This window comes from Streptomyces sp. NRRL F-2580, from assembly GCF_000720115.1.
In the GTDB taxonomy this organism is placed as follows: domain Bacteria; phylum Actinomycetota; class Actinomycetes; order Streptomycetales; family Streptomycetaceae; genus Streptomyces.
Window position 1 is genome coordinate 55,914 of the sequence record NZ_JOIR01000022.1, and the last position, 55,444, is coordinate 111,357.

Genomic DNA, 55,444 nt, shown 5'->3' on the forward strand with positions numbered 1-55,444 from the left:
GCATCACGCGGGCGGCTTCGGAGTGCGGGCGCCGCCGGCGGCCCCTGTGACAACCCTGGCTTCGGAACTCCACCACCGCACCGTCATGCGCACTGCAACCGCGGGTACTGCTGCCTGGCAGTTCGTCTCTGCCAGGCCCTGCGGTCTCAGCTCGAACGGCGCCGGCGGTGGCCGCCCCGGGCTCGACCAGCGTCCAGTCGGGCGACTAGGAACGGTGACAGCCGGGCACACCGTGCGCGAAGGCCCTCCGGGGCGCCCGCCGGCTCACCGTCCGGGCTGCACCCGTCGCAAGCGGGAGACGGCGTGCTCCCGGCCCGTCGAGCCCTCGCGGATGGCCTGCGCCCGGTCCATCACCCCCCACCCCGCGTCACCCTCCGCGTTGACCTCGTCGCGTGCGTCCCGCACGCCGTAGTGCCCGTAGAGCTGCTGCTCCTCCGACACGGAGAGCACGCTCCCGCAGTCGAGCGCCGCGCAGGGAGCCTGCTCGATCATCGCCACCGGATACGGGACCACCAGGTGCCCGTCCTTCAGCTCCGCCTGGCGCAACGGGACGAACACCCCGCCCAGCCCCGAAGCCCTGTCGGTGATCCGTACCCATTCGGGCCTGCCGGTGGTGTCGTCCACCAGGACGTACTCCACGCGGCCCAAGCGCTGCCCCTGGTCCGTGTGTGCCGCACACCCGGCCATGGCCGCGAGCTGGTCCTGAGTGATCACTGATGCTCCTTGCCTCACTGCCGAGCTACTGTCCCCCGTCGGCTACCCGCGCAAGCCGATCGGAAGCGCCGCGCCACCGTCCTCTGTGTACTGGCGGGTATCGACGGCGGCGAGGACGGGGTCCGGGGCCGGCCCGCCGTGGCGGCATGAACGGGCCCGCCGCCCCCGTCGGGCGGCGGGCCCGCACCCTGCGCCGCTAGGCGGTCGGGGAGAGGACGGTGTCCTCCGGTTTGCGTGCCGTGGGCTGGGTGCTGCCGGCGACGATCAGGGCGAGTAAGACCGCAGCCGCCTCGCTCTGCAGGATCCGGGCGGCCTGCTTCAGCCGGCCGGGGTCGGGGACCGGGATGGACAGGGCCACGCATTCCGCGTTCGGGCCCGCGGTGATCGGTACGGCCGCGCACACCGTGCCGAGCGCGTACTCCTGCAAGTCGAGGAGGGGGGCGTTGGGCGGGCGCGTGTCGAGCTGATGGAAGAGGGCCTGCTCACTGGTGAGGGTGTGGGCGGTGAACCGGGTGAGCCGGTGGCGGGCCAGGTGGTCCTTCCTGTCGTCGTAGTCGAGCTGGGTCAGCAGTGCCTTGCCCACCGCGGAGGCGTGGGCGGCGGCGCGGAAGTCGACCCACTCGTCGACCACGGGGGTGCCGGGGCCATCGGCGTACTGGGTGATGGAGACCTCCCCGTCGGTGTAGCGGGCGACGTAGACGGCGGCGCCGACGGCGTCCCGCACCCATGCGAGGGTCTCGCGCAGATGCCCGCGGCCCTCTCCGTCGACCGAGTCGGCCAGGAGGAGGGCGTGGCCGGCGAGGTAGGCGTCCGGCCCGATCGGTGTGGCCAGGTTGGCGCGGATCAGCTGCTCCACCGCCCGGGCGAGGACCAGCTGCGGCAGGTTCGTCTCGCGGGCGATCTGGGTCAGGTTCACCCCGCCCGAATAGCGGTTGATGACTTCCAGGACGCGCAGCGCCTGGTGGACGGATTCCAGTGCGGCGGGCGCCGGGCGCCCTTCGGTGGTCCCACGGGCCGCGTGGGTCAGGTGTGGCTGTTTGAGTGCTTCGAGGGCCCACGCGTTCGCCTCCTCCGTCAGGTGGAGGGGGTTGAGCCGGGCGTTCTGGGCGACGGCGACCGCGACCTGGGGGCCGGGGGTGAAGACGTCCCCCAGGTCGGGGTGCTCCTCGTACGGGCGGGCCGTGAGGGCCTGGCGCAGTCGCGCGGGCAGCCGCAGCGGAGGCCGACCCGCCCGGCCCGGGCCGGCGGTGAGGGCGGTGAGGTCCTGGGTGGTGATGGGCGGCGAGGTCCAGATGACCGAGGCTTCGAGGGCCTCTTCGAGGCGTTCCGGAGCCGGCGGCAGGGTCGGCAGGTGTGCGTCGGGGGGCAGGGTCTGGGTCTGGTGGTTCCAGTAGCGGGCGGTCGCGACCTCGGCGCGGGCGAGGTGGTGGAGGTAGAGGCAGCGGGCTGCGGTCTGCGAGCCCGCCCCGGCCGCGTACTGGAACCAGAACTGCGCCGCGTCGGTCCGGTCGGCCAGGTGCAGCAGGCAGCCGAAGAGCAGCGCCGAGTCCGCGCCGTGCGGCCAGGAGTCGGCGTCCAGGGCGAGTTCGGCGAAGTCCCGGCTCTCCACGAGGGACCAGGTGAGGTCGTCCAGGCCGCGGGCGGCCCGCACGTGGCACGCGGCGTCCAGGACGAGGTCGTCGGTGGCGGCCCATGCCGGCTGCCCCCGTGCGGGCAGGGCCCCGCCGGCGGTGGCTCCGGTCGCCGAGCGGGCACGGTCGGCGACGATCCGGCGGGCGATCCGGCGCCGGGCCGCCCCCTCGTCGTATCCGGCGTACTCCTCCGCGAGTACCGTCGCGTCCTCCAGGGCCGCGTCCAGGTCGCACAGCGGCATGTCACGGTTGCAGGGCATGTCGCTCACTGGTCCTTCTCCTCTCCGGGGATCCAGTCCACCCCGAGCTTTCGGGACAGGTTTCGGCGCGCGCCGCGGATGTGCGAGCGGACCGTCGCGGGGGTGATCCCCATCATCCGGGCGACGGTGTCGGAGTCGTTGCCGAGGAGGAAGGCCAACAGCACGACGTCGTACTGTCGTTCGGAGAGGCCCGCGATCGCCGCGTACAGTCCGAGCTTCGACTCCAGCAGTTCCAGCCGCTCCCTCGAGGACCGGCGCAGGGCGGCGAACCACGCCGTCTCCACCATGGCCACCTGACGGCCCAGGACCGCCAGCCGCCGTTCGACGTGCTCGCGCAGCACCGCCCACGCGAAGCCGTGGAGGCTCGCCTCCTTCAGCGCCTGGCGCCACACCTTCAGCAGGAAGGTGAACACGTCGTCGACGACTTCTTCGGCGTCCTTGGGGTTCCCGAGCTGCAGGTGGGCGTAGCGCAGATAGGCACGGTGCTGCTGGGAGTGGAACGCGGTGAACTCCACCGGAAGCACTCCGGCCAGCTCGCTGGAGACCGCCTGGTCCCCCGATGGATCGAATTCGCCTTCGCTCATACGCTCCCCCACGGCTGCTCATCGCTCCCCGCCGGGGCGGCGGGGACGGCCACGTCGGCCACTGCGACTACGGGAAAATCGACTACGGGAAACTCACGACAACGGACCGCGATGGCGGCTAACAGCGCGAGGGCGACCGTCTCGGGAACATTCACTTCGGAGCGGAACCTTCCAAGTGGATCATGTGTAACCGGCGTGCCTGCCCCCGGACCAGCAGCCGCAGAGCGCCAGACGCGCTCCCACTCACCACCCCATCGGAAAACGAGCCGGATCGTGCAAGCCGGTCCCGGAAAATCTCCGGAAGGAAGCGCATCCGCCTCCACGCACGCCCCGGTCCGCCCGCGCACGCCCCCGGCACACCCGGCCGCGCCACCTCCGCCGACGTGCGCCCGCACGGGGTCCGCCGCTGTTTCTTTTCACACGATCGGATGTCGCTGCGGCCCCATCCGGTGGAACACGTCCCGACTCCCCCGTCACCGGGGCCGGATACCTGCATGGTGAGGCTCCCGGCGCGCCGGTACTCCCCTCGCGCGCCAGTCGAAGAGGAAGGGCCCCTAGCCGATGGCGTTCGCGAGGAGTCTGCTGCCCACCGTGCTCTCCCTGGCGCTGACCGGTCTGCCGGCCGCGCTCCCGGACACCGCGAAAGCCGCGGCCGCCGCGCTGTACGACGGCCAGGTTCGCCACGAGACCGCGCTGTTCAGCGTGAAGGCCGCCAACAACGCAGCCGCCCAGGAGTTCACGGTGACCGGAACCCGGCTCTCCCGGGTGAGCGTCTGGCTGGGCAGCGGGGCGGCGACGGGCACCGTGACCGCCCAGATCCGCGGGGTGCGTTCGGACGCGGGGTCGGTCATCGCCTCGCGGACCCTGACCCTCTCCGCCCTCGGCGGCGCCGGGGCCGGCTGGGTCGAATTCCCGGTCGACGCGGCCGTCACCCCGGGCACCACCTACTACCTGTTCCTCCAGGCGACCACCGCGGAGAACAAGCCGATCGCCTGGTACGGCACCACACGTTCCGTGCCCGGCTCGCTGACCAGCTGGAACTACGACAGGGCGTACTGGGGCGGCTGGCACGCCTACACCTCCCGGCTGGCCTTCCACGTCAATCCCGTCGGCAGCGAGCGGTGTGGGGAGACCGAGCCCTGCTACGTACCGGACTCCGCGCTCGCGGCCCGCACCTCGGGCCTGCTGACCAATCGGGTGGCCACCGAGGCCGTGCTGCCCTCCTTCGCGGTGGGCGCCTCGTACGTCGACGGGAGCAATGTGCTGCGCCTGCCCTCCGGCCGGTGGCGGTACCTGCCCGACGGGGCCACCGCGTCGACGGTCGTGGAGGCCGACGACCCGGGCGCCGTCGCGCAGGTCACCGAGAGCCGCGCATGGCTGGCCGCGGGCAGGGTGCCGGGGACCACCGTCGCGCAGCGGGCCGCGGCGCAGCGCGCCCTGCTGTCGATGCGGGCGCTGCTGAAGCCCAACGGCGCGTTCGCGGCGGGCTGGTCGCCGCCGTGGGAGTACTCCTGGCCGCGCGACGGCGCCTTCGCCGCGGCCGCGTTCGCCGCCACCGGGCACGACGAGGAGGCGTACCGGATCCTGGACTACGACGCGCTCACCCAGCGGGCCGACGGCACCTGGGAGGCCCGTACCAAGCTGGACGGCAGCGGGCCGCCGGACGCGCGCAAGTGGCAGCTGGACGGCAACGGCTGGGTGCCGTGGGCGACGTGGCAGTGGTACCGGGCGGCGCCGGCCGGCGACCGGGACGAACGGCTGCGCCGGCTCTACCCGATGGTACGGAAGGCGGCCGACTACGCGGCGGGCTCCCTGGGCCCGGACGGGCTGCCCCCGGCGTCCCCGGACTACTGGGAGCTGGACACGACGACCGCCAACATCGGTACGGCCGCGCCCCTGCTCGCCGGTCTCAACGCCGCCGCCGACCTGGCCGCCCGGCTGGGCACGGCCGGGGACGCGGAGCGCTGGGGGGACGCGGCACGGCGGCTGTCCGCCGGGATCGCCGCGCGCTTCGCCCCGCTGGGGTACCAGCGGACCGTGGACGGCCGGCACGGCCGGGACAGCGCGGTGGCCTTCATGGCGCCCCCGTTCAACGCCGCCCCGCCCGGTCTCGGCGCGGCCCTGGACTCCACCTACCGGGCGCTGCTGCTGCCCAACGGCGGCGTCTCGCCCGGCAACGACCCCTCCTTCAGCTGGGGGTCGTACGCGTGGACGGCCAGCACATCCTTCTTCGCCCTCGCCTGGTCCGGTACGGGCGAGCAGGCGAGGGCCGGCCGGGTGCTCGACTGGGTGCTGTCCAAGCGCAACGGGCTGGGCGAGCTCCCCGAAACGGTGAACGGTGCCGGCCTGCCGTCCTCGGTCGCGCCGCTGGGCTGGACGGACTCGCTGGTCGTGCTCGTCGCGCTGGCCCTGCAGGGCTCTCCGCAGCCGACCCCGCCGGCGCGGGCGGCGCGGGCGGTCACGGGCGGCGGCGGGCTTGGCGGGAATCCGACGCACGGACCGGGTGGTACCGCCGCGGATTCAGTAACGTGATGCGCCTCTGAACGCGGGTCACGCGCGGGGGGTTTCGTCGGGAGGCGGACATGCGGGGCGGAACGGTTGCGGTGGTCGGCGGAAGCATCGCGGGCTGCGCCGTCGCCACGGCGGCGGCGCGGGCGGGCGCCGGCGAGGTCGTGGTGCTGGAGCGCACGCGCGGGCGGCTCGAGGACCGGGGCGTGGGCCTGTGCATCCACGACGAGCGGGCCGTGGAGCTCGGCGCGAGCGGGACGCTGCCCGCGGGGATCGCGGCGCACCGGCTGGAGCGGCGCCGCTGGGTGGTGCGGGACGACGCCGCGGGGCCGGGCGGGAGGGTGGTGTGGGAGCAGCCGTTCCCCTTCCACTCCTACCACTGGGGTCTGCTGTGGCGCGGGCTCCGGGAGTCGGTGCCGGGCTCGGTGGTCTACCGGCAGGGGGAGACGGTGACGGCCGTGGGGGCGGCCGGGACCGCGGGCGCCGAGGTGCGGCTCGCGGGCGGCTCCGTCGAGCGGTACGACCTGGTCGTCGGCGCCGACGGGTACCGCTCTGTGGTGCGCGAGGCGCTCTGCCCGCGGTCCCGGCCGCACTACGCCGGGTACGTGTGCTGGCGCGGGAACGTCGACGCGGCGCGGCTGGCGGTGCTCGGCAGCGAAGCGGACTCGGTGCCGGAGGCGGTGACCACGGTCTGCTTCGCGGGCGGCACCTGCGTGGTCTACCGCATCCCCGGGCCGGACGGGCCGCGGGTGAACTGGGTGCTCTACGCCCCGCCGCCGCGCGGCGGCGGGCTGCGCTTCGACGACGCGACGAGCTTCCCGCCGGGTGGGCTGACGCCCGAACTGGCGGAGCATCTCGGCGCGTTGCTCGACCGGGAGTTCCCGCCGTACTGGGGGCGGGCGCTCGCGCTGACTCCTCCGGCGGACACCTTCGTGCAGCCCATCTACGACCTGGAGACGGCCCGCACCGCCGCGGGCCGGCTGCTGCTCGCGGGCGACGCGGCCACCGTCGTACGTCCGCACAACACGAGCGGCGCCGCCAAGGCCCTGCAGGATGCCACCGCCCTCGCCGAGGGGTGGCGCCGCGTCGGGTCCTTCGAGGAGCTGCTGCACGGCTACGAGGAGTCCCGCGGCGCCGCCGGACGGGAACTGGTCGCGCTGGCCCGACGGCTGGGCCGGGCCCAGGTCGAGGAGACCCCGGCCTGGGCGGCCATGGACGGCGGCGGGATGGCGGCGTGGTGGCAGGGCCAGCTGGCGGGGGCCCCGGGCATCGGGGGCCAGGCGATGGCTCCGTAGACCCGGCCCGGCCACCGCCCGCCCACCCGCCGAGCGCACGCCACCGACCACCCGCCGCCGCCCGTCGGCTACCGTCCGTTGATGACGGTGTTGCCGGTGATCGCGCCGTCCGCGCCGGAGACGGTGACCGCGTGGCGGACGCCGTCCGGTCCGAGGACCACGGCCAGCCATGCGCTGCCGCCGCCGTCCTGCGCGATCACGCGCAGGCTCTCCACCTTCCCGCCCGTCACGGCCGCGGCGGCCTTGTCGGCCGCGTCCCCGATGGCGAGGGCGGGCAGGGGCGCCGGGGCGGCCTTGTGCAGTCCCCCCTTTCCACCGGGACCACCGGGAACTCCGGGTGCGTCCGGCGCGCCGGGACCGAAGAGCTCCGCACGCCGCTCGGACACCTGCGGACCGCCGCGGCCGTCCTTGCGCTCGTGGGGCGGTTCGACGCCCTGCGGGCCGTGCTTGAACCCGCCCTTCTCACCGGGCTCGGCCCACACGAGGCGCGGACCCCGTCCCCCGGGCCCGTCGTGGCGTTCGGCCACGGCGACCGCCGCCACTCCCCCGCCGACGACGACCACGGCCGCGCCCGCCACCACCCAGCGGGCGGTCTTGGTACGCGGCACCAGGCGGCCCAGGGCCGCTCGCTTGCGGGCTCCGGCCTCCGGCGCGGTCTCGGGCTGCTCGGACGGCGGCGGGACAGAATCAGACATACAGGCACTCCTCAGAACAACCGGGCACCACGCCCGGCTCGGTCCCGAGCATGCTGAGCGCATGCTGAAGCCCCGCTGAAGCCACCTGAAGACCTCTTCAGCCTGCGGTGGACAGGGCCTGAGATCCTGTCCGGCATGCGCGTACTGGTGGTGGAGGACGAACGACGGCTGGCCGTGGCCCTGCAGCGGGGGCTCCAGTCGGAGGGATTCTCGGTGGACGTGGCCCTCGACGGGCCCCAGGGCCTGTGGATGGCCACCGAGCACGATTACGACCTGATCGTGCTCGACATCATGCTGCCCGGGCTGAACGGCTACCGGGTCTGCTCGAAGCTGCGCGCCGCCGGCAACGAGTCGGGGATCCTGATGCTCACGGCGAAGGACGGCGAGTACGACGAGGCGGAGGCCCTGGACACCGGCGCCGACGACTTCCTGTCCAAGCCGTTCTCCTACCTAGTCCTGGTCGCCCGGCTGCGCGCGCTCGGGCGGCGCACGGGCCGCCGGCGCCCGCAGGTGATGCGGTTCGGCGACCTGGTGATCGACCCGGCCCGGCACTCCTGTTCCCGTGGCGCCACGGAGATCCGGCTGACCGCGCGGGAGTTCGCGGTGCTGGAGTACCTGGCCCGGCGCTCCGGCGAGGTGGTGCCCAAGCGGGACATACTGGAACAGGTGTGGGACAGCGCCTTCGACGGCGATCCCAATGTCGTGGAGGTCCACGTCAGCGCCGTGCGCCGCAAGATCGACGCTCCGTTCGGCCGCGCCGCGCTGGAGACCGTACGCGGAGCCGGGTACCGGCTGGCGGTCGACGGTGGCTGAGCGTCCCGGCGCGCGCCCCCGTCCGCTTCCCCGCTTCCGCCGTCGGGCGGGCGGCGCCTTGCGGGCGGTGCCGGCCGCGGTCCTGAGGCGTTGGCCGGCGCTGCGGCGGCTGTGGCCCACCACCGTGCGGGCCCGGGCCACCGTGGGCGCCAGTGTGGTGGTGGCCGCCGCGCTGTCCCTCGCCTCGTTCGCCCTGCTCGGGCTGCTGGAGGCCAACCTGCTGCGCAACGCGGAGAACGACGCCCGGCGGCAGGCGGAGACGGTGGCCCAGCTCGCCGCCACCGGGAAGCTGGGGCGCGTCCGCGCGCCCGCCCGCGGCGTCGAGTTCGTCCAGGTGGTGAGCGCCGACGGGCGGGTGCTGTTCGCCAGCCCGAACCTGCTGGACGTGCCCCCGCTCCCGCCGGCCGTCCCGGGGCTGCCGGGGCCCCGCGTCCACACCTGGAAGGTCCGCCCGTTCGGCGGCGAACACCGTCAGCGGGTCGTCCAGGTCATCACGGACACCCCGGACGGGCCGGCCACCGTCTACGCCGGCGCCTCGCTGCGGGACGCGGACGCGGCCGACGACACCACGACCGCCGCCCTCGTCATCGGCATGCCCCTGTTGCTGGCGATGGTCGCCCTGGTGACCTGGAGGGTCACCGGTCACGCGCTGAGGCCGGTGGAGGAGATCCGCGCCGAGGTCGCCGCGATCTCCGACCGCGACCTGCACCGCAGGGTGCCGGTGCCGGCCACCCACGACGAGGTCGCCCGCCTGGCGGAGACCATGAACGCCACCCTCGACCGGCTGGAGGCCTCCGGCATCCGCCAGCGGCAGTTCATCGCCGACGCCTCCCACGAACTGCGCAGTCCCATCACCGTCCTGCGCACGCAGCTGGAAGTGGCCCTGGCCGTCCGGGACCCGGAGCTGTGGCCCGAGCTGATCGGCGGAGCCCTGGAGGACATCGAACGGCTCCAGCACCTCGCGGCCGATCTGCTGCTGCTCGCGCGCATCGACGCGGCCCAGCCCGTGGCGGCCGTCCCGCTGGACCTGACCGCCCTGGTGCGCGAGGTGGTGGCGGGCCGCCTCGGCGACCGGGTCCCCGTACGGACGGACCTCGAAGCGGACGTCGAGGTCACCGCGAGCGCGCTGTGGCTCGGCCGGGTGGTCACCAACCTCGTCGACAACGCGCAGCGCTACGCCGTCCAGAGCGTGGACGTCACCCTGCGCACTACGGGACGCGGCGCGGTGCTGGAGGTCGTCGACGACGGTCCCGGCATTCCCGCGGCGGACCGGGAGCGGGTCTTCGAGCGCTTCACCCGGCTCGACGACTCGCGCAGCCGCGACCACGGCGGGGCGGGGCTGGGGCTGGCGATCGCGCGCGATCTGAGTGCCCATCACGGCGGAACGCTGACGGCCGAGGGCTCCCTGCGGGGGGCGCGGCTGGTGCTGCGACTGCCCGTGACACGTCAGCCCTGACCGCTCCGCTCCACCGCGTCGGACAGGCCGTGCGGATCGTCGCCACGCGGGACAGGGGCCTCAGCCCATGAACAACTGCCTGAGTTTCCCAGGCATCAGCCTGGCCGACGGCGAGATGGATGGACAGGGCGGCGGGCGGATCGAGCCGGCGGTTCCACCCTCGGGGTGCGGGGGTACGCAGTCCGGCGAGCATGCCGCGGACCGTACGGCGTCCCGGACCAACCGCATGGGGCGAGCGGAAAATGCGGTGCTCCGGTCCGGCCCGCGATCTAGACTCGCCGTACGCGCTGCCGACCGGGCACCGCGCGCCTCATACCGAGTGAAGAGAAGGGGAGTCCGGCCATGCGCACGCACCGCACCGCCGTCTTCGCTCCCCCGTCCCGGTACGACGTGATCCCGGTGTCTCGCGGCGCGCGGTGCCGGCCGCGCGGCCGTCACCGTACCCCCGTGACGCACTTCTAGATTTCTTCGGGTTCCCTGCCTTCCCGCTTCCCGTACGCCACCGCCCGCCCGGACCTCCTCCGGGCATGGCGGCGACGGTGCTGCGGCCGCGTGCGGGGCCCCGAGGATCGCGTACGGGAATCGCGCCGCCCCTTTCCCTCTTCACTCGAAAGGCCTAGGGCCATGCGTGCCAACGGGCGACCCCTCACCACCAATTCCCTCACCGCCGTCCGCAATCTGGGCATCCTCGCCCACGTCGACGCCGGCAAGACCACGCTCACCGAACGCGTCCTGTTCGCAACCGGTGCCACCCACAAACGGGGCGAGGTCCATGCCGGAACGACCGTCACCGACTACGACCCCCAGGAACGCGACCGCGGCATCACCATCTTCGCCGCGGCCGTGAGCTGCACCTGGGACGGACATCGCGTCAACCTGATCGACACCCCGGGGCACGTCGACTTCTCCGACGAGGTCGAGCGTTCCCTGCGGGTGCTGGACGGGGCGGTCGCGGTGTTCGACGCCGTCGCCGGGGTCGAATCGCAGAGCGAGTCGGTGTGGCGGCAGGCCGACCGGCACGGTGTGCCGCGGATCGCGTTCGTCAACAAGCTGGACCGGGCCGGCGCCGACCTCGACACGGCGGTCGCGTCGATCCGCGAACGGCTGGGCGCCGTACCCCTCGTGGTGCAGCTGCCCATCGGACGGGAGGACGCGTTCACCGGCGTCGTCGACCTGCTGACGATGCGCGCGCTCCACTGGCACGCCGGCTCCGACACGTACGAGGCGGGGCCGGTCCCCGAGCCGCTGCGCGAGGAGGCGGACCGGCGGCGCCGGCTCCTGGAGGAGACGGTGGCGGAGCTGCACGCCGAGGCGCTGGAGGAGTTCTGCACCACCTCGGCGCTGACCGGGCGGACACTGGCCCGCGCCCTGCGCGAGCTGACCCTGCGCGGGGACGGCGTCGTGGTGCTGTGCGGCTCGGCGTACCGCAACCGCGGGATCGAGCCCTTGCTGGACGCGGTCCTGGCGTACCTGCCCTCGCCCGCCGACATGCCGCCCGTACGGGGTGTGGCGGACGGCGCGGAGCAGGAGCGCGCGCCCGATCCGGCGGGGCCGTTCACGGCCCTCGCCTTCAAGGTGACGGCGACCGCGACGGGGCGGCTCACCTATCTGCGGGTGTACGCCGGCAAGTTGCGCAAGGGCGCGACCGTACTGGACGCGGCCACGGGCCGGACGGAGCGGGTCGGCCGGATCCTGCGGGTCCAGGCCGACCGGCACGAGGAACGGGAGGAGGCGGGGGCCGGTGACATCGTCGCCGTGATCGGGCTCAAGGCCGCCCGGGCGGGCACGACCCTGTGCGCGCCGGGGGCCGCGCTGGTCCTCGAACCGCCCTCGGTGGCCGAACCGGTGGTGTCGGTGGCGGTCGAGGCGCGGCGCGCCGGCGACACCGGGCGGCTCTCGGCGGCCCTGATGCGGCTCGCCGAGGAGGACCCCTCGCTGGTGGTCCGGTCCGACGCGGAGACCGGGCAGACCGTGCTGTCGGGGATGGGTGAACTGCACCTGGAGGTCGCGGCGGAGAAGATCCGCAGCGGCCACGGGGTGGAGGTCGTCGTCGGCCGGCCGCAGGTCTCCTACCGGGAGACCGTCGTGCGCGGGGTGACGGGCCTGGTCTACCGGCACGTCAAACAGGACGGTGGCGCGGGCCAGTTCGCGCACGTCGTCGTCGATGTCGAGCCGTTGGAGGAGGCCGCCTTCGAGTTCCGGTCGGCGGTCATCGGCGGGCGCGTGCCGCCGGAGTACGCGCGTGCCGTCGAGGCGGGCTGCCGGGACGCCCTCGCCGAGGGCCCGCTCGGCGGCCATCCGGTGACGGGCCTCCGGGTCACGCTCACCGACGGGGCGACCCACTCCAAGGACTCCTCGGAGATGGCGTTCCGGGCGGCGGGCCGGTTCGCGCTGCGCGAGGCGCTGCGCCTGAGCGCGGTGGAACTGCTGGAGCCGGTCGTGGAGGTGACGGTGACCGTTCCGGAGGACGGGGTGGGCGGTGTGCTGGGTGACCTGGCGGCCCGTCGCGGCCGGGTCTCGGGGTCCACGGCGGGGTCCGGGACCGCGGTGGTCACGGCGACCGTTCCGCTGGCCGAGCTGTTCGGCTACGCGTCCAGGCTGCGCGGCCGTACCCAGGGCCGGGGCACGTTCACCACCCGCCCGGCCGGTCTCGCGCCGGTCCCGGCCTCGGTGGCGGCGGCCCTGCCGGCTCGCTGACCGCCCCGCGCTAGTCTGCGTGGACCCCTCGGGTCCACGCAGACAGGCAAGGTGAACATGTTCGAGCCGGTGCAGGAGAATCCCTACCCCGACAGCCACGTCCTGGGCGAGGGCCCCGAGCCGCACCCGCTGCTGCGGCCCGTGCTGCCCCTGCTCGGGCGCTGGGCCGGTCGGGGGCAGGGCGAGTACCCGACGCTGGAGAAGGACTTCCGGTACGCGCAGGAGATCACCTTCAGCCACGACGGCCGCCCTTTCCTGCGCTACGAGGCACGGGCGTGGCTGATCGACGACTCGGGGGCCCCGGTCCGTCCCGCGGGACGTGAGGCGGGGTGGTGGCGGGTGATGCCCGACGCCTCCCTGGAGGTCGTGCTCGCCCACCCCACCGGGATCGTCGAGACCTACGTGGGCCGGGTGTCCGGTACGGAGATCGAGATCGAGACCAAGGACGTGTCGCTGACCCCGCTGGCCAAGGAGGTCACCGGCACGCGGCGCCGCTACACCGTCGACGGCGAGGAGATGACGGTCCTCCACGACATGGCCGCGGTGGGGCAGCCGCTGCAGCACCACCTCACGACGCACCTGCGCCGACGCCCCTCCCAGGGCCGCTGAGTCCCGCACCCGCCCTGGAAAGGCGCCGCGAGATCACCCGCGTGCCCGGCACGGGCTGCGGGTGCTCCCGTACGCGCCGTCGCATAGTCGTGGCAGGCCCCGTGACGGCGGCGGCGTACCGGAGGGAGTGATGGTGGTGGAGCTCGGACGACGTGCCGCGCTGGCGGCGCTGCTGACCGCGGGTCTCGTAGCCGGTTCCGGCGCCGCGGCGGCGCGGACGGGCGCTCAGCCCACCGCTCCGGCCCCGGGCGGCCGGGACGCCGGGGGTCCGCTCGCCGGTCCGCGCCCGCCGGCCTCGCTCCTCGGCAGTGAGATCCGCCGGCTGCCCACCTCGCGCAAGGTCATCGCGCTCACCTTCAACGCCGCGTGGGACGAGGCCGGCGTCGACACCGTGCTCGCCGAACTGCGGCGGCGGAAACTGCCCGCCACCTTCTTCCCGACCGGGCAGTTCGCCGAGGCGCACCCCGCGGCGGTGCGCGCCTTGGGCGCCGCGCACGGCCTCGGCAACCACTCGTACAGCCACCCGTACTTCGGCGAGATCAGTACGGCGGAGCGGGCCGAGGAGGTGCGCCGCGCCGACGCGGCGATCCGGACGGCGTCCGGGACGGAGCCGCTTCCGTTCTTCCGTTTCCCCTACAGCTCCACCACCCGGCAGTCCGTCGCCGACGTCAACGACCTGGGCTACGCGGCGATCGAGTTCACCGCGGACACCAACGGCTACCTCGGGCCGGACGGGGGCATGACCGTGGACGAGGCGGTCGAGCGGGCCGTCGACGCCTTCACCCCCGGAGCGATCATCCAGATGCACGTCGGCAGCAACGGCGACGGCGTCGTCCTCGACGCCGAAGCCCTCCCGCTGATCGTCGACGCTGCGCAGGCCGACGGCTACGAGGTCATCGACCTGCGCGCGTTCCTGAGCGCGCCGGCTTCCCCCGCTGCCGGCGGGGCCCGGTAGGGGCCGGTCCGGTCGTCTCCCGGAGCCGGTCCGCCGCCCTGGCCAGCCGGAACCCCGCGATCTGGCAGGTCACGAGGGAGACGAGGACCAGCACCACGAAGAAACGGTCGTTGATGAGTTCCGCCTGACGGGTGACGCCCGCCAGGACGATGCCGATGGTGCCCCGGGCGTTGAGGGCGAACGCGAGGGACGAGGAGAACACCCGGTCCTCCCCCGCCAGGCGCGCCCCCGCCCAGATGCCGGCCGTCTTGATGCCGCAGGCGAGCGTGAGGAACCACAGGAAGAACAACGGGTCGAAGGCGCGCACCAGGTCCAGGCGCATGCCGACCAGGACGAAGAACACCGGAATGAAGGAGGCCATCGAGAACTGGCGGATGGCGCCCCAGACCGCCGCTTCGCGTCCGGTCCCCCGGGAGGTGCCGTCGTCGGCGCTCTGATCGCCGCGGGCGGCGCAGATGCCCGCCATCAGCGCACCGAACACGGCGTTGACGCCGAGGCCCAGGCACAGCAGCACCATGGCGCACAGGAAGATCAGCCGGAAGGCCACCGGGCTCTGCCGGGCCACGATGTTGGCGCGGTGGCGGGCCAGCCGGCGGAAGAGCCGGGCTCCCCAGGTCAGGCTCGCGGCGAAGAACAGCACGCTGACGACGGTGAAGTACGCGGCCGTGGGCACGGGTGCGGCGGTGCCGATCAGGTCCCACAGGCCGACGGAGTGGCCGGTGCCGGAGCGGGCGAGGCCGAGGACCACGGCGAGGACGACGTAGAGGATGACGTCCTCGATCACGGCGACCATCAGGACGATCCGGCCGAAGGCGGTATCCATGATCTTCAGGTCCATCATGATCCGCGAGATGACCGGAATGGCCGCGACCGCCATCGCGAGCCCCACGACGAGGGCGGTCGTCACCGTGGAGCCCGCCGGCCCCGCGAAGAAGGCGGGGACCAGCGCCGCGAGGCCCACGCCCGCCGCGAAGGGCACCACGAGTCCGGCCGCGGCCACGATCGCCCCGGTGCGGCGTTCGCGGCCGCCCGCCCTGATGCGCAGTTCCGCGCCCGCCAGGAACATCAGGAGCAGCTGGCCGAGCTGGTAGATGGCGTCCAGGGCGCTGGTCACCGCACCGGAGGCGGGGAACAGCGCGGCCCGGGCGGCGGGGGCGAGTAGCCCGAGGAGCGAGGGGCCCAGGAGGATGCCGCCGACGACCTCGCCGATGACGGGGGGCTGGCGCAGGGCGCCGAAGAGGAATCCGCATCCGTGTGCGGCGGCGCAGATCACGGCGAGGGCCGCCAGCAGCCGGATGGTGTCGATCGCTGTCATGCCGGATCACTTCCACTCGTTGCGCGGGGTGGACGTCGTTCCGTTCGGTTTCACGTCAGTGCGAGGGAGTGCTGTTCAGCCGACGCACACAACAGGGTTACGAGGCGGTTCGGTTCGGCGCGGCCACCATTGAATAGCCTCCGCCCCGACGGAGTCGACGTGCGCCCGGTGCGGAGCGTCCCGGCCTGACGGTGGTGTGGTGCCGGGCCGCCCGATCGTCGTCCTGGCAGGATGGCGGCATGGAACGTGTACTTGGAATCGGTGGGTACTTCATGCGGGCCGCCGACCCCGCGGCCCTGGGCGCCTGGTACCGCGACTGCCTGGGCCTGGACGCCGATGAGAACGGGCTGTGGCATCCGGGGGCCGGGCCGACGGTGTTCGCGACGTTCGAGTCCGGGACCGACTACTTCGGCTCCCGCGCCCAGCAGTCCATGCTCAACTTCCGGGTCCGCGACCTGGACGCGATGCTCGCGCAGCTGCGCGGCGAGGGCGCGGACGTGGCCGAGGAGACGCAGGACATGGAGGGTGTCGGCCGGTTCGGCTGGGTCACCGATCCCGAGGGGAATCGGATCGAGCTGTGGCAGCCCGCCTGAGCTGCCCGTCAGGTGTGGGAGCCGTACGGACGCTATCGATCCGTTTGCGGAAGACCCAGTACGTCCAGGCCTGGTAGGTGATGACCACGGGCGCCCTGAAGGCCGCGACCCGGGTGAGGATCCTCAGCGTGTACGGGCCGGCCGCCGCGCCCGCTGCGGTCAGGGTCCGGGTCCGCGGACGAGGCCAGGACGTCGGGGAACAGGGCGAGGAAACAGCCCGCGACGACAGCGGCCACGGCCAGCCCGGACAGCGCGAACGCCCGGCCCTCCCGCGCCGGCTGCGACATCCCGACGACGACGAGCACCGCCGCGGCGCCCACGCTCAGCACCAGGAAGCGGGCAGGCACGGGCGGTGGCGCTCTTCCTGCCCCCTGCCGGCGAACCCCCTGGACGCGGGACTCACCTTCCCCGCCCTGCGCCGGGCCGGCGTGGTCACCCTCGCGGTGATCGTCGTCTTCGCGCCGACAACCTGATCGCCCGCATCCTCCTCCAGGGCCGGCGCGCCGCACCAACCAGCGGGCCGCGACGGCCCGTTGGCGGTGTCGGCTATCGTCCGTCCTCAACCGACGAATCGGCACAGGGGGATGCAACAGGTGAGCGAGAAGGACGTGCTGGCGCGGAGCTTCGAGGAACACCGCCCCCATCTGCGGGCGGTGGCCTACCGGATGCTGGGTTCGCTCAGCGAGGCGGAGGACGCCGTACAGGAGGCCTGGCTCAAGCTGAGTCGCTCCGACGCGGGTGCGGTGGAGAACCTGGGCGGCTGGCTGACCACCGTGGTCGGCCGGGTGTGCCTGGACATGCTGCGCTCGCGGACCACGCGGCGCGAGGATCCGCTGCACGACCAGGACGGGGAGGTCCGCATCCCCGACCCGGTCGTCAGCAGGGCGGACGGCCTCGACCCCGAGCAGGAGGTCCTCCTGGCCGACTCGGTCGGCATCGCGCTCATGGTCGTCCTGGAGACGCTCGCGCCCGCCGAGCGGCTGGCCTTCGTGCTGCACGACCTGTTCGCCGTCCCCTTCGACGACATCGCCCCCGTTCTGGGGCGCACCGCGGCCACGACCCGGCAGCTCGCCAGCCGCGCCCGACGCCGCGTCCAGGGCGCGGCGCCCGCCCCGGACCCGGACCGGGCCCGGCTGCGGGCGGTCGTCGAGGCGTTCCTCGCCGCCTCGCGCGGCGGGGACTTCGAAGCGCTGGTCGCCGTCCTCGATCCGGACGTCGTGGCCCGCTCCGACGGCGGCGCACTGCGCCCCGGCCTGGTCCGCCGCGGCGCGGCCGAGGTCGCCTCCCAGGCGATCACCTTCGCGCGGTTCGCGGCGGCGTCCCATCCGGTGCTGGTCAACGGCCTCCCCGGCGTGGTCGCGGTGGCGGACGGCCGGGCGATCTCGGTCATGGCGTTCACCGTCCGGGACGGCAGGATCACCGCCCTCGACATCCTCACCGACCCCGAGCGCCTCGCACGCATCGACCTGCCCCTCCTGGAGGGCTGAGCCACCACCACCAGCCGTTCGGTACGCGGGACGGGGGCTGGCCCCCGCGTACCTAACGGCAACGGTCCGCGTCCGTACCGGCCCCAAGACCTCTACGATCATTCGGTGATGGAGACTTCGAAGCCCGAGCCGGGCCCCACCCCCGGCACCGCCCTGGTCCTGATCGACCTGATGCCCCGTATCGTCACCCTGTCGCTGGCCCCCCACACCGGCGAGGAGGTGGCCGGGCGGTGCGCCCGGCTGGCCGAGGCGTTCCGGGCCGGCGGCCGCCCGGTGGTCGTGGTGCGCGTCGAGCGTCCGAACGTGGCGGAACAGCCGCCCGGCAGCGGCTTCGTCGAGGGCCTCGCCCGCCCCGGTGACATCGAAATCGTCAAGCGTACGGTCGGCGCCTTCCACGGGACGGGCCTGCACGAGCGCCTGCACGGCCTCGGGGTGGAACGGCTGGTCCTGGCCGGGCTGGTGACGACGATGGGCGTGGAGTCCACCGCCCGCGCGGCGAGCGACCACGGCTACGAGGTGGAGTTCGTCGAGGACGCGATGTCCGCCTTCGCGGCGGACGAGCACGAGTTCGCCGTACGGAGGATCTTCCCGAGGTTCGGCGAGGTCCGCGACGCGGCGTCCTACCTGAAGTCCCTCACCACGGAACGCGGCTAGCCGTGCCCGGCGTGCCCTGGCTACACGTCGTTCCGGAGCGGGGCGCCCTGCCCGTCGATCTGCTGCTGACCGGCAGGACGTACGTGGCGCGGCTCGACGGCCGGCAGATGCGCGATACGGACGCCGTCTTCCTGCAGTTCTACGACGGACTGAGGCTGCCCGACCACTTCGGCTGGAACTGGGATGCCCTCTTCGACTGTCTGCGTGATCTGGAACTGGAATGGCTGTCGGCCGACCAGTACGTGGTGATCGTCGAGGCAGCTGACGAGGCACTGCCAGGCGACGCCGCCGGCCGACGGTTGCTCTTCGGGACCCTCCTGCGGGCAGGGCAGCGATGGTCCTCCGTCAAGCGACCCGAGGGAATCGACGTCGGTCGGCTGGCGGTCGTCCTGTCCTGCGACGCGGCGTCTGTGGCTGACCTGCGGCAAGAGCTGCGAAAGTGCGGGGAGGAGACGGTCCCCGCAGGGGAACGGATCCGTGCGGGCGATGTCAGTGGGCGCCTCTAGCGTTGCGGCATGATCTGGACCACCGCTCAGGACACCCTCCCGCCCGTACCCCCCGCGCGACGGCTCGACGCCGCGCCCTCCGGGCTCGCCGAGACCGTCGAGCTGACGGCCGATCACCTCGAGCATCTCGAGCCCCGCGTCCACACCGTGGCGGTGTTCGAGCGCGTCCTCGACGGACTCGTGCGGCAGGCGCACCGCGACCGCCACGCGCTCGCGCTGGCCCTCTCCACGGCGTTGGGGCACCGGTACCCCGAGGAGGAGACCGATGCGGACCGGCTCACCCCGGTGGACGTGGTGGTGGCCTCGCCGCTGTGGCGGGTCACGGGGTACAGCCTCAAGCCCGAGTACGTACGCCGGCAGCGCGGGCACGAGGAGTGCGCGCAGGGCGGGCTGGAACTGGTGATCGCGGCGCGGGTGCGCGAGATCGGCTACGCGCTGCGCTCCGGTGCCCCGCAGCCGTTCCTGCTGGCCACGCCCACCTGGGACACCGGCGCACTGGAGGCTGCCGAGCTCGTCGAACGGCTCGTGGAGTACCGGAGGTTGGGCGCCCGTCCCGGTCCCGCCGACTTCGGGCAGGCCCTGCTGCGCGTACGCCGGGACGATCCGGCGGCGCCGGCGGCCGCCGAGGCCGCGGCCCGGCTCGGGACCGCCGAGGGCGATCGGCTCGCCGCCTGGCTCGGCGCCGACGGCGAACCGGGCACGGGGCGGCGCCGGGTCGTCATACCCGATCCGCAGGCGCACCGGGCCTGGTCGCGGGCCGGCGCGGCCATGCCGCAAGTCGCCTTCGCGAGCGGTGAACGACCTGCCCTGCGCCGGGAGTTCCCCGACGCGTTCCAGTGGCTGGGCCGCCCCCACGAGGGCTTCACCCGCTGCTATCACTGGCATGCCGGGCACGCCGTGCGGGCCGCGGTACTGCCCGAGGACCGGGACGTCCAGGCCCGGTGGCTGCTGCCGGGCGTGACGCTGGCCGCGACCACCGGCGATCAGGGTGACTCCTGGATGCTGCCCCACCTCGCCCTGCTGGGCGGCCCCGCGGGGCCCGGGCTGCACTCCGCCATCGCGGCGGGGCTGGGCGGACGGCAGCCGGCGAGCCGGCGACCGGCGGTGGAGGCCCTGGTGGTGCTGGCGGGCCGGGGCGAGCTGGACGCCCCGCTGCTGGGCCGCGAGCTGGCCTCGATGGCGGCCCTCGGCACGGTCAAGCCCAACCGGCTGGCGGACGCGGCCCGCTCGGCCGCTGCGGCGGGCGCGTACGCCACGGTGTGGGCCGTCCTCGCCGAGGTGCTGCCGGCCCTCCTGCCGTCGGTACGGGGTGCGGGTGAGGTGCTGGCCGTCGCCGCTGACTGCGTGGAGCGCTGTGGGGCCACGGGCCCGGTGCCGGCCGAGGTGGCGGCAGTGGCGGCCCGTACCAGATCGTCGTCCCGGCTGGTCACCGAGGCCCGCCGCCTGGCCGCCGCGCTCACCGGCCCCTGACCCTCCCCGCGCCCGGGGTGGACACCGGTCCCCTCCACTCCGCCGCCCCGGCCGACCCTGCGCGTGCCTGTCTAACCTCCGGGCCGCAGGTCAGCCGGTAGCCCCGGCGTTCCGCTCGCCCGCCGGTCGCGCTGTGAAGGCAAGCCGGCGGTGGGCCCGGCGCAGCATCAGGCGGGCCATGTACGGGTGGGCGAGGCCCGCCACCGCGAAGTACAGGCGTCCGCGGGTGTTGTGGAGTCGTACGGCCGTTGCCAGGGTTACGGTGTCGTCCTCGATCACGATCGAGGAGCGGAAGTCCAGGTGGGATGCGTCCTCGCCGGTCATGAGCTCGCCGTCGGCGGTGCCGCGTACGGGGAACGGCAGCACGTGCCTCCAGTCCCGTGGGTCGCGGGACATCCCCGGTGGCAGGGGCAGGCGCCAGGCGTCGGCGAAGTCCGGCCGGGGTACGGCCTCGTGCAGCAGCCGGGCGTGTGACGGCACGGGGACGGCGCGCGGACGGGCCCAGAACAGCCGGTTGACCAGCAGTGCGCGCGGCGGTCGACGGGTCGGCGCGTGGGGCGGACGGCCGAGGGCGCTCCGTTCGATGTTGTCGAAGACCTCCTCGATCATCGTGTCGTGCACCGGCTGGATCGCCACCTTCCACTGGAGAAACTGCCGTACCGGCATGGCCAGTTCGAGGACGTGGACGACCCGGCACCGGTCAGGGCCGAGCGGTTCGACTTCGAAACGGTGATACCCCTGTCCCATCGCCCCACCGGTGGTGTCGAAGCGTACGGAGCGGCCCGGCACGTAGGCGGTGACGCGGTAGCGGACCCGGCCGTGGCCGCCGGCCGCGCCGACGCCAAGCGGACGGTCGAGGACCATCGCAGGCCAGACCGGGGTGGGGAAGATGGGGTCGTCGGGTGCCGACACCCTGTCGAGGAGCGCCCCGACGCAGTCGGCTGGTGCCGGGATGATCCGTTCGTGAACGTTGCGTACCGCGCGCATGCCGGACCTCCATACGGGAGCGTATGTTTCTACCGTACGGTAGCGTATGGAGGTGTGAGCGAATCATCCGGCCGGCAGGGGCACCGCCTCGCCCGCAAACGGCTCACCGCCGACGACTGGGCCGACGCCGCCCTTGCCGCGCTGGTCGAACGCGGCCTCGCCGCGGTGGCGGTGGAGCCGCTCGCGGCCGGACTCGGCACCACCAAAGGCAGCTTCTACTGGCACTTCGCCAACCGCGACGCGCTCGTCGCCGCCGCACTCGCGCGCTGGGAGGAGTCGTCCACCGAGCGGATCATCCGAGCGATGGAGGCCGTCGAGCCCGACCCGGCCGCCCGGCTCGACGCGCTCCTGCGCGGGGCAACCGTCGCCGCGGTCGACGACCCGCGGGAGGTGCGGCTGCTGGCTGCCAGCGACCATCCCGAGGTCGCGGCCGCACTCGCCCGCGTCACCGAACGCAGGATCGGCTACCTCGCCCACCTCTTCGAACTGCTCGGGTTCCCCGCGCCCGAGGCGCGCCGCCGCGGCTTCTTCGCCTACACGAGCTACCTGGGCCATGCCCAGCTCGCCCATGCGGTACCGGGCGCCGTGCCCACCGACCCCGCGTATCTGGCCGAGGTGTCGGCCGCACTGCTGAAGCGCTGATCCACCGCAGCGGTTCTCGCTCGATGCAGGCAAGGACGGCGGTCACCGCTCGGCGGTGCGATGCGCCGTCGTCCCCGGCCGTCAGCCCTGGAAGCGCTGGCACAGCCGCCCACTTCCCATGGACCGGCCGGCGGCGAGGGGGCACTCGGCCGGGAGGTGGATGCGGGCAGGCCAGTCGGTGTCGATGCCCGCGGTCGCATTACTCGCGTTCGTCCGCACACACCGCCTCGGCGGCCTCCGGGGCGCCACGGCATCACGCCCGCGAGCGCGTCTCGACGTGGCGGCCTACCGGTGGGTTCCGAGGGTGGTCATGCGCCGAAGAGGCGACAGAGCGATCGGGATCCACACACGGGCCAGGCAAGCGGCCGAGACGCCCAAGGCGCACCGGACGCCGCCGGCCGTGGCGAGAGCACCGGCTGTGGCGGAGCCCAGAGCGACGGCGCCGGTGAAGAGCACGCGCATGGTGCCGTTGACCCGGGCCATCAGTCCGGCGGGCGTGACCTGCTGCCGGAAAGTCATCATCAGGACGGAGTCGAAGCCGACCTTGAGCATGACCAGCGCCCACCCGATGGCTGCAAGGGGCCCGGGCACGGGCCGCCCGAGCAGAGGGATGGCGACGGCCAGGGGGTGCGACCGCGATCCCCACGAACAGGACGGCTCGGCCTGCCCCGAGCCGTTCGGCCAACCTGACGGCTGTCCGAGCTCGGTCAGTGCGAGGACGGGGAGCAGGGTCATCACACCGGCGGTGCCGATGTTGACCATGGAACCGGAGACCACCACGGTGCGTAGGACCGGCTGGCGGAAGACGAACACGACGCCCTCGCCGATCTCGTGCAGGAGACGCCGTCGGGGACTGCTACCGGCCGAATGCTCACGGGTGGTGAGCACGGACAGCCACCCCGCGGACCAAAGGTATCCCCCGGCCATCACGAGAAGCACTGTCGGCGCGCTCAGCAGTCCGGCCGCCCACCCGGCCAAGGGCGGACCTGCGACGACCGCTGTCTGCGTGATCGTGGCCAGCCTCGCGTTGGTGCGTGCGAGCAGGGAACCGGGGGCGAGATCCTTCACGAAGCTCTGGGTGGCCAGGTCGAAGAACACCGTCGCAACGCCCTGGATCACCACGACCGCCAGGAGGTGGGTCATCGTCAAACACCCCGGACCACGCGGCAGCGGGCACCGTGATCAGCGCAGCCGCCCGCACCAAGTCCGCGCCGATCATGACCGGACGGCGCCGCACCCGGTCCACCCAGGCGCCGACCGGCAGTCCGAGGATCACGAAAGACAGGGCCAGTCCGGTCTTCAACAGCGAGGTTCCTCCCGCCCCGGCGTGCAACACGGTGACCGCCGTCAGCGGAACGGCCACTTGGCCGCTGGGCACCCCACAACGCAACCCCGGACCTAGGCCGATCGGCCGGGTGACGGGGGTGGGCTTCTCGCGCGGGTCGAGGAGCGCGGGGATGGCGTGGCCGATGTAGCGGCGCACGTTGTGGCGCTTCATGGCGGTGGGGATGTGGCCGGTCCCGGCGACCAGCGGCAGCCCGATGGCCTTGCGGTCCGTGCTCGGCCCCGATGCGCTGACGACGGCGTCCGCGCTGGCGACAACCGGGTCGCTGGCCGCCCGGTCGGACATCTCACCTCCCCGGGCCCCGCACGACGGCAACGCGGCGGGGAGCGGGCGATTGCCCTGCCCGAATGGCGCCGTGTGCGGCGAACTTCCCGGAACGCGGGCCTGGCGCGGGCGGGATGTCCTGCGCGAGGATCACGGCCGCACCACGCCCTTCCGTGTCCCTTCTCCGACACAACGCGTCCCTCACAGGAGGATGTCCATGTCCCGCCGCACACCCCGCGGTCTGAACACCGCGGCCACCGCCACGGCCGCCGCTGCCCTGACCCTGGTCACCTTGACCGGACCCGCCTCGGCGTCCGGGTCCGGGTCCGCGTCGGCAGCAGCGCTGCCCCAGGCCCGCATCTTCATGGTCAATCCCGTTCAGTCCTCGGGGGATCAGACCCTGGCCGACGCCAAGGACGCCGCCGACGCCGTGCCCGCCTCGGCCTACACCGCGGCCGCGCTCCGCAACCTGGACGCCAGCGGTCGGCTGTCGGGCCGGTGGGCGTACGTCAGCTCGGACACCGGCGCCTCGGCGAAACCCGCGGACGCGACCGTATACAACCGCACCGACGACCAGTTCGAGCAGGTCATGGCCTACTTCTGGGTCAATGAGGCCCAGGAGTACCTGCAAGGGTTGGGCTTCGGCACCGAACTGCCCGGGGCCAACGACCGGGCCCAGCCGGTCCGCATCAATCAGTGGGGCGCGGACAATTCCTTCTTCTCTGACAAGAAGGCCGAGATCCGCTTCGGCAAGGGCGGTGTCGACGACGCCGAGGACGCGGAGGTGATCGTCCACGAATACGGCCACGCGGTGCACAACGCGCAGGTCCCCGGCTTCGGCACCTCTCCCGAGGCCGGCGCGATAGGCGAGGCCTTCGGTGACTACCTGGCCGTCGAGGTCGGCGCCCATGCGGACGCGGCGTACGGCTGGCCGCGGCGGACCGACCTGGCCTGCGTCGCCGACTGGGACGCGGCCTCCTACAGCGACACCCCGCACTGCCTGCGCCGCATCGACGGGAACAAGGTGTACGCCGACCTGGAGGGCGAGGTCCATGCGGACGGGGAGATCTGGTCCCGCGCCCTCTTCGACATCCGCAACGCCCTGGGCTCCCGGACCGCTGACCGCATCATCGTCAACGCCCAATTCGGCTTCGCGCCGGACACGTCCTTCAAGGACGCGGCCCTGACGACGGTTTCGACCGCCCAGCGGATGTACGGCGCGAACGCCGCGGACGCCGTGCGTGCCGCGTTCAAGGCCCGGCAGATCCCCGGCGTCCGGTAACGGCCGGAACCTTCCCCGGACTCGGTGCACACCGTGTCCGGGGAAGCGCAATGTTCCATTTTTGGTCGGTCAGCGAACATCGCTCCCCTCTCTCCGGACAACAGCTGGTCAAATCCTTGTTGCATACCTGTCAATCCACGGCTCCTTCCTGGCAATCTCAACCACCTGGCCCCCCACGGCAATTGAAGGAGCACGAGTGACCCTCCCCACGTCCTCACCCCGCACCCCCCGCAGCCGCACCGGAGTGCTGCGCGCCGCCGCCGTCGTCGCGTCGGCGGCGATGGTCGCGATCTCCGTCCAGAGCGGCTCCGCCAACGCCTCGGCCGAGCGCGAGGCGGGAGCCACCGCGCTCGTCCTCACCGCCGACGCGCGCGTCCAGGCGATCACCGCGGCCCAGAACGCGGCGGCCGACACCGCGCGGGCCATCGGCCTGGCTGACGACGAGCGTCTCGTGGCCCGCGATGTGATCAAGGACGCCGACGGCACGGTGCACACCCGCTACGAGCGCACGTACGCCGGACTGCCGGTCCTCGGTGGAGATCTGGTGGTCCACCAGAAGAAGGACGGCAGCCGCAAGACCACCAAGGGCATCGAGGCCCGAATAGCCCCGGCCGCCGCCCGCTCCTCGCTCAAGGCCGCGCCCGCTGGGGCCCGCCAGGTCGTCTGGGCGGCGAGCGGAAACCCGGTCTTCGCCTACGAGGCCGTCGTCACCGGCACCCAGCACGACGGAACCCCCAGCGAGCGCCACGTCATCACGGACGCCGCCACCGGCGCCGAGCTGTACTCCTACGAGGCCATCGACACCGGCACCGGCACGAGCCAGTACTCCGGCTCCGTCACGCTGGACACCACGCAGAGCGGGGCGTCCTACAGCCTGACCGACGGCATCCGCGGCGGCCACAAGACCTACGACCTGAACGGAGGCACCACCGGCACGGGAAGCCTGTTCACCGACGCCGACGACAAGTGGGGCGACGGACTGCCGTCGAACCGCCAGACGGCCGCCGCCGACGCCCACTACGGCGCTGCCGTGACCTGGGACTTCTACAAGTCCGAATTCGGCCGCAACGGCATCGCCGGGGACGGCAAGGCCGCCTACTCCCGCGTCCACTACGGCAACGCCTACGTCAACGCCTTCTGGTCCGACGCCTGCTTCTGCATGACCTACGGCGACGGCGCCGCCAACCAGAAGCCGCTCACCTCCCTGGATGTCGCCGGCCACGAGATGAGCCACGGCCTGACCGCCGCCACGGCCAAGCTGAACTACAGCCGCGAGTCGGGCGGCCTCAACGAGGCCACCAGCGACATCTTCGGCACCTCGGTGGAGTTCTTCGCCAACAACTCGGCCGACGTCGGCGACTACCTCATCGGCGAGAAGATCGACATCCGCGGCAACGGCACGCCGCTGCGCTACATGGACAAGCCCAGCAAGGACGGCGCCTCGGCCGACTACTGGTCCAAGACCGTGGGCCGGCTCGACGTGCACAACTCCTCGGGCGTGGCCAACCACTTCTTCTACCTGCTCTCCGAGGGCAGCGGCGCAAGGACGGTCAACGGGGTCTCGTACAACTCGCCCACCTACGACGGTTCGACGGTGACCGGGATCGGCCGGACCAAGGCCTACAAGATCTGGTACAAGGCGCTCTCGACCTACATGACGTCGACCACCGACTACGCGGGAGCGCGCACCGCGACCCTGCAGGCGACGGCCGACCTGTACGGATCGACCAGCGTGGAGTACCAGCAGGTGGCGGCCGCCTGGAAGGCCGTCAACGTCAACGGCTGAGCCGGCTCCTGAGCGGTACCTCGCCCCGGCGGGCCTGCGGGCCCGCCGGGGCTTCCGGCGTTTCCGGCGTTTCCGGGGCTTCCGCCACTTCCGACGGACTGCGGGAAGCGGGCAGCCGAAGCGGGAACGCCCGGCGGACCGCCGGATCGCAGCCACCGGGCAGAAGGGGAGATTCGCCTCCCGGCGGGCTACTCAGCGTCGCAGCTGAGCGAACGCACGTCACTGGCCTTGTCGGCCCCAGCTAGGTGCTGCGAGCAGTCCCGCCAGCGTCGGTGGCCGATGACCGTCTTTCTGCCTGTGCTCGGCGAACCGGGTCAGGCAGAAAGACGGTCATGTGCGGGTGTCCCCGTCGCACTCGCCCCCGCACCGCAACCCCGGCAAAGGCCGCCTGCTCGTCCCCCGGTGGAGATGCCCGGGTCGCCGGGCGGTCTCCCCCGTCATACGTTCAGTGGCGAACGGCGCACATCGCGACAGCCATGCGGAAGGGTCAGCTGTGAGTGAGTTCGACATCTGGGGCTATCGTCCGGACACCGGGTACCAGCAGGGCACCGACATCGTCGGCTACAAGGTCGAGGCCAAGGACGGCACCATCGGGAAGATCAGCAAGCACTCGGAGGAGGTCGGCGCCTCTTACCTCGTCGTCGACACCGGGGTGTGGATCTTCGGTAAGCACGTGCTGCTGCCCGCCGGGACGATCAACATGATCGACACGGTCGAGGAGAAGGTCTACGTGGACCGGACGAAGGACCAGATCAAGGACGCTCCCGAATTCGACGAGGCCAAGCAGGCCGGCGACTCGTCCTACCTGGAGCCGTTCGGCCGCTACTACGGCACGCCGCACATGTAATGCCGGCGTCGGCATGGCGCGGGTGCCGAGGAGCGAGCTGCGGGGGCCCGCGCCCTGCCGACGCTCACGTGCCCTATGTGTGCAGGGCCCGGGCTGGTCAGCTCTGCGAGATCGTCTGGAGCAGGTCGCCGACCTTCGCGTCCGGCAGCGCGCGGGAACGTCGGCCAAGGCGACGATGCCGCCCAGCGTGTGCCCGTCGATGACGGGCAGCCGGCGGACCTGGTGCTCGCTCATGGTGCGCAGGATCTCCGCGGCGTCGTCGTCGGCGCCGATGGTCACGGCCTCGCCCTGGGCGAGGTCGCCGGCCTTCACCGAGCCGGGGTCAGCTCACCGAAGGCGGTCGTCGGCCTCGCACCGGCGAGATCCCGGCCCCGGCTCCCTACGTCGTCGACGGCGGTGGTCTCGTACGGGCTGGCCGCGTGCAGCGGCGTGCTGAGCCGGGAGGCTACGAGGGTGGAGGTCGACGCGGCCGGGTGGCCGAGCGGTGCGGATGGCGGGGAGGTCGGCGATCTTCGCGTCGACTTTCGCGAGCTTGTCCTGCCGCCACGCCTGCTGAGTCAAGGACACCGGCCAAACAACGATCAGATGATCCACAGGAAAATGCTTTAGTACCCGCGGTTCCACCAGAACAGCGTCACCACCGCTGCAAGCAGGAAACCAGCTCCGGCCAGGAACTTGGCGGCTCTCGGTCGCAGACGCGGGTCCGAGAACGCCGCGAGGAGCAGGAGAGGGACCGAGGGGAAGAAGACGAGCATCCCGACCCAGGCGCCGATCAGCGACCACGGCAGCAGCACCGCCGAGATGGTCCCGGTGGCCCGCTGGAAGGCGTAGGGCCGGGCGTGGAGGAACAGCGGTACGGCGATCAGTGTGGTGGTCGCGAGCACGAAGGGGAGTACGAAGAAGCCGTCGTCGGAGGCGATGACCGGCGGTAGCGGTACGGCCACGGCGCACGCAGCCAGTCCGATCTGCCAGGGATGAACACTCTCGCGCGAGTTGACCCGCATGGCCGCCCCCAGAACTCGATTCCTTGAACGCGTTCAAGCTACTCCAGCCGGCGGCGGAGCCAGATGTCGGGTCCGACGTGGACTTCCGTAGCTCTGGTCCGCTTCCCAGCGGGGTCGCAGGAGGAGAGGGCCGGGGCCCGCAACGGGCCAGGTGGAGCAGTGCGGCTGCATGTGACGGGTGGGCGTGGTGGGATCTGCGGGGTGAAGGATCCCTTTGGCTGTGACGAACCGGCTCTCCTTGCGTGTTCCGGGACCGCGGACCGGGCTGCGGCGCGCCGCGCTGTGGCTGCCCGCGCCGCCGACGCAAGGGACCTGGCGCTGCTGCTGGACGTGCTCGGGCTGGCGCCCGAGCCGGCCCCGGTGCCGCCCCACCCGACGGAGTGGAAAGCTGACCGGTATGACTGTTCCCCAGGCCGCGAGTGAAGGGAGGGTGTGGTGAGCAGCCCGATCGGCCCTTCGGAAGGCTGCCGTGATGCCCTCCACCACCTGAGGGAGAAGCGGGAGGTCAATGCCGTGATCCTTCGTATCGCCGGGTCCCCGGGTGTGCTCGTCGTGGAGGTCGAGGGCAATCTGACGCATGAGGAGCTGGTTTCGGCCCTGCCCTCGGACGGGGCGCGTCTGGTCCTCCACGAGCTCTCCTTCGCCACGCCCGAAGGCGCTCGCAGGCACGAACCGATGCTGGTCTTGTGGACGCCAGCCGCCGCCGGCGTGCAGGAAGAGGCCTACACGGCCGCCTACAACGTCCTCAAGGAGTACCTCCCGGAGGTTCACGTCCACCTCACGGCCAGACGGACAGAGCAGTTGGAGTACCGAAGGCTCGTCGCCGTCGAACGCGACGAAGCAGGCCGGCCACCGGGCGGCCAGACCGGCGGCGCCGCGGGCGCGAGCGGCGGCCCGGCGCCGCCTCGAACGACAACCGGCCCGCTTCGACGTCCCAGACGACCAGTTCGCCATCGAGGACCAAACCGGGCGGCTACTGCTCCTCGGCGGCCGCCATCAGGTCGGGCCACCGGTCCTGGACCAGCGAACCGCGCCGGGTCTGCACCAGCACCCGCCCGCCGGCTCGGCCGCGGTAAACAGCAGCGCCCGGTGCCCGTCCAGCTTCTGCTCATACGCCACCCCGGCGCGCAGCGCAGCCGGGCCCGGCACGGACTCGGCGACCTGCGCGCTCTTCGTGATCGGCACCCCGTTCTTGGGTTGGCTCAGAGCTGCTCGATCTGCTTTCCCGACCAGATCTCGGGGAGGTTTCACAGCGGAGGTCGGGCACGGGTTGTGGTCAGCGTTCGGATGCTCGGTGTCCTCCTCGCGGAGCTCGTGGCTCTTGGCGCGGAGCTGTTCGACGGCGGCGTCGATGTACTTCACGCCGCACGCCCACACCAGTAGTGGTGTGGGCGTGCCGGTCCCGGGCTGCATCTGGGTCCGTCAGCCGGCGACCCTGCCGAACAGGTGATTGGCAGGAGCGTTCGGGTCGTTGCCGTAGAAGAACTCCATGACCGCCTCATGGAATTCGGCGCGGTCCAGAGCACCGGAGCCGTCCCGGTCCAAAGCGGCGAAGACCGCGGCGCAGTCCTCACCGGGAACGGCGGCGACCGAGTCGAACATCTGCTGGAACTCCGCCTGGTCGATCTTGCCGTCTCCGTTGAGATCGACGAGGTCGAAGAAGCAGTTGGTTACCGGCTCGATCTGTTCCGGGTACCGGGCTGGGTCGGTCAGGACCCGCCTGAACCCTTCGGTCATCTCCTGCAGATCGACCTTCCCGTCACTGTCCTGATCCATCGGGGCGATCACGTTCGTCCAGAACCCGTCCATCCCCTCGGTGAGCAGGCGGGCGGTGGCGGAGTCTGGCGCGGTGCCGCGGGCGGCGAGGTAACGCTCGCTCATCATTCGGACGTCCCGCTGGGTGATGAACCCGTCGCCATCGACGTCGGCGCCCCTGAACCACTGGCCGTACTTGAGGTTTTGAAGTGCAGTCACGACTGCGCACAGTATTCGCGCCGTTACTCAAGCGCAAACGGGCAAGTGGAGAGTCTCGCGGCGGCCAGGGCCTGTTGCGCAATTGATGGTGGTGTACACGAAAATTTACCCGAAGAGGCGGAGGTTTTCGTGTCAATGTTCGAGATTTGGTGGTGTGAAGGCGAGAACATCGGGAAGAGGGCCGCCGTAGAGCTCGACGTCGACCAGCGCACTGTGAGCACTCGGTCCTTGGGACAGGCGCGAGCACGGTCGATCCCCTGTGAGGACGTTCGGATTGCCGTGGCGGTCCAATGTCCCACTCAGGCCTGGCTGGACCGGATCCCACCACGCTCCGGTGGACAGTTGTACGACGCCTGGCATGACGTCGTCCGACAGGACCGCGCCCGCGAGACAGCTGCCTCGGTCGTTGTAGACGCGTACGATCATGCCGTCCTGGATGCCGCGCGACGCGGCATCCAATGGGTTGATCGTCATAGGCTCACGACCACGGATCTTTGAATTGAGGCTGTGGCCACCGTTGTCGTACTGGCTGTGCAGGCGTGAGGCGGGCTGATTCGAGATCAGGTGCAGCGGGAATCGGTCCGACAGATCGGCACGAAGCCACTCCACCGGTTCAAACCACGTCGGATGCCCGGCGCAGTCGTCGTAGCCGAACGAGTCGATCTCCTCGGAGAAGATCTCGATCCGGCCCGACGGCGTCGGCAGGGGGAAACGTTGCGGATCTGAGCGGAGGTCCTCGAAGCTGCCGGGAAACGGTCCGGTCAACGCCGGCAGCTCAGCGGTGGAGCTGCGCCAGAAGTCGTCGAAGCCCGGCAAGGTGGCATCGTCGCCGAGTTTGGTCCTCGTCTGCTCGTAAAGGTGGCGGACCCATTCGATCTCGGAGCGCGACTCCGTGAACTCCTGCTCATATCCGAGCCGGGAGGCCAAGGCGGTGAAGATGTGGTGGTCGGTGCGCGACTCGCCCGCCGGCTCGCGGACTTTCGGCATCGCGACGAGGTGGGGGTCGGAGAATCCGGCGGCGAAGTCGTCACGCTCCAAGGTGGTGGCGACGGGAAGGACGATGTCCGCGAACTTGGCCGTAGTGTTCCACCAGGCTTCGTGAACCACCACCGTGTCAGGGGTCTGCCAGGCGCGGGCCAGCCGATGCAGGTCCTGGTGGTGGTGGAAGGGGTTCCCTCCGCACCAGTAGATCAGGCGAAGCTCGGGCAACGTGAGGCGCTGGCCGTCGTAGTCGATGGTCTTGCCCGGATCCAGCAGGGTGTCGGCGATCCTTGCAACAGGGATGAAATCCGCAACAGGGTTGGCAACCGCGGGTACCGTCGCCACGGAGGCGCGGCCTCTGGCAACGCCGGTCGCGTCCATCGTCGCGTAACCTGCGCCCCAGCCACAGCCAGGCCGACCCATCGAGCCCGCCATGGCGGCCAGTACGACAGACATCCAGATCGGTTGTTCGCCGTGGTCTGCCCGCTGCACCGCGTAGTTGACCATGATGAGAGAGCGCTGGCTGGTCAGGCGGCGAGCGAGGTCGGTGATCGCCTCGCGGCCGATGCCCGTGATCTTCGCTGCCCAGGCAGCGTCCTTCGGGATGCCGTCGAGCTCGCCGACCAGGTAGGCGGCGAAGCGGTCGAAGCCGATGCAGCACCGGCGAAGGAAGTCCTCGTCGTGCCATCCGTTGACCAGCATCGTGTGTGCGATGCCGAGCATCGCGGCCGTGTCGGTGTTCGGGATGACGGGCAGCCACTCGGCGTCGAGGAAGCCGGCGGTGTCGCTGCGGATGGGGCTGACGTTCACGAACCGCACCCCAGCCTCATGGCACTGGCGTTGCAGATCCTGCGTCTGGTGCCTGGCCAGCCCACCAGGGTTGATCTGGCTGTTCTTGAGAGCCAGTCCCCCGAACGCCACCACAAGTTCACAGTTCTCGGCGATCTCGTCCCACATCGGCATCCGGGACTGGTAGCTCCACGAATGCCCGCCGATCACATGGGGGAGGATGACCTCCAGCGCCGCGGTGCTGTAGGTGTTGCGGGAGTCGGTGTATCCCCCGCCCAGCGCCAGGAACCGGTGGAGTTGCCCCTGCGCCTGGTGGAATCCGCCCGCACTCGCCCAGCCGTAGGATCCACCGAACACCGCGCTGTCTCCGTGCTGTGAACGCACCCGACGGAGTTCATCGCTCACCAGCGTGATCGCACGGTCCCAGCTCACCTCCACGAAGGCGTCCGCGCCTCTGGCCGTGTCGTGGGCGCGTGGCAGGCCGTTCAGCCAGCCCTTGCGCACTGCGGGACGCAACACGCGAGCACTGTCGTCGGCGGCTGTCACCATTCCGGGGCCTATAGGCGATGGCGCGGGGTCATCGCCCCTCGGCTCAATTCGCACCAACCGACCGGAGTCGACCACCGCGGTAAAACTGCCCCAGTGAGTCGCAACCGACATGCGCCGTTCCACCATGCATCAACTCCGGCTCTGGCGTTTCCCCTGATCTCGGACAGCGATTGCTTACGTCACAGGGGCTCCACTTCAGTCGACGTCCGCAGGACGGAGACTTCCCCTGCGGCCTGCTGCCCAACCCAGTCGGTGGTCTTGGAGCGGCCAGAGGTGTGTTCCCACTCGTTGTCGCCCGCGAGCGGGTCGTGCAGGCCGGTGATGTAGCGGCGCACCGCGACCTGTTCGGGCGGGGTGAGGACGTCGTCGAGGTCAGGGGCGTGGGTTTCAAGGCGCAGGAAGGGTGCGAACCGGTCGTGGACCATGTGGCGCCGACGTTCGACGGCCTGGTGGGAGGCCGACGCTGCAGCAGGCCGAGCCGCAGGTGAACGAGCAACAGCCTCCGCGCCGACACTGCCGCCACCCGACTGGAAGCTGTCCCACGCCGACGTCGAGGGGACGAAGGCGGGTCCTGCGGTGACCGCGTCCAGGGTCCAGGGTCCAGGGTCCATTGCAGGCTGCGGTACGCCGTCCACGCCCTGGTGGCGCGGCGGCGGGGGCGGGTGAGGGCGTCGGAGCCGTCAGCGGCCTGGGCCAGATGGAGCAGGTGGGCGCGCTCGGCGTCATCGAGGTTCAGGGCGCGGGCGACGGCTTCCAGGACGGCCGGGGAGACGCCGGCGAGGTTCCCGCGTTCCAGCTTGGCGTAGTACTCCACGCTGACATCGGCCAGGGCGGCGACCTCACTGCGGCGCAGGCCGGGGACGCGCCGCCGGCTGCCGGAGGGCATTCCGGCCTGCTCGGGGTTGATCTTCGCGCGCCGCGAGGTGAGGAACTCGCGGACGTCTTGGTTGTTGTCCACATGCTCGACGGTACGGCCACCGCGCCGCCGCAGGGGTGTACCACCAGTACACCTCCTGCTGGTGACTCGCCACACGCGCTGGGAGCGGGTTACCTGGTTGACGAGGCACTTTCCGTCCGGCCGTGTGTGCGGACGAGCGGCGCTGCCTTCCCGTATACCGCCCCGATGTGTAAGGACCCTTCATGCGCGGCGCAGTGATCCACGCCCCCGGCGACGTCCGCTTCGAGACCCTGGACGACCCCAAGATCCTCCACCCCACCGACGCGATCATCCGTACGGCCGTGACCTGCGTGTGCGGCTCGGACCTCTGGCCCTGGCGTGGTCTGGAGGCGATCGGTGACGCGCACCCGATGGGGCATGAGTACGCCGGCTTCGTCGAGGAGGTCGGCAGCGGTGTCACCTCCGTGAAGCCGGGCCAGTTCGTCGTGGGCTCGTTCGCGACCTCGGACAACACCTGCGCGAACTGCAGGAACGGTTTTCAGTCGAACTGCCTGCACCGCGAGTTCATGTCCACCTGCCAGGCCGACTACGTGCGCATCCCCAACGCCCAGGGCACTCTCGTCGCTACAGACGGCATCCCGGGCGAGGAGTTGTGGCCTGGTCTGCTGGCCGTCTCCGATGTCATGGGCACCGGCTGGTGGGCCGCCGACGCCGCCGAGGTCCGCCCCGGATCGACCGCCGTGGTCGTCGGCGACGGCGCGGTCGGCCTGTGCGCGGTGATCGCGGCCAAGGAGATGGGCGCGGAGCGCATCATCGCCATGAGCCGGCACGAGTCCCGCCAGAACCTTGCCCGCGAGTTCGGCGCCACCGACATCGTCACCGAGCGCGGCGACGAAGGTGTCGCCCGGATCAAGGAGCTGACCGGTGGCATCGGCGCCGACTCCGTGCTGGAGTGCGTCGGCACCCCCCAGGCCATGCAGCAGGCCCTGCACTCGGCTCGCCCCGGCGGCAATGTCGGCTTCGTCGGCGTCCCGCACGAGGTCGCGCTCGACGGGCAGGAGCTGTTCTTCTCCCACGTGGGCCTGCGCGGCGGCCCCGCCCCCGTACGCCGCTACCTTCCCGACCTGATCGACCGTGTCCAGACCGGCCGGATCGACCCGGGCAAGGTCTTCGACCTCACCCTGCCCCTGGACCAGGTCGCCGAGGGCTACAAGGCCATGGACGAACGCCGCGCGATCAAGGCCCTCCTCGAGCCCTGATCTACCGGATCTCCGCCCGCCTGCGGACGCCGTCATTCGACAGCCGACGCGCCCGCGCGATGGCGGCGGGCATTCGCCGGAGCTCGCCGGCCTTCCAGATACCGCGGTTGGCGGCGGCCAGGCGGAGGTTCCACTTCATCGGGCGAGTCCCTCCAGGCGGGCCGCGGCACGTTGCTGGCCGGCGATCCAGGCGTGGGGAAGGCGTGCGGGAGAGCATGACCCCGCGGCCGACAGTGTCCTCCGCCCCGGGAAGGGAAAAGGGGCCCGGCTCCCGAGTGGTCTCGGGAGAGCCGGGCCCGTGTCATGCGCGGCCGATCGCCGCCGTTCTCACCAAGGGCTCCGCACCCTGACGCCGAGTGCCCGGACGCGGTCCTGGGCCTGCGGGTCGAGCTTCAGCAGCAGGTCCTCGCCGACGACTCCGTCGCGCCGCCAGATGGTGCAGAGGGTCTCCAGACCCGCTTCGGCGACCTCCGGCTCCGCGTCGGCCGAGGTCTGCACCAGGGCCTCGACGACCGGCCTGCCCTGCAGTCCCGCGACCGCCCGTGCCATCCGGGCCCGCTGCTCCGCGGGAACGACCGGGTCGCCGAGCGAGCGCAGCACATCCGCCGTGTCACGGGCGTCCTGGCAGGGCAGCACCCACACCAGGTACACGAGCTGCGCGCCGAGCACGATCAGGTACTGCAGTGGCACGAGGAGGGCCACGGGCAGCAGCAGGACCAAGGGCAGCACGATCAGCCAGCCGCCCCGGATCCGCGAGGGACCGCCGGTCGGCGGCTCGAACCGCCGACCGGCCAGCAGGACGAGTACGAACATGGTCACGACCGTCAGGAGCGGCACCACGATCAGCCCCGCTCCCAGCCCCGCGCCGAACGACGCCCAGAAGGGATCGTCGCCCAGAACGGGCAGCACGAGAGCCGCGGCCACCCAGCCGAGAGCGGCGGTCATGACGTAGTGCTGTAGGCAGACCCACAGCCATCTTCCCGTACTCACGGCAGCTTCCTCATCTCAGCAGCTTTTCATACAGGTGCCATTAACCCACGTCTGGTTGTCACGGTCCTTGCAAAAGAGGCCGTCGAGACCGTCGGGGCATCGCAGCCGCTGGTGTGGGCCATGCTGTCGTGGGCGATCCACCGCGGCTTCTGGTGCTTCTGGTACTGCACGACTTCCATGTCCGGATACGCGTTGCCCGCGCGGCTCCCGGACACGGGATCCTTGGTGGGCGTGACGTCCAGCCAGTTGTCGACCGATCCGACCCACATGACCGGCTGCACGCCGTGCATGCTCACCTTCAGGGACTCCGAGGTGGAGTCGTGGTCCTGGAGGACGTTCTTGCCGTTGAGCGTCCGGAAGGCGCTGTGGTCGAACAGGATGGGGAGGCCACGTCCACTTCCACAGGGGCGCCGCCTGTCGTACGACGAGATGGTGCGCTTGCCCGGCATGGTGTAGGACGGCGCCACGTTGAAGACGGCCTCGCCGGAAGCCGTGTCCCACCAGAGGACCATCCGGTAGGCGGCGTTCGGGTCGTCGGTCGGACCGCGGGCGTCACACAGCAGCACGGGGAACTTCGGGATCACCGACATGGCGTCGTACGGGGCACCCCGGAGGCAAGCCGCGGTGCCCCAGGGGATCGGGGGCGTCGCCTCCTCCACCCACACGGTAGAGACCCGACCACGCTGCCAGGACTCCGCTCGCTGTCACGCTCACCGGCGGCGACCGCCACGACGTCACACAACCCCTGCCCCTGCTGGACGCGACCCGGACGATCCGGGGGCTTCGGGGGCGGCCCCGCCGCAAACCTCGGCGTCTGTACGCAGACCGAAGCTACGACTTCGACAAGTACCGCCGCCTGCTGTGGAGACGTGGCATCAAGCCGGTGATCGCCCGACGCGGTGTCGCCCACGGTTCCGGGCTGGGCAAGGTGCGATGGGTGGTCGAGCGCGCCTTCGCCTCCACGGGATCAGTAGCGGAGGCGAGCCAACCCACAACCCACAACTTCCATGGTCCTTCCTCGCCCAGACCGGCCTGAGCATCCACCCACCACACCCACCGAACTTACGAGAGATCAGTAGTGCCGTATCAAGCAACGTTCGCCCTGTTCACCACCTCGCGTAGCCGGACCGGGGCGGCACGTCACAGGACGCCACCAAACTTCCTGTCTCACAGGTCCGCTCGGATCGCAGTGCCGCTCTGGGCTATCCCGATGCTTCGCCGGGCGTCGGGATGACGCCGAGCTGCTGAAGGAAGCCGAGGAGATTCTTGTCCGACCACTTCTCGGCGAGCTTGCCGTTCTCGATGCGGTGAATCACCGTCGCGGTCATCGTGATCGGCCTGCCGGTGGCAGGGATGCCCGGGAGGTCCTTCTCGTGCACTCCCCGGGCCGTCAGCCGGGTCACGACTTTGTCGCCCTCCGCGATCTGGTCCTCGATCTCGTGGGTTCCGGGTGTGGCCTCCCAGAACAGACGGAACACCTGCTTGAGTCCCTCGCGACCAGGTCCGAACCCCGGAAACGGCGGCGGGGCGTGGTCCTGGTAGTCCTCGGCCACGAGCTCGTCCATGGCATCCATGTTGCCCGCGTCGATCTCCTGGTAGAAGCGGCGGACCAGCCTCTTGTTCTCCTCAGTGGACACAGGACCCCTCTGCACGTTCATTCGCATTCGCCGGAGCGGACGCACTGCCCAAACCATCACAAGTTGTCTCCCCTGGTCACAACCACGGCACGCGGGCCACGGTGGACGTTCACTCAGTCGCCGGGGAAAACTCGAGATCCGCATCACAGGAGGAGCGCGGTGTTGTTCATGGACACTTTGGCTCGGTGGGCGAGGGTGCGGGTGTCGATGCCGTCGGCTGAGCCGATCAGGAGCAGCAGGTCCCTTGCGCGCTGGGTGGTCTGCCATTGGATGGGTGCCTGGGTGGGGGTTTGGCGGTGGCGTGCCATGTCGGTCAGGAGTGCCGGGCGCAGGCGTTCGCGGACCACCACGGCTCGGCGGTCTCGCCCTCGGCGTTTTCAGGCCGTGGTTGAGCGGGGCGCGGCCGGTGCGGGGGTGGCGACGTCGGGGCGCAGATCGTGCGCAGGTCGACGGTCTTGGGTGTTCTGATGCCCGCCGGTGTGCGGGCGCGCTGGCCACTCAGGTACGGGTGAAGGTGCGCAGGTCTTCGTTGAGGCGGTCCGCATGGGTCGCGAAGAGTCCGTGGCCCGCGTTCTCGTACACGTGGAGCGTCGCACCCGGGATCAGGGCGGCTGTACGGCGGCCTGTGAGGTCGAGCGGGGCGGAAGCGTCGGCGGAGCCGTGCACGACGAGGACCGGGCAGTCGATTTTCGCCATTTCCGGTGCGAGGTTCAGTGAGGGCAGGAGGTCGTTGAGGGCCGTCGCGGCCCTTGCCGTCGCTCCCTGGCAGAGGTCCACCATGTGCGCCACGTACGCGTCCGACACCGTGGGGCCCGGAAGATGGCGGGCGAAGAAGGCGTCCGCCCCTTCGGTGAAGAACTTCGCCCGGTCCTGGCGGAAGGTCTCGTTGAACGCGCGGATGAGCTCCGGATCCAGCCCCTGGGTGTGATCGGAGGATCGGGCCGGCCCCGGCGCCACTCCGCTGACGAGGACCGCCCGGGCCACCCGCTCACCCCCGCCGAGGGTCAGGTAGCGGACGACCTCGACCGTGCCGAAAGAGTGTCCGGCCAGCGTGACGTCGTGCAGGTCCAGCTGGTCTAGCAGGGCGCCCACATCCCGGGCGAGGGTGTCGAGGTCGAAGCCGTCCCAGACGTCCTCGGACCTGCCGTGTCCCCTGCGGTCGAGCCCTACGCACCGGAAACCTTCGGCCGCCAGCGGCAGCATCTGGTACTCCCACATCTCGGTACTCAAGTAGGAACTGTTGACGAAGACGATGACGGGGCCGCTCACCGGACCGTAGTCGACGAAGTGCAGGTGGGTGTTATCGGTCGTGGACTCGAAGTACGGCATGACAAGGTCCCTTGTGAAGCGGTTGTGGGGCGTGGCACCATCCTCGCCCGGCGCCCCATGCCGGGCCATTACCTCCAAGGTCAGGGCCGGCGGCCGGCGTCGGCGGACCGGCCATAAGGATGGTTCAGATGCCCGCGAGGAACGCGCGGACCGCGGTGGCGAAGCCCTCGGGGTCGGCCTGCTGGACGAAGTGGTCGGTGTCCAGGGAGCGGTAGACCGTGCCGGGGCGCCTGGAGCACATGGCCTGTGCCTGCTCTGCGGGCAGGACCTGGCTGCGCAGCCCGTGGATCAGGAGCGCGGGGCAGTCGGTGGCGAGCCACTGCTTCCAGTGGTCGCCGTGGACGAGGTTTTCGGAGTCGACGGTGTCCTGGGGGTGGAAAGGCAGCCGCCAGCCGGCGCCTGCGGGCAGCGGGCGCAGCACGGGGCCCAGAACGGCGGCGAGGGGTCCGCAGGCGGCGGCCAGTTCCTCGCGGGTGGCAGCGGTGTAGGGGAAGTTGAGCACGAAGGCGAGGGGGCTGGTTCCGCGGTCGGGGAGGTCGACGGCGGTGTCGACGCTGATCAAGGCCTCGACCAGTTCCGGGCGCTCGGCGGCCAGGTGGAGGGCGTTGATCGCGCCGAGGGAGTGGCCGAGGAAGACCGCCCGGTCGATGCAGAGGTGGTCGAGGAGGGCGAGGAGGTCGGCGAGGTAGCCGTCGCGCGTGTATGCGGGGGCGCGCTCGGAGTCGCCGTGGCCACGCTGGTCGGGGGCGATCACCCGCCACTCGGGGCCGAGGGCGTCGGCCATGGCGGTGAAGGACGCGCCTTCGGAGAGGTGGCCGTGCAGGGCGACGAGGGGGCGGCCTGTTCCGCCGAAGTCCAAGTAGGAGAGGGTGCGGCGGCCGTCGACGGTCAGGGTGCCGCGGATGGGCTGGACAGACATGGCGGTTGTACTCCCTCGGTTCGAGGTGGGGGCTGGCGGTCTTGCCGAGGTGAACTATACAAGCGTATAATTCATTTGTTCAATACACTCGTATAAATCCCTGCGGACCGGAGCCCTGGGGCTGCGGCGCGCTCAGCGCACAACCCAGACGCGAGCGGTCGGGCAGCGTGCCGCCGCACGTCGAAGCCGCCCGGCGCCCAGCCGGCGACGATCACCACGGACCGGCGACACGAGCAGCGCCGACCGCGAGGGCAGTCGCGTGCTACGTGGGATTGCCGTTCATCGCCACCATGCCGAGCCGGGCACCCACGGTGGACGCGTACGCGGCCGGGGCCCCGCGCGCAGCGCGGCCTCGATGACGGGCGGGTGGTCGAGGCAAAGGGGCCGGCGCAGTTGATGACCGCCGCCGTTCCCGCCAGAGCCCGGTCCAACGAAAGCGGGTCCTCGACCGACGCTGCCCGGGCTTCCAGCCCGTGCTCGTACGCCAGCTCCTCCAAAGCCTGCGCGTTGCGCCCCGACGACACAGGGACGAAGCCGCGCGTGGCCAGTTCTGCGACCACGAACCGCCCCGTGTGACCGTACGCCGCCGAACACCGCCACCAACTGACCTGACCTCATGAGACTGCCCCCGCGCACTCGAACGCCCGCTGCGATGTCGATCCGCTGCGGCCTGACACCCCCATCCTGTCTTTGAGGCAGCACCAGCCCGAGCGTCGGAAACGACACGCCACGTACAGTTTCGGACATGCCCACTGTCGCGCTGGCCGTCACCGACGGCATGCTCCACTACGAACTGTCCGTGGCGATCGAGATCTTCGGGGCCGACCTGACCCACATCGTGGACCCTTGGTATGACTTCTCCCTCTGCGGGAACGGCGCGGTGCGCGTCGACCGCTTCCGCCTCGAACCCGACCACGGACTCGACCACCTCGCACGAGCGGACACGGTGATCGTCCCCGGCTGGGCCGACACGGATCGCCAACCGCCCTGCGAACTGGTTGAGGCGGTGCGCGCCGCTCACGCGGCCGGTGCCCGCGTGGCCTCACTGTGCACGGGCGCCTTCGTCTTGGGCGCGGCAGGACTGCTCGACGGCAGGCGCGCCACCACGCACTGGGCCCACACGGGGGAATTGGCGCGGCGCCACCCGGCCGCCACCGTCGACCCGGACGTCCTGTACGTCGATAACGGCGACGTCCTCACCTCCGCCGGCAAGGCCGCCGCCATGGACCTGTGCCTGCACCTGGTCCGCCTCGACCACGGTTCGGCAAACGCCAACAAGATCGCCCGACGTCTGGTCATCCCACCCCACCGCGACGGTGGCCAAGCCCAATTCATAGCCACCCCCCTCCCCACCCCGGGCAACCACCCCCTGAGTGAACTCTTCCCTTGGGTGTTGGAGCGACTGGACCGACCGCTCACCGTGGAGGACTTGGCCCGCCAGGCACGCATGAGCTCGCGCCACCTCGGCCGGCACTTCAAACACCTCACCGGCACCACGCCGCTGCAGTGGCTCCACACCCAGCGCATCCGCCATGCCCAGGAACTCCTGGAGACCACCAACGCCACCATCGACACCATCGCCGTGGCCACCGGTATGGGCACCTCCACCACCCTGCGCCGACACTTCCACCGCAGCGTCGGGGTCCCGCCCGACACCTACCGCCGCACCTTCCGCTCCCACACCCACACCCAGACCCACCCCGGCCCCGGACCCGGACCCGACAACGGCAGATGACACCGCCCGGCCCGGGGCAACGGGAGCACCAAGCCGCCACGGCGGCCCCGACGTTCTCGGTTTGGCCGCCTACTCCTTGGCCGCGATGAGGACTGGAATCCCGGCGCGGACTTCTTGGACCGCCGCCCTCGCGGGGCCCGGCGCGCCGTCGCCAGCATGGATCGTCCGCCGCTACTGGCGGTCCGTTTTCGGCACCCGCTCCAGCCAGATCCCGGCGGTCGTCGTGCCCGACCTGCGGGCCGTGCTGTCGGCGGCCGCCGACGCGGTGGCCGAGCTCCTCACCGCGATCGCCCGCCGCCAGCGCTTCATGATCATCATGGGCCGGTTCCACCGGCCCCCACACCGTCAGCAACAGGCCCCCGGACCCGGGTTCACCCGCCCGAGCCGCCCGTTCACCGGCGAAACGCCACTGCACACCAACCCCGTCCCGTCAGCCGGCGGCCGCGGTCGGGCCTTCGCCGAACCGGGGTGCGTCCTGCACGCCCACGTCCAGGCGCAGGCGCTGGAACCGGAGTGGGTGGCGATAAACGTCGCCGTGATCGATGGCGCGGTCGGCGCTGACCTCGGAGACCAGGCCCGGGTGGACGAGGGTGGTGTCGAGGACGTCGCGGCTCCCCCACGTCGCCGAGAAGCGCACCCCCTCCCACGGGTGTCCGGGGGCGGCCGGGGTGGGGTGCTCGGCAACCTGCCGGGCCACGGCCGGGCGCAGCGGCACCGTGCGGCCGATCGCGCGCAGTCGGTTGTTCTGGTCGTGGCGGCCCAGGACGAGGAGCTGTGGGCGGGTCAGGGTGCCGGTGATCGCGCCGACGATCGTCTCAGTGGCGTCCCGCCTTTTGATCTTGGTCCAGTCGCGGTATCCGGGCAGGTAGCGCTGGGACATGCTCTTGATCAGGATCCCTTGTGCACACCCGGTCACTGACCGCTGTGCACATCGCGGTCACTGTCTTCCGGCCGACGCACACGGCTGACCAAATCACGGTATGCCCGTGCTGCCGGGGGCGCTCGGAGCCGTTCCTCAGCCGTGTTTCACGCCCCGCCGAATGCTCCCGGACCTCAGGCCCGCATCATCGTTTCTTCCCTGTCAGCCCTGTGACCTGCACGGAAAGGACGTCGGGTCGAAAGAGTGACGTGGTGTGGATTCGCTGGTAGCGGGATCTGAGCCTCGCAATCATAGGTTCCGCTTTCGCCTGAAAGCGGCGGCCTCACGGGCGGCGCAGCCCGGCCGCACCACGAGAGGGAGGAGCTGGATTCATGTCCATGCCCGTTGTGAGCATCTGGGACAACGCCATGCCTGGCGCTCAGCCTGCGTACCCGAGGACTTCCGCGTGGGACGCCACGTGGCCACTCGATGGAGGAACCGCCTGGGTGTTCTACAGCACGCCGGGCCAGAGCCGGGTCAGGAAGCCGGTGATCCTCTCCGACGGCTTCTCCGCCGGGAAGAGCGATCCCGACGCCCTGTGGAACGCCCTGGAGAACGGCGAGTACCCGTTCGTCTCCTCGCTGCGGGAGGCCGGCTTCGACCTCGTTCTCCTCGGCTTCGAGGAGCGGTCCGCGTCCATCATCGACAACGCCGACGTGGCCATCCAGTGCATCGAGAAGGCGATCGACGACCGCGAAGGGACCGCCAAGCTGACGGTCGGCGGTTTCAGTATGGGTGGGCTGGTCACGCGTTACGCCCTCGCGAAGATGCAGCACGACGGTGGCGACCACCAGACCTCGACCTATCTCTCCTACGACACCCCTCACCGCGGCGCCTGGCTGCCCATCGCGGTACAGGCGTTCGCGCACTGGGTGAAGGACAACTGGGGCTCGATCCCGGGGTTCGGCGAACTCCTCGGCAGCTTCTCCGTGCTGGTCAACAGCCCGGCCGCCCGAGAACTGCTGCGCTGGCACATCGGTACCGTCGGCGCCGAGGCCCGCCAGGACCAGGCCCGCATCGACTTCCTCACCGAACTCGAACGGGTCGGCGGCTGGCCCGAGGGCGTACGCCTGCTCGGTGTCGGAAACGGGACGGGCACCGGCGCCGGAAACAACATCCCGGCCGGCGTGACGGCGATGCTCACCACCGGTCAGGAGCTGACGGACACCCGTCTGGACACGCAGAACACGGGAGAACAGATCGTCGCCGTCCTGAAGAAGGCCGGAGCCGCCGAGATCCAGATCACCACCAGCGGCCTGCCCGACATCGACGGCGCTCCCGGCGGCCTGTTCCCCGAAGCGCACAACCTCCCGGGCCACCCCGGAAACTTCGGAACCGCCGCCTTCCTGGCCGGGCTTCTCGAAGGTCAGCCGGCCGAACTCACCTACAACACAAGCACGTTCGTCCCGAGCGTCAGCGCAGTGGCGGCTGGCGACATCGACGACCACGACACGCTTTACAGCAAGATCGACCCCGCAGACAGCGAACTCGACGCCTTCATGTGCGCCAGTGACAACGAGGGACACACACTGATGACCGAGGAACTCGGCGAGTGGATCCTGACCAAGCTCCAGGACGAATAACCCACTGCCACGACGATGACCGGCTCCCGGCCACGGCACGACCGAGGGGACCCGGGATCCGGTCACCGAGCCGTCCGGCCGCCGTCACAGCCACGCGGCCGTGCGCACCAGTCCGGTGCGGGCCGCTCGGCGTACGGGCGCGCGAGGAGCTCCTGGCCGTTCTGCTGCAAGAGGTCGAAGGCGAGGAAGCAGGCCAAGGCCACTTTGGCGGCGAGGCCGACGGCGCCGCGGGCGCGGGTGGCGGCTCGGCGCTGCAACGCCTCGAAAGACAACCGGCTTGCCTGGGCGTGCCAGACGACCAGTTCGCCATCGAGGACCAGGCCGTGCGGCAACTGCGTCTCGGCGGCCGCCCCAGGTCCGGCCACCGGTCCTGGACCAGTGCCCCGCGGTGGGTCTGCACCAGCACCGTGCCGCCCGGCCCGGCCGCGGTGAACAGCAGCCGCCCGATGACCGTCCAGCTTCTGCTCGTACGCCACCCCTGCCCGCAGCGCCGCCGGGCCCGGCACCGACTCTGCGGCCTGCGCCGGAGTAGCCACAGCGGCAGCAGGGCCGGCCGCGACGGCCGACAGCCGCCGGGCCCGGTACGGCAGCGAGGGTACCGGCCGGCGCCCCGTGGCGCGACGGACACAGCTCCGCCCCGGCACAGGGGCAACACTTTGCACCAGGGCGAGATGGGCTGGCCCAGGGTTGGGTGCGGGCCGCGTGGTCGCGGCGGTCAGGTCGGCGGACAAGGCTGACTTCGTGCGTGGGTGCGGTGCCGACGAGGTGGTGATCTATTCACAGGACTCCTGGGGCGACCCGGTAGACCTGGTCCTCGACGGAGTCGGCGGCGATCTGGTGCAGCGGGGCGTGGACGCCCTCTCGCCCCACGGCAGGCTCGTGGCGTTCAGCGCGGGCGGCGGCACCGTGGACGCCGGCAGCTCCGCGACGGCGCCTGCTGCGACCATGGCGGCCGCGCAGAGAGTGAGGAAGATGATCATGAGCCGCATGCGACGTTCCGGTCTTGACGTCATGTTCTGGCACGCTTTTCGGTCTTCCCCACCCTCAACGCTTCTTTGGACTGCGCGGGCTGGCGGTCAGCCGCCGACGTGGATGCCGGGGCGGCGCTCGGGATCAGGTTCGTGGCTGCGGATGATCTCACGGGTGACCGGTGCGGTGTCGCCGCGGCCGAGAAGGAAGTAGCGGACCATGTGGACCAGCGGGCTTCCTTCGGCCCAGGCGAAGTAGCAGTGCGGCTGGACCTTGGTGGCGTTGCGCAGGGCGAGCAGGATGGCGGCGATGGCGTTCGGTGCGGCCGGAGCGTCGGCGCGCAGGATGCGGTAGCCGTCGACTTCAACGCCGTGGACGGTGAGGGTGTCGCTGAAGTCGGAGGGGTCGACCACGTCGATTTCCAGGAAGAGCACGTCGGCTTGGCCTGGTACCGGGTTGACGCCGCGTTGTTCTCGTTCCTTTGCGCTGTACTCGGCGAAGTCGCCGGCCTGGCGGCGGTTGGCGATGATGTTGATGGCGTTGTCGTGGGCGAGGGTGTCGTCGATGAACCGGCGGGCGTCATCGTCGAAGACGATGCGGTCGGCGCGCAGTTCCGTGGTGCGTGAGACACGGGAGATCAGTGATACGAGGATGATCCCGGCGATGAAGAAGGCGGAGATGAGCAGGCCGTCGGGCTTGTCGATGACGTTGGCGGCCAAGGCGTAGAGCAGGACCGCGGTGAGCAGGGCGAAGCCGACGGTGGTGGCGCGGCGGCGGTGGCGGGCGACGGAGACGGTGACGGCGAAGGCGCCGGAGACCATCATGGCCAGGATGCCGGTGGCGTAGGCGCCGGCCTGCTCGTCGACATCGGCGTTGAAGACGATGGTGATCAGGATGCACAGGCCGGTGTAGACGATCACGACGGGGCGTACGGCGCGTCCCCATTCGGGGGCCATGCCGTAGTCGGGCAGGTAGCGGGGGACGATGTTGACCAGGCCGGCCATGGCGGAGGCGCCTGCGAACCAGAGGATGAGGATGGTGCTGATGTCGTAGACGGTGCCGAACACCTCCCCGACGTGCTCATGCGCCAGGTATGCCAGAGCGCGGCCGTTGGCCGCTCCTCCCGGTTCGAATTCCTCGTGCGGGATGAGGAGGGTGGTAACGAAGCTTGCCGAGAGCAGGTAGACGCTCATCACGAGGGCTGCGGTGGTCAGCAGGCGGCGGGTGTTGCGGATCCGGGCGCGCAGCCGCTGCTCGGGATCGACGCCTTCGGCGGCGACGAGTGGCATCATGCTCACGCCGGTCTCGAAGCCCGACAGGCCCAATACCAGCAGGGGGAAGGCCAGGAGGGCCGGGCCGAGGAGGTCGCCGATGCCGGCGCCCCCGCCGACCAGGGCGTCCGTCCAAGCCGACCATGCGCCGGGGGTGGTGAACACGTGGACCAAGCCCACCGCGATGACGACCGCGTTCAGTGTGAGGAAGATGGCGACCAGGGGGATGGCCACGCTGACGGCTTCGCTGAACCCCAGCAGGAACACCCCGCCCAGGATCAGGAGCAGTGCCACCGTCAAGGCGACCTCGTGGCCGTGCAGCACGGCGGGGAAAAACGGGTTTTCCACGACGTGGACGGAGGCGTCCGCGGTGGACAGGGTGATGGTGATGATCCATGAGGTGGCGACGAAGCCGAGCAGGACCAGCACGAACAGCTTGCCCCACCAAAACGGCAGCAGGTCCTCCAGCATGGCCACCGAACCGGCGCCGTGCGGGCTCTCCTTCGCCACCCGCCGGTACATCGGCAGCATGCCCAGCAGGGTCAGCGCCACGATTATCAGCGTCGCCAGAGGCGAGACCGCCCCGGCGGCGAGGGCCGCGATCGCGGGGACGTAGGCGAGGCTGGAGAAGTAGTCGACGCCGGTCAGGCACATCACCTTCCACCACGCGTGCGGCTCGGCATGCCCCTCACCGGCCGCCGGCCCCACCGGCTGCACCCGGTGGCGCAGCATCCACTGCGCCACCTTGCCCGTGGGCTGCTCCCGCAGCGCGGGACTGTCGACCACCTCCGGCATGACCGGCTCATTCGCGTCCTTCATAGCCCCCATCAACCCTTCCCGGCCTGCGCGGCGTGTGTGCACGACGGCCACTGGTTCAGGGCCTCGCGACGATCTTCGAGTATGGGCCTGCCGTCGGCGCGCATCCGCACCGAACCATTCGGCTCCCCTGACCCGCTCTGCCCGTCTGCCCCGCTCACTCCACACCATCCGGTGTGCCGATCCTGACCTCAACAACCCCAGCACAGCAGGCAGGGCACAGTCAGGGAACCCGCTCGCCAGCCTCCGGGGTCCGCAGGACAGGCGGAACCTCCTGACGAATTCCCACCGCCAACTTTTACGCATCCCTAACGCCCGGCACCGCGCGCGTCGCGCTTCGGCTGCATCTGGGGTACGGCCGAGGGAAGACCAGGCCACGGAGCCAGACCTCGGCAACGACCCCCCAGCCCGTCGACTCCCTGATGCGGCAGGCCGACGCAGTCCGAATCGGGCCGCCAGGGCTGGTGGGTCACCTTCGGCGAGGTCCCGTACGCCGTCTACGTCGGCCTGGAGAGCGAGACCCCCGCGGCCTGCTCCTACGAGCCGCTGGTGGTCCCCGGTCTGCTGCAGACGCCTGCCTACGCGGCCGCGGTCATCGCGGAAACGATCCCTCTGGCCACGGCTGAACAGGCCGCCGCGCGCCTTGAGGTGCGGCTGCGTCGGCAGAACCGGGTCCACCACCCGGCCCGGTCCTTCCGCCTCCGGGCGGTGCTGGACGAATCGGCACTGCGCCGGGCGGTCGGCAGCCCCGCCATCATGCGTGAACAGCTGGAGCACCTGAACCATCTCGGAGCGCAGCCGCACGTGACCGTGCAGGTCCTCCCGCACAAGGTCGGAGCCCATGCGGGCGTCTCGGGGCAGTTCTCCGTCCTCCGCTTCGCGGACGCCTCGGGCGGGGGGACGGTGTGTCTGGAACGGTCCACCAGCGGCCTCTATCTGGAGAAACGATCCGACGTGCAGCATTACGGCGTCATGTATGAGCACCTGCAGGCTCGGGCGCTGAACCGGACGACAGCCGCTGGTTCATCACCCACGCCGCCGAGGTCTACGCCGCGGTGCGCTGACTGCCCGCCGTGCTCCTCCTCGTCGCCGACGTGCTCTACCTCGCGGGCCACTCCGCGTGGCGCACACCCACCGCCCGGCCCGCTGAAGCGCCCGGCCCCAGTGGGTCCGGCCGCCGCCTGGGCGGGTGCGGCCGTCCGGGTGGCTGCTGTGGCGTATGGCGTAGTCCCGCGCTGCCGATGGCGCCGCAGCGGGCAGGGATGGCGAAGCCATTGCCCCTGATGTGAGGAGACCGTCGATGCTGGAGCGCACCCGGCGTAAGAACCGGACCGAGATCACGTTCGTCCTGCCCGCCGGTCATCCGGCCGGTGAGGTCAGTGTGGTCGGCGACTTCAACGACTGGCGGCCCGGCGCCCACCCGATGGCCGAGCGCCCCGACGGCACCCGCGCGGTCACGGTCACCCTCCCGGTGAACCAGCGCCACGGGTTCCGCTACCTCGCGAACGGCGGGCACTGGCTCGACGAGGAGGAGGCGGACGGCCACGACGGCCGCAACAGCCTCCTGCACACCTGACCCGCCGTATGAGCGCGGCCGGCTCTACTCGAGAAGGAGACCCACCAACGTGACCGACATGTGGAGCTACAACCCGGAGTCCCACTACACGCCCGGCACCAGCCTGGTCGGCTTCAAGGTCGAGGCCAGTGACGGGCACATCGGCAAGGTCGACGAGGCCACCGAAGAGGTCGGCTCCTCCTACCTCGTCGTTGACACCGGGCCCTGGATCTTCGGCAAGGAAGTCCTGCTGCCCGCCGGCACCGTCGTGCGTGTCGACGCGAAGGAGAAGACGGTCAGCGTCAGCCTCACCAAGGACCAGATCAAGGACTCGCCCGAGTACGACAAGGAGAAGCACCGCGGCAACGCCGCCTACCGCGACCAGCTCGGCCAGTACTACGGGCGCGCCCGCATCTGAGCCCAGCACGGCTGCGGCTCCCCACCAAGCACGGGGGCCGCAGCCGAAGGGGTCTGACGAAGCCGGCGTGCGCGGACATCGGGGCACGATCGGTCATTCGCGTGATCTGGCGGGACCCCTGTTGTTGATGGCGGCGACAGGCGCGCCGCCCACGTCCCCCCACGGACGGCGCGTGACGGCCCCTGCCCCGCCCCCCGGTGTCAGGGGCCGTCGTCACTGCCTCGCGCTCTGGGCAGCCCGGCGCGGCTGCGGTCTGCTGTGGCGGTGAGCTGCGAAAACGAGGGCACGAAAGCCCGGCCGGGCGCAGGAGCGGGGATCCCCGCTCAGGGCAGGGAGAGGGTGGAGCAGATCGTGGGCGCGGTCCGTGACGGTGATGACGAGCGGATCCGTTGCCTGCTGGTAGTGCTGGCCGAGGTCGCGGACGCGGCGGCCCTGTTGTACCTGCGCGAGCGGCTCAACGCCGAGCGGCTGGGCTGACCGCCGGGCAGGGTGGCTGCCGGAGCGGCCGGCCCAACCACGGAGCCGCTCCGGCAGCCCCCGGGAAGCGCTCCGATACGGGGGCTCGCTCCCCGGGTGTGATGCCCGGCTCGGGACGGGCACCACGCGGGTGGGTCAGGGTTGGGGCCGGGGGCAGCGGCGGGCGAGGATGGCCCATTCCTCGTCGTGCCGGCCCGGGACGCGTCGTCCTGCGTTCAGCCACTCCTGGACGAGGGCGGCGTAGATCGGCTCCCAGTCGGGGGGAACCATTTCTCCGCCTCTTCGCTGTCCGCCGATGACCGGGGCGAGCCGCATCGTCGTCGTGGTCATATCCAGTTCAACGCGCAGCCCCCCGGCCGGTTACCCGGTTCCTTGCCCGGATTCGTTCAGGGCAGTGCGGGCGGTCTCGGAGTCCAGGAGCAGGCAGAACTCCTCGAACGCGATACGCATGACGTCCTCGATGCTTGCCGGCTCTGCCTGCGTGGCCCGGTTGGCGGCAAGGTGCGCGGCACCGCACGCCAGGACCTGCTCCCGGCTGCCGTCGTCGAGGCCGTCGTCGGCCAGTGCCGCCAGGACTTCACGCCAGAGAGCCACCGCCGCTCCCCTCCGCCGGTTGCGGCGCCAGGCCGGCGGTGGGCGCCCGCGCCGGTGGCGTCCAGGACGCTGGCGACGATGGGCTGAGGCAGGCCGCTGAGGGAAACCGGTTCCGGTGCGAGCCGCTTCGGCCTTCACCCACAGCAGGGCGCCGAGGCCGGAGCAGTCGCAGAACGACACCCCACTGATCTCGATGCGCAGCCGGGCGGGCCGGTTGTCGAGGCAGCTGCGGACCGCGTCGCGGACGGCGGGCACGGTCTCCAGATCTAGTTCACGCACGCGATGGACAAGACCCTGGCGGCCCGCCAGGACAGTGGTCCGGGTGTAGGGGCGGGCGGCTCGCCGAGGAGTAGGGATCACGCCCGGCCCCCGCGGGCCTGCTGTTCCAAGGCAGCGCATCGGCTCCGGCCGTCTCAGGCCGCGGCCGGAGGGTTCGCCGATCCGGCGGCGCGGCGGTGCTCGGCGTTGATGCGCTGCGCTTCTTCGAGCTGGTCTTCGAGGATGACGATGCGGCAGGCGGCCTCGATGGGGGTGCCCTGGTCGACGAGCTCCCGGGCGCGGGCTGCGATGCGCAGTTGGTAGCGGGAGTAGCGGCGGTGGCCGCCCGCCGAGCGCAGCGGAGTGATGAGGCGGGCCTCCCCGATGGCGCGCAGGAAGCCCTGGGTGGTGCCGAGGATCTCGGCGGCCCGGCCCATGGTGTAGGCGGGGTAATCGTCGTCATCAAGACGGCCGAGCGTGTCGTCTGCTGTCATCACACCTCTCTGTGGAACGCGTGGAGGGGCCCTGGCGCCAATGGCACCAGGGCCCCGAAGGAACTGCTACACCATCTGCCGGCCCTGTTACTGCGCCGGCCTTCTGTTTCCGCAGACCCGACCGATACGCCGTCGGGGGTGCGGGGATCGCGGATGCGTGACCGGAGACCACCTCACTATCGATGTCCTGCGGTACCCGGACTCAGACTTCCGCCCGGGCGATCCTGATGGCGCTCGGCTCCTCCGTTCTTCCCTCTGGATCAATCACTTACCAAACGGGAACTGCGCACTGCTGATACTGCGAACTGCTGGTGGCCTCACCCAGCGCCACTCTTCGGCAGCCAGCCCCGTCGCCCATCCTGCGTCTGCTCTGGCTTGGAACCCCACTGCCGAACTTCCCGGTGCGCGCGCCCGCAGCCGACGCCTTCACCGAGGTACTGCTCACTGACTTCACTGCTGGTACTGCCACTGCGCTTACTACGGGTACTGCTACTGCGTTAACTGCGGTACTGCTCGCGGCGGCCCCTGATCACTGCGGGCCACCCGGTCCGGTCACCAGTCCCGTCGCCGTCCTGCAACAACCCTGGCTTCGAAACTCCGTCACCGCACCGTCCTGCGAACTGCAACTGCGTGTACTGCCGCCCGGCAGTTCGTCTCTGCCAGGCCCTGCGGTCCTTCTTAGTTACGTGAGACAGGCCCTGCGGTCCTTCTTAGTTACGTGAGAAACCATAACCAGGCGGATGCCTAATGTCTACTCCAACCAACATAGATTTCCGCGTGTTCGACAGTGAGGTAATCGACCTCGAACGACGACGGGGCGAGGAGCGGCTCCACCCCGGTGCGGCCACAGCCCTACGGCAGGTGGCACCGCGTCTGGCTCGGCACTGCAGCCGCCGCAGGCTTCGCGCGTGATCATTCGAACAGCGTCGGAGGCCCTGCCGCTGCCGGGTTAGCCGGTCGCCGGGCGGGCACAAGCCGGGCAGACAGGACCGGGCATTGACGATCCAGAGACCAGGGTGACCTGATGGACACGATGAGCGTCAACGTCGCAACCGTCCGCTCAGCGACATCCGTCGCCGGCGCACGCGAGAGCGCTCGGGCTTTCCTCGACCGCCTCGTACACCCGATCGCGGCCGAGGCCGCCGACACCGTGGTCCTGGTCGTCTCGGAGCTCGTCACCAATGCCCTGCGCCACGGAGGCGGCACCTGCACCTTGGACCTGACCGCGCGGCCGGACAGCATCGAGGTGACCGTCCACGACCGCAGTCCGCGGGCCCCGCGCATGCGCACCCCCGACCTGAACGGCGGCACCGGAGGCTTCGGCTGGCCCATGGTCAACCGCCTCGCCCGCGCCACCGCGGTCACCCGCCGCGCGGCCGGCGGCAAGACCGTCAGCGCCCTCCTCGCCCGGTAACGCCGAAGGCCGCTGCGGACGTGGGGGTACCGGATCGCCACCAAGCTGCACCGTCGCCTCAACCAACAGCGCGCTGCAGCGGGGCCGAGCCACGGTGGCCGAGCGGTACGCCACGGCCTTCTCCCGCTACGACGTGGAGGAGCTGAACATGCTCCTCCACGTCGACGCCACGTTGTGCCTGCCCCCGTACGCGAGGGACCAGCGGTTAGCGGTTCACTGGATCGGAAGCCAGGCGTGTCGTCACCGCTGTCAGCCACAGCAGGCCAAGGCCAGCTCCGGCTGTGAAGGCCAGGACGGAGGCGGCGGAGGCCGCGAAGCCGGCGAGGACGGCGACGGGGACGAGACGCGAGGCCACGGCCCACCTGCGGTGGCCCCGGGCGGCGAGCGAGCCGGCGAGCACGACGAAGGCGGCACACAGAGCGAGGTAGCCGACCATGCCGGCGGCCATGTGGACGACACCGTGGCCGCTCATCACGGTCGCGTCGGGCGCTCCGGTGGGAAAGCCCGCTCCGGCGTCGGCCGGGAAGGCCGCCGCGGCCCAGAAAGAGGCACCGAAGACACCGGTCAGGACCGGCCCCCAGGTGCCGCCGGGGGTCCCACCCAGCACCCGGCGCAGACCGACCGCACCCGTAACCAGCAGGGTGCCGACGAGCAGGAAGTTCACCGTCTGAACCCAGCCAGCCTCGCCGAGCGCAAGCTGGCTGAGGGCGTTCCGGCTGAAATCGAAGCCGTCACGGGCGGCTCCCTGCGCGATTCCGGCCACGAGGAACACCGGACCGGCCGCGATGCCGCCAGCCAGCCACCGACGTACCGCCGCGCGGGACGCGGGCGCTACGGGAGCGACATGTTGGGATGCACTGCGCGTGGGGGTCATGAACGAGCCTTCCTCAAGTTGCGTTGTCGCTCATCCGACCGACCGAGACCAGCAAAGTCATCGCTCTGATTAATGTGTGCTGGATCACGGTCTCCTGGCGGTACTCACGGAACGTGCGTAGCTCCGCTACCTCGCAGGCCACCCAGCCCACTCACCCGGCCAACTGTCGGCTGGACATGGCTGGCCCCGCACGCTCAGCTCCGCCTCGCCCGCCCCCTCACGCGTGATCTCCGCCGCCCGTGGGAGAGGCCGGCGGAACCGAACAGACTCACCCCTGCCCGGGTCCGCCGCGGGTTCAGAAACCTGCGCGCGAAGGCCGGCACGCCGGCCGGTGCGCCCAGGAGGCCGTCCCCCGCCCCGGGGACCTCAGGGCCGGCGTCCGGCCCAGGCCACCAGCCTGTCGATGGCCGGGGCCTCGGGTCCCACGGCCACCACCTCTGCGAAGGGGATCCGCCCGCCGCGGGTTTCGGCCGGCAGCGCGCGGCGTACGACACCGATCACACGCTCGATGAGGGCCGGGTCCCAGTCCGGGGCCTGTCCGGTCGCCCTGGCCAGGTCCCAGGTGTGCACCGTGAGTTCGTGGGTGTAGACGGCCGCGGCGGCCGCGCCCGGCAGGACGCCCATCGGCAGGCGCAGCTGCCGGCCGAGGATGCCCGGATCCGCCCACACCTCGGCGACCTCACGGGCACCCGGCGCCCAGGCCGCCGCCCATGCGCCGTCGGCGATCTCGTCGGCGAAGGACGGGACGCTGAACGGGTCCTCGCCGCGCCCGATCACCGCGATCCGGCGCACGACGGCGACGAGGTGGCTCGACAGCCGCCGTACATCGAACTCCTCGCAGGGGGTCGGGGCGTCGTACTGCTCGGGCCGGACGGCGGCCAGCGTACGGCCCGCCAGCTCGACGGCCGCGGCGAGGTCGGTCCGCGGATCGAAGGAGAAGGGGGCGGCGACGGTACCGGTGGAGTCGGAGGGGGTCTCGATGAGCTGTTCGGTCTTGTTCATGGGTTCATCCTGTAAGCAAAAGTGGCCACCTTCTGGCCTGTTTTCCGAAGAGAATGAAAGGCGACGACGCGCCACCCACGAAGGAGGAAAAGGGCACATGAGAGCCGACCGGCTGGTGGCGACCCTGCTCTTCCTCCAAGAACGCGGCCGCGTCACCGTCCCCGAAGTGGCCGCCGAACTGGAGGTGTCCGAGCGCACCGCGCGCCGAGATCTGGAGGCCTTGGCTGCGGCAGGCATCCCCGTCTACTCGCAACGCGGCCGCGGCGGCGGCTGGTCCCTCGTCGGCGGGGCCCGTACCAACCTCACCGGGCTGACCGCCGACGAGACCCGGGCGCTCTTCCTCGTCACCGGCCCCCTGTCGGCCACCCCCGAACTGCGCACCACCCTGCGCAAGCTGGTCCGGGCCCTGCCGCCGACCATGCGGGCGCAGGCCCAAGCCGCGACTCGCGCGGGGGTCGTCGACGCCACGGACTGGTCCCGCAACGCCCTCACCGCCGATGCCGCCCACCGCTCCGCGCTCCAGGGCGCCGTCGTGGACGGGATCCGCGTCCACCTCGGGTACGCGGGCGTCGGCAAACCAGCCGGCGAACGCACCGTCGACCCCCTCGGGCTCGTGACCAAGGCGGGCGTGGATTACCTTGTCGCCGGTACGGACAAGGGCCTGCGCACCTTCCGGCTCAGCCGGGTCACCTCCGTTGAGCCGACAGGCGAACCGGTGGCCCGGCCGCCCGACTTCGACCTCGCCACGGCTTGGCAGACGCTGTCCGGAGCCTTTCAGGACGGCATGTACGCGGTGACCGCCCGGGCCCGCGTCCACCCCGACACGCTGGCCCTGCTGCAACGGTTCCTCGGCGGCCGCGTGCGCGTCGGCGATCCGCTGCCCGACGGCTGGACCGAGGTGTGGGTCGACGGCCCGGCCGCCAAGGCCCTGGCAGGACATCTGGCCGGGCTGGGAGCGCGGGTCGAGGTACTGGAGCCGCCGGAGGTACGGCAGTGGCTGGCCCGGATCGCCGCCGAACTCACGGGGATGTACGCGGAGCACGAACCGAACGCACCGCACGGCCAGTAGCCGATGGCGAACCGGAACCGCTTTCGGGATGCCCAACGCGCCCGATCTCGACGACCAGGGCCACTGCGTAGTCCTCGTCCACGCACTGCTCACCTACGGCCTGGCGGCGGCCCGCCTGTGCGACCACGCAACGCCGACCTGCTCACCCGCATCGCCCACCCCGTCGTCTCCCCCGACACCCCTGAACTCCTGGCGAACCCGGGCCTCGACGACGGGTGGTGGGCAAGAGCTGCGCAGCGCGCTGGACGTCCTGGCCGCGGTGCCCACGGAGC

The 55,444-nt window shown here is 71.3% G+C and carries 55 protein-coding genes and 6 pseudogenes; 30 read left to right on the plus strand and 31 right to left on the minus strand.

Features of this window, described 5'->3' with window-relative positions:
* Window positions 1-264: 264 nt before the first annotated feature.
* The 3 genes from IF88_RS45600 to IF88_RS0123750 form a co-directional block, all read right to left on the minus strand.
* Window positions 265-714, minus strand: coding sequence for a PRC-barrel domain-containing protein (locus IF88_RS45600; RefSeq protein WP_030716017.1), 450 nt, complete (start codon window positions 712-714; stop codon window positions 265-267).
* Window positions 715-910: 196 nt separating this feature from the next.
* Window positions 911-1,741: an IclR family transcriptional regulator domain-containing protein gene (locus tag IF88_RS48130; protein WP_051837479.1), complete on the minus strand. Its 831-nt coding sequence runs from the start codon at window positions 1,739-1,741 to the stop codon at window positions 911-913.
* A gap of 869 nt (window positions 1,742-2,610) precedes the next feature.
* Window positions 2,611-3,189: an RNA polymerase sigma factor gene (locus tag IF88_RS0123750; protein WP_234323668.1), complete on the minus strand. Its 579-nt coding sequence runs from the start codon at window positions 3,187-3,189 to the stop codon at window positions 2,611-2,613.
* 561 nt (window positions 3,190-3,750) lie between these two features.
* Here IF88_RS0123750 and IF88_RS42290 point away from each other — a divergent pair.
* Together IF88_RS42290 and IF88_RS0123760 are read left to right on the plus strand one after the other, a co-directional pair.
* Complete coding sequence (locus IF88_RS42290; protein WP_051837445.1) at window positions 3,751-5,721, plus strand: hypothetical protein; 1,971 nt, start codon at window positions 3,751-3,753, stop codon at window positions 5,719-5,721.
* A gap of 50 nt (window positions 5,722-5,771) precedes the next feature.
* The gene (locus IF88_RS0123760; protein WP_030716030.1) at window positions 5,772-6,992 is read left to right on the plus strand and encodes an FAD-dependent monooxygenase; all 1,221 of its coding nucleotides are present in this window, start codon (window positions 5,772-5,774) and stop codon (window positions 6,990-6,992) included.
* Between the two features lie 68 nt (window positions 6,993-7,060).
* On the opposite strand, the gene IF88_RS0123765 is transcribed toward IF88_RS0123760, so the two are convergent.
* On the minus strand, window positions 7,061-7,687 hold the full coding sequence (locus tag IF88_RS0123765; protein WP_030716032.1) for a hypothetical protein: 627 nt from the start codon (window positions 7,685-7,687) through the stop codon (window positions 7,061-7,063).
* 135 nt (window positions 7,688-7,822) lie between these two features.
* Between IF88_RS0123765 and IF88_RS0123770 the strand changes: the two genes are divergently transcribed.
* The 5 genes from IF88_RS0123770 to IF88_RS0123790 all read left to right on the plus strand — a co-directional run bounded on the left by IF88_RS0123770 (window position 7,823) and on the right by IF88_RS0123790 (window position 14,217).
* Complete coding sequence (locus tag IF88_RS0123770; RefSeq protein ID WP_030716042.1) at window positions 7,823-8,500, plus strand: response regulator transcription factor; 678 nt, start codon at window positions 7,823-7,825, stop codon at window positions 8,498-8,500.
* 100 nt (window positions 8,501-8,600) lie between these two features.
* Window positions 8,601-9,956: an ATP-binding protein gene (locus IF88_RS48135; protein ID WP_030716044.1), complete on the plus strand. Its 1,356-nt coding sequence runs from the start codon at window positions 8,601-8,603 to the stop codon at window positions 9,954-9,956.
* 624 nt (window positions 9,957-10,580) lie between these two features.
* Window positions 10,581-12,653, plus strand: coding sequence for an elongation factor G (gene fusA, locus IF88_RS0123780; protein ID WP_030716046.1), 2,073 nt, complete (start codon window positions 10,581-10,583; stop codon window positions 12,651-12,653).
* A 57-nt stretch (window positions 12,654-12,710) separates the two neighbouring features.
* On the plus strand, window positions 12,711-13,262 hold the full coding sequence (locus IF88_RS0123785) for an FABP family protein (protein WP_030716049.1): 552 nt from the start codon (window positions 12,711-12,713) through the stop codon (window positions 13,260-13,262).
* A 130-nt stretch (window positions 13,263-13,392) separates the two neighbouring features.
* Window positions 13,393-14,217 carry a polysaccharide deacetylase family protein gene (locus IF88_RS0123790; protein WP_037806817.1) on the plus strand — a complete coding sequence of 275 codons (825 nt, stop codon included), beginning with the start codon at window positions 13,393-13,395 and terminating at the stop codon, window positions 14,215-14,217.
* Here the strand turns inward: IF88_RS0123790 and IF88_RS0123795 are convergent.
* On the minus strand, window positions 14,156-15,532 hold the full coding sequence (locus tag IF88_RS0123795; RefSeq protein WP_030716055.1) for a cation:proton antiporter: 1,377 nt from the start codon (window positions 15,530-15,532) through the stop codon (window positions 14,156-14,158). The genes IF88_RS0123790 and IF88_RS0123795 overlap by 62 nt on opposite strands.
* A gap of 239 nt (window positions 15,533-15,771) precedes the next feature.
* Here IF88_RS0123795 and IF88_RS0123800 point away from each other — a divergent pair, with 239 nt between their 5' ends.
* The 6 genes from IF88_RS0123800 (at window position 15,772) to IF88_RS0123825 (ending at window position 20,242) form a co-directional block, all read left to right on the plus strand.
* Window positions 15,772-16,125 (plus strand): VOC family protein, encoded by a 354-nt coding sequence (locus IF88_RS0123800; protein ID WP_030716058.1) that lies wholly within the window; start codon window positions 15,772-15,774, stop codon window positions 16,123-16,125.
* Between the two features lie 80 nt (window positions 16,126-16,205).
* Window positions 16,206-16,598 (plus strand): hypothetical protein, encoded by a 393-nt coding sequence (locus IF88_RS0123805; protein WP_030716061.1) that lies wholly within the window; start codon window positions 16,206-16,208, stop codon window positions 16,596-16,598.
* A 111-nt stretch (window positions 16,599-16,709) separates the two neighbouring features.
* Complete coding sequence (locus IF88_RS0123810; RefSeq protein WP_420710998.1) at window positions 16,710-17,612, plus strand: sigma-70 family RNA polymerase sigma factor; 903 nt, start codon at window positions 16,710-16,712, stop codon at window positions 17,610-17,612.
* Between the two features lie 108 nt (window positions 17,613-17,720).
* Window positions 17,721-18,266 carry an isochorismatase family protein gene (locus IF88_RS0123815; RefSeq protein WP_051837447.1) on the plus strand — a complete coding sequence of 182 codons (546 nt, stop codon included), beginning with the start codon at window positions 17,721-17,723 and terminating at the stop codon, window positions 18,264-18,266.
* Between the two features lie 11 nt (window positions 18,267-18,277).
* A complete protein-coding gene (locus IF88_RS42295; protein WP_234323670.1) occupies window positions 18,278-18,772 on the plus strand; it encodes a barstar family protein in 495 nt (164 codons plus the stop codon).
* 9 nt (window positions 18,773-18,781) lie between these two features.
* Window positions 18,782-20,242 (plus strand): DUF6493 family protein, encoded by a 1,461-nt coding sequence (locus IF88_RS0123825; protein ID WP_051837451.1) that lies wholly within the window; start codon window positions 18,782-18,784, stop codon window positions 20,240-20,242.
* A gap of 90 nt (window positions 20,243-20,332) precedes the next feature.
* Here the strand turns inward: IF88_RS0123825 and IF88_RS0123830 are convergent, their stop codons facing one another.
* On the minus strand, window positions 20,333-21,229 hold the full coding sequence (locus IF88_RS0123830) for a DUF2867 domain-containing protein (protein WP_030716072.1): 897 nt from the start codon (window positions 21,227-21,229) through the stop codon (window positions 20,333-20,335).
* Between the two features lie 54 nt (window positions 21,230-21,283).
* Between IF88_RS0123830 and IF88_RS0123835 the strand changes: the two genes are divergently transcribed.
* Window positions 21,284-21,871, plus strand: coding sequence for a TetR/AcrR family transcriptional regulator (locus tag IF88_RS0123835; protein WP_030716080.1), 588 nt, complete (start codon window positions 21,284-21,286; stop codon window positions 21,869-21,871).
* A gap of 285 nt (window positions 21,872-22,156) precedes the next feature.
* Here IF88_RS0123835 and IF88_RS0123840 read toward each other — a convergent pair whose 3' ends face one another.
* Entirely contained in the window at window positions 22,157-23,014 is an 858-nt protein-coding gene (locus tag IF88_RS0123840) for an MFS transporter (protein WP_030716082.1), read from the minus strand.
* A gap of 683 nt (window positions 23,015-23,697) precedes the next feature.
* On the opposite strand from IF88_RS0123840, the gene IF88_RS0123845 reads away from it, so the two are divergent.
* The 3 genes from IF88_RS0123845 (at window position 23,698) to IF88_RS0123855 (ending at window position 27,395) form a co-directional block, all read left to right on the plus strand.
* Window positions 23,698-24,762, plus strand: coding sequence for a M4 family metallopeptidase (locus IF88_RS0123845; RefSeq protein WP_030716085.1), 1,065 nt, complete (start codon window positions 23,698-23,700; stop codon window positions 24,760-24,762).
* Window positions 24,763-25,042: 280 nt separating this feature from the next.
* Window positions 25,043-26,548, plus strand: coding sequence for a M4 family metallopeptidase (locus tag IF88_RS0123850; protein ID WP_078893099.1), 1,506 nt, complete (start codon window positions 25,043-25,045; stop codon window positions 26,546-26,548).
* A gap of 493 nt (window positions 26,549-27,041) precedes the next feature.
* On the plus strand, window positions 27,042-27,395 hold the full coding sequence (locus IF88_RS0123855) for a PRC-barrel domain-containing protein (RefSeq protein ID WP_030716091.1): 354 nt from the start codon (window positions 27,042-27,044) through the stop codon (window positions 27,393-27,395).
* A gap of 97 nt (window positions 27,396-27,492) precedes the next feature.
* Here the strand turns inward: IF88_RS0123855 and IF88_RS49400 are convergent.
* Together IF88_RS49400 and IF88_RS0123865 are read right to left on the minus strand one after the other, a co-directional pair.
* Window positions 27,493-27,719 (minus strand): annotated as a pseudogene (locus tag IF88_RS49400) (CBS domain-containing protein); the annotation flags it as partial.
* Between the two features lie 281 nt (window positions 27,720-28,000).
* Window positions 28,001-28,399 carry a hypothetical protein gene (locus tag IF88_RS0123865; protein ID WP_030716096.1) on the minus strand — a complete coding sequence of 133 codons (399 nt, stop codon included), beginning with the start codon at window positions 28,397-28,399 and terminating at the stop codon, window positions 28,001-28,003.
* Window positions 28,400-28,912: 513 nt separating this feature from the next.
* Between IF88_RS0123865 and IF88_RS48145 the strand changes: the two are divergent.
* Window positions 28,913-29,155 (plus strand): annotated as a pseudogene (locus tag IF88_RS48145) (hypothetical protein); the annotation flags it as partial.
* A 240-nt stretch (window positions 29,156-29,395) separates the two neighbouring features.
* On the opposite strand, the gene IF88_RS48150 reads toward IF88_RS48145, so the two are convergent.
* The 5 genes and pseudogenes from IF88_RS48150 to IF88_RS43920 all read right to left on the minus strand — a co-directional run.
* A complete protein-coding gene (locus IF88_RS48150) occupies window positions 29,396-29,761 on the minus strand; it encodes a hypothetical protein (protein ID WP_234323683.1) in 366 nt (121 codons plus the stop codon).
* A gap of 60 nt (window positions 29,762-29,821) precedes the next feature.
* Entirely contained in the window at window positions 29,822-30,373 is a 552-nt protein-coding gene (locus IF88_RS0123880) for an EF-hand domain-containing protein (protein ID WP_030716102.1), read from the minus strand.
* 132 nt (window positions 30,374-30,505) lie between these two features.
* Window positions 30,506-32,818 carry a molybdopterin-dependent oxidoreductase gene (locus IF88_RS0123885; protein WP_030716105.1) on the minus strand — a complete coding sequence of 771 codons (2,313 nt, stop codon included), beginning with the start codon at window positions 32,816-32,818 and terminating at the stop codon, window positions 30,506-30,508.
* Window positions 32,819-32,871: 53 nt separating this feature from the next.
* Window positions 32,872-33,117, minus strand: coding sequence for a hypothetical protein (locus IF88_RS47345; RefSeq protein WP_030716108.1), 246 nt, complete (start codon window positions 33,115-33,117; stop codon window positions 32,872-32,874).
* Between the two features lie 132 nt (window positions 33,118-33,249).
* Window positions 33,250-33,650, minus strand: a pseudogene (locus IF88_RS43920) (helix-turn-helix domain-containing protein); the annotation flags it as partial.
* Window positions 33,651-33,832: 182 nt separating this feature from the next.
* Here IF88_RS43920 and IF88_RS0123900 point away from each other — a divergent pair.
* Window positions 33,833-34,849, plus strand: coding sequence for a zinc-dependent alcohol dehydrogenase family protein (locus IF88_RS0123900; RefSeq protein ID WP_030716114.1), 1,017 nt, complete (start codon window positions 33,833-33,835; stop codon window positions 34,847-34,849).
* A gap of 1 nt (window position 34,850) precedes the next feature.
* On the opposite strand, the gene IF88_RS48155 is transcribed toward IF88_RS0123900, so the two are convergent.
* The 3 genes from IF88_RS48155 to IF88_RS0123915 all read right to left on the minus strand — a co-directional run bounded on the left by IF88_RS48155 (window position 34,851) and on the right by IF88_RS0123915 (window position 36,429).
* Window positions 34,851-34,988, minus strand: coding sequence for a hypothetical protein (locus tag IF88_RS48155; protein WP_234323671.1), 138 nt, complete (start codon window positions 34,986-34,988; stop codon window positions 34,851-34,853).
* Between the two features lie 188 nt (window positions 34,989-35,176).
* Complete coding sequence (locus IF88_RS0123910; protein WP_158754528.1) at window positions 35,177-35,839, minus strand: hypothetical protein; 663 nt, start codon at window positions 35,837-35,839, stop codon at window positions 35,177-35,179.
* Between the two features lie 26 nt (window positions 35,840-35,865).
* Window positions 35,866-36,429 (minus strand): hypothetical protein, encoded by a 564-nt coding sequence (locus tag IF88_RS0123915; protein ID WP_158754530.1) that lies wholly within the window; start codon window positions 36,427-36,429, stop codon window positions 35,866-35,868.
* Between the two features lie 104 nt (window positions 36,430-36,533).
* Here IF88_RS0123915 and IF88_RS43925 point away from each other — a divergent pair.
* Window positions 36,534-36,797 (plus strand): annotated as a pseudogene (locus tag IF88_RS43925) (transposase); the annotation flags it as partial.
* 244 nt (window positions 36,798-37,041) lie between these two features.
* Here IF88_RS43925 and IF88_RS0123920 read toward each other — a convergent pair.
* From IF88_RS0123920 to IF88_RS43935, 5 genes and pseudogenes are all read right to left on the minus strand, one after another.
* A complete protein-coding gene (locus IF88_RS0123920) occupies window positions 37,042-37,476 on the minus strand; it encodes an ester cyclase (protein ID WP_030716131.1) in 435 nt (144 codons plus the stop codon).
* 143 nt (window positions 37,477-37,619) lie between these two features.
* Window positions 37,620-37,826: a hypothetical protein gene (locus IF88_RS0123925; RefSeq protein WP_030716135.1), complete on the minus strand. Its 207-nt coding sequence runs from the start codon at window positions 37,824-37,826 to the stop codon at window positions 37,620-37,622.
* A 148-nt stretch (window positions 37,827-37,974) separates the two neighbouring features.
* Window positions 37,975-38,805 (minus strand): alpha/beta fold hydrolase, encoded by an 831-nt coding sequence (locus IF88_RS0123930; protein WP_030716137.1) that lies wholly within the window; start codon window positions 38,803-38,805, stop codon window positions 37,975-37,977.
* Between the two features lie 124 nt (window positions 38,806-38,929).
* Window positions 38,930-39,724, minus strand: a complete 795-nt coding sequence (locus IF88_RS0123935; RefSeq protein ID WP_030716140.1) for an alpha/beta fold hydrolase — start codon at window positions 39,722-39,724, stop codon at window positions 38,930-38,932.
* A 336-nt stretch (window positions 39,725-40,060) separates the two neighbouring features.
* Window positions 40,061-40,342, minus strand: a pseudogene (locus IF88_RS43935) (NAD(P)H-binding protein); the annotation flags it as partial.
* A gap of 127 nt (window positions 40,343-40,469) precedes the next feature.
* Between IF88_RS43935 and IF88_RS0123940 the strand changes: the two are divergent.
* Window positions 40,470-41,459, plus strand: coding sequence for a helix-turn-helix domain-containing protein (locus IF88_RS0123940; protein ID WP_037806822.1), 990 nt, complete (start codon window positions 40,470-40,472; stop codon window positions 41,457-41,459).
* 171 nt (window positions 41,460-41,630) lie between these two features.
* Here IF88_RS0123940 and IF88_RS46650 read toward each other — a convergent pair whose 3' ends face one another.
* Both IF88_RS46650 and IF88_RS0123950 read right to left on the minus strand, forming a co-directional pair.
* Window positions 41,631-41,777, minus strand: a complete 147-nt coding sequence (locus IF88_RS46650) for a hypothetical protein (RefSeq protein ID WP_158754532.1) — start codon at window positions 41,775-41,777, stop codon at window positions 41,631-41,633.
* Between the two features lie 112 nt (window positions 41,778-41,889).
* Window positions 41,890-42,339, minus strand: coding sequence for a hypothetical protein (locus IF88_RS0123950; RefSeq protein WP_051837459.1), 450 nt, complete (start codon window positions 42,337-42,339; stop codon window positions 41,890-41,892).
* Between the two features lie 485 nt (window positions 42,340-42,824).
* Between IF88_RS0123950 and IF88_RS0123955 the strand changes: the two genes are divergently transcribed.
* A complete protein-coding gene (locus tag IF88_RS0123955) occupies window positions 42,825-43,961 on the plus strand; it encodes an esterase/lipase family protein (RefSeq protein WP_234323672.1) in 1,137 nt (378 codons plus the stop codon).
* Between the two features lie 62 nt (window positions 43,962-44,023).
* Here the strand turns inward: IF88_RS0123955 and IF88_RS48160 are convergent, their stop codons facing one another.
* Window positions 44,024-44,326, minus strand: a complete 303-nt coding sequence (locus IF88_RS48160; RefSeq protein ID WP_030716158.1) for a hypothetical protein — start codon at window positions 44,324-44,326, stop codon at window positions 44,024-44,026.
* Between the two features lie 376 nt (window positions 44,327-44,702).
* Between IF88_RS48160 and IF88_RS45625 the strand changes: the two genes are divergently transcribed.
* The gene (locus IF88_RS45625) at window positions 44,703-45,143 is read left to right on the plus strand and encodes a zinc-binding dehydrogenase (RefSeq protein WP_420711001.1); all 441 of its coding nucleotides are present in this window, start codon (window positions 44,703-44,705) and stop codon (window positions 45,141-45,143) included.
* Here the strand turns inward: IF88_RS45625 and IF88_RS0123970 are convergent.
* On the minus strand, window positions 45,038-47,020 hold the full coding sequence (locus IF88_RS0123970; RefSeq protein WP_030716164.1) for an APC family permease: 1,983 nt from the start codon (window positions 47,018-47,020) through the stop codon (window positions 45,038-45,040). The two genes, IF88_RS45625 and IF88_RS0123970, sit on opposite strands and share 106 nt — an antisense overlap.
* Window positions 47,021-47,566: 546 nt before the next feature.
* On the opposite strand from IF88_RS0123970, the gene IF88_RS48165 reads away from it, so the two are divergent.
* The 4 genes from IF88_RS48165 to IF88_RS46655 all read left to right on the plus strand — a co-directional run bounded on the left by IF88_RS48165 (window position 47,567) and on the right by IF88_RS46655 (window position 49,467).
* Complete coding sequence (locus tag IF88_RS48165; protein ID WP_324617209.1) at window positions 47,567-48,301, plus strand: DUF5753 domain-containing protein; 735 nt, start codon at window positions 47,567-47,569, stop codon at window positions 48,299-48,301.
* Window positions 48,302-48,317: 16 nt separating this feature from the next.
* On the plus strand, window positions 48,318-48,593 hold the full coding sequence (locus IF88_RS0123975; RefSeq protein ID WP_030716167.1) for an isoamylase early set domain-containing protein: 276 nt from the start codon (window positions 48,318-48,320) through the stop codon (window positions 48,591-48,593).
* Between the two features lie 58 nt (window positions 48,594-48,651).
* On the plus strand, window positions 48,652-48,990 hold the full coding sequence (locus IF88_RS0123980) for a PRC-barrel domain-containing protein (protein ID WP_199808127.1): 339 nt from the start codon (window positions 48,652-48,654) through the stop codon (window positions 48,988-48,990).
* Window positions 48,991-49,329: 339 nt separating this feature from the next.
* Window positions 49,330-49,467 carry a hypothetical protein gene (locus IF88_RS46655; protein ID WP_158754534.1) on the plus strand — a complete coding sequence of 46 codons (138 nt, stop codon included), beginning with the start codon at window positions 49,330-49,332 and terminating at the stop codon, window positions 49,465-49,467.
* A 135-nt stretch (window positions 49,468-49,602) separates the two neighbouring features.
* Here IF88_RS46655 and IF88_RS46660 read toward each other — a convergent pair whose 3' ends face one another.
* From IF88_RS46660 to IF88_RS0124000, 3 genes are all read right to left on the minus strand, one after another.
* On the minus strand, window positions 49,603-49,797 hold the full coding sequence (locus IF88_RS46660) for a hypothetical protein (protein ID WP_158754536.1): 195 nt from the start codon (window positions 49,795-49,797) through the stop codon (window positions 49,603-49,605).
* Between the two features lie 30 nt (window positions 49,798-49,827).
* Entirely contained in the window at window positions 49,828-50,340 is a 513-nt protein-coding gene (locus IF88_RS45630) for an STAS domain-containing protein (RefSeq protein ID WP_234323673.1), read from the minus strand.
* Window positions 50,341-50,474: 134 nt separating this feature from the next.
* Window positions 50,475-50,813 carry a MerR family transcriptional regulator gene (locus tag IF88_RS0124000; protein WP_030716174.1) on the minus strand — a complete coding sequence of 113 codons (339 nt, stop codon included), beginning with the start codon at window positions 50,811-50,813 and terminating at the stop codon, window positions 50,475-50,477.
* A gap of 1,024 nt (window positions 50,814-51,837) precedes the next feature.
* Between IF88_RS0124000 and IF88_RS0124005 the strand changes: the two genes are divergently transcribed.
* A complete protein-coding gene (locus IF88_RS0124005) occupies window positions 51,838-52,227 on the plus strand; it encodes an ATP-binding protein (RefSeq protein WP_030716176.1) in 390 nt (129 codons plus the stop codon).
* A gap of 205 nt (window positions 52,228-52,432) precedes the next feature.
* Here the strand turns inward: IF88_RS0124005 and IF88_RS0124010 are convergent, their stop codons facing one another.
* The gene (locus IF88_RS0124010) at window positions 52,433-53,101 is read right to left on the minus strand and encodes a DUF998 domain-containing protein (protein WP_030716179.1); all 669 of its coding nucleotides are present in this window, start codon (window positions 53,099-53,101) and stop codon (window positions 52,433-52,435) included.
* Window positions 53,102-53,272: 171 nt separating this feature from the next.
* Between IF88_RS0124010 and IF88_RS49405 the strand changes: the two are divergent.
* A pseudogene (locus IF88_RS49405) lies at window positions 53,273-53,464 on the plus strand (transposase); the annotation flags it as partial.
* A gap of 3 nt (window positions 53,465-53,467) precedes the next feature.
* Here the strand turns inward: IF88_RS49405 and IF88_RS0124020 are convergent.
* Window positions 53,468-54,103: a TIGR03086 family metal-binding protein gene (locus tag IF88_RS0124020; RefSeq protein WP_030716182.1), complete on the minus strand. Its 636-nt coding sequence runs from the start codon at window positions 54,101-54,103 to the stop codon at window positions 53,468-53,470.
* Window positions 54,104-54,200: 97 nt separating this feature from the next.
* Here IF88_RS0124020 and IF88_RS0124025 point away from each other — a divergent pair, with 97 nt between their 5' ends.
* The gene (locus IF88_RS0124025; protein ID WP_030716187.1) at window positions 54,201-55,172 is read left to right on the plus strand and encodes a helix-turn-helix transcriptional regulator; all 972 of its coding nucleotides are present in this window, start codon (window positions 54,201-54,203) and stop codon (window positions 55,170-55,172) included.
* Window positions 55,173-55,444 lie beyond the last annotated feature (272 nt).

Coding starts and splice junctions, on each gene's coding strand:
- IF88_RS0123750 (WP_234323668.1), bottom strand. CDS start 3,189: ATGAGCGAAGGCGAATTCGATCCATCGGGGGACCAGGCGGTCTCCAGC.
- IF88_RS42290 (WP_051837445.1), top strand. CDS start 3,751: ATGGCGTTCGCGAGGAGTCTGCTGCCCACCGTGCTCTCCCTGGCGCTG.
- IF88_RS0123760 (WP_030716030.1), top strand. CDS start 5,772: ATGCGGGGCGGAACGGTTGCGGTGGTCGGCGGAAGCATCGCGGGCTGC.
- IF88_RS0123765 (WP_030716032.1), bottom strand. CDS start 7,687: ATGTCTGATTCTGTCCCGCCGCCGTCCGAGCAGCCCGAGACCGCGCCG.
- IF88_RS0123770 (WP_030716042.1), top strand. CDS start 7,823: ATGCGCGTACTGGTGGTGGAGGACGAACGACGGCTGGCCGTGGCCCTG.
- fusA (WP_030716046.1), top strand. CDS start 10,581: ATGCGTGCCAACGGGCGACCCCTCACCACCAATTCCCTCACCGCCGTC.
- IF88_RS0123785 (WP_030716049.1), top strand. CDS start 12,711: ATGTTCGAGCCGGTGCAGGAGAATCCCTACCCCGACAGCCACGTCCTG.
- IF88_RS0123790 (WP_037806817.1), top strand. CDS start 13,393: ATGGTGGTGGAGCTCGGACGACGTGCCGCGCTGGCGGCGCTGCTGACC.
- IF88_RS0123795 (WP_030716055.1), bottom strand. CDS start 15,532: ATGACAGCGATCGACACCATCCGGCTGCTGGCGGCCCTCGCCGTGATC.
- IF88_RS0123800 (WP_030716058.1), top strand. CDS start 15,772: ATGGAACGTGTACTTGGAATCGGTGGGTACTTCATGCGGGCCGCCGAC.
- IF88_RS0123805 (WP_030716061.1), top strand. CDS start 16,206: ATGACCACGGGCGCCCTGAAGGCCGCGACCCGGGTGAGGATCCTCAGC.
- IF88_RS0123810 (WP_420710998.1), top strand. CDS start 16,710: ATGCAACAGGTGAGCGAGAAGGACGTGCTGGCGCGGAGCTTCGAGGAA.
- IF88_RS0123815 (WP_051837447.1), top strand. CDS start 17,721: ATGGAGACTTCGAAGCCCGAGCCGGGCCCCACCCCCGGCACCGCCCTG.
- IF88_RS0123825 (WP_051837451.1), top strand. CDS start 18,782: ATGATCTGGACCACCGCTCAGGACACCCTCCCGCCCGTACCCCCCGCG.
- IF88_RS0123830 (WP_030716072.1), bottom strand. CDS start 21,229: ATGCGCGCGGTACGCAACGTTCACGAACGGATCATCCCGGCACCAGCC.
- IF88_RS0123840 (WP_030716082.1), bottom strand. CDS start 23,014: ATGACCCACCTCCTGGCGGTCGTGGTGATCCAGGGCGTTGCGACGGTG.
- IF88_RS0123845 (WP_030716085.1), top strand. CDS start 23,698: ATGTCCCGCCGCACACCCCGCGGTCTGAACACCGCGGCCACCGCCACG.
- IF88_RS0123850 (WP_078893099.1), top strand. CDS start 25,043: ATGGTCGCGATCTCCGTCCAGAGCGGCTCCGCCAACGCCTCGGCCGAG.
- IF88_RS0123865 (WP_030716096.1), bottom strand. CDS start 28,399: ATGCGGGTCAACTCGCGCGAGAGTGTTCATCCCTGGCAGATCGGACTG.
- IF88_RS0123885 (WP_030716105.1), bottom strand. CDS start 32,818: ATGGTGGAACGGCGCATGTCGGTTGCGACTCACTGGGGCAGTTTTACC.
- IF88_RS47345 (WP_030716108.1), bottom strand. CDS start 33,117: ATGGTCCACGACCGGTTCGCACCCTTCCTGCGCCTTGAAACCCACGCC.
- IF88_RS0123900 (WP_030716114.1), top strand. CDS start 33,833: ATGCGCGGCGCAGTGATCCACGCCCCCGGCGACGTCCGCTTCGAGACC.
- IF88_RS48155 (WP_234323671.1), bottom strand. CDS start 34,988: ATGAAGTGGAACCTCCGCCTGGCCGCCGCCAACCGCGGTATCTGGAAG.
- IF88_RS0123915 (WP_158754530.1), bottom strand. CDS start 36,429: ATGTCGGTGATCCCGAAGTTCCCCGTGCTGCTGTGTGACGCCCGCGGT.
- IF88_RS0123930 (WP_030716137.1), bottom strand. CDS start 38,805: ATGCCGTACTTCGAGTCCACGACCGATAACACCCACCTGCACTTCGTC.
- IF88_RS0123935 (WP_030716140.1), bottom strand. CDS start 39,724: ATGTCTGTCCAGCCCATCCGCGGCACCCTGACCGTCGACGGCCGCCGC.
- IF88_RS0123940 (WP_037806822.1), top strand. CDS start 40,470: ATGCCCACTGTCGCGCTGGCCGTCACCGACGGCATGCTCCACTACGAA.
- IF88_RS46650 (WP_158754532.1), bottom strand. CDS start 41,777: ATGATGATCATGAAGCGCTGGCGGCGGGCGATCGCGGTGAGGAGCTCG.
- IF88_RS0123950 (WP_051837459.1), bottom strand. CDS start 42,339: ATGTCCCAGCGCTACCTGCCCGGATACCGCGACTGGACCAAGATCAAA.
- IF88_RS0123970 (WP_030716164.1), bottom strand. CDS start 47,020: ATGAAGGACGCGAATGAGCCGGTCATGCCGGAGGTGGTCGACAGTCCC.
- IF88_RS0123975 (WP_030716167.1), top strand. CDS start 48,318: ATGCTGGAGCGCACCCGGCGTAAGAACCGGACCGAGATCACGTTCGTC.
- IF88_RS0123980 (WP_199808127.1), top strand. CDS start 48,652: ATGTGGAGCTACAACCCGGAGTCCCACTACACGCCCGGCACCAGCCTG.
- IF88_RS46660 (WP_158754536.1), bottom strand. CDS start 49,797: ATGACCACGACGACGATGCGGCTCGCCCCGGTCATCGGCGGACAGCGA.
- IF88_RS0124000 (WP_030716174.1), bottom strand. CDS start 50,813: ATGACAGCAGACGACACGCTCGGCCGTCTTGATGACGACGATTACCCC.
- IF88_RS0124005 (WP_030716176.1), top strand. CDS start 51,838: ATGGACACGATGAGCGTCAACGTCGCAACCGTCCGCTCAGCGACATCC.
- IF88_RS0124010 (WP_030716179.1), bottom strand. CDS start 53,101: ATGACCCCCACGCGCAGTGCATCCCAACATGTCGCTCCCGTAGCGCCC.
- IF88_RS0124020 (WP_030716182.1), bottom strand. CDS start 54,103: ATGAACAAGACCGAACAGCTCATCGAGACCCCCTCCGACTCCACCGGT.
- IF88_RS0124025 (WP_030716187.1), top strand. CDS start 54,201: ATGAGAGCCGACCGGCTGGTGGCGACCCTGCTCTTCCTCCAAGAACGC.